This window comes from Micromonospora sp. NPDC048898 (assembly GCF_043198035.1).
Lineage (GTDB): Bacteria > Actinomycetota > Actinomycetes > Mycobacteriales > Micromonosporaceae > Micromonospora.
In genome coordinates this window covers 115,733-173,403 of record NZ_JBICUF010000002.1, presented here as the reverse complement: position 1 = coordinate 173,403, position 57,671 = coordinate 115,733, and the positions used below count along the sequence as shown (strand labels likewise).

At 70.8% G+C, this 57,671-nt stretch carries 48 protein-coding genes (1 of these 48 cut by a window edge); 31 read left to right on the top strand and 17 right to left on the bottom strand.

Translation table 11 applies throughout. From position 1 onward, the window contains the following. A protein-coding gene (gene manD / locus ACGFIQ_RS07690; RefSeq protein WP_357063864.1) for a D-mannonate dehydratase ManD crosses the window boundary here: on the bottom strand, positions 1–595 show its 5' end (the start). It extends 614 nt beyond the left edge of the window; only the first 595 of its 1,209 coding nucleotides appear in the window; the start codon lies at positions 593–595; the stop codon falls past the left edge of the window. Between the two features lie 318 nt (positions 596–913). Between manD and ACGFIQ_RS07685 the strand changes: the two genes are divergently transcribed. Next, entirely contained in the window at positions 914–2,350 is a 1,437-nt protein-coding gene (locus tag ACGFIQ_RS07685; protein ID WP_393240807.1) for a PHB depolymerase family esterase, read from the top strand. 34 nt (positions 2,351–2,384) lie between these two features. Next, positions 2,385–3,782, top strand: a complete 1,398-nt coding sequence (locus ACGFIQ_RS07680; protein WP_393240804.1) for an endo-1,4-beta-xylanase — start codon at positions 2,385–2,387, stop codon at positions 3,780–3,782. Between the two features lie 91 nt (positions 3,783–3,873). Here ACGFIQ_RS07680 and ACGFIQ_RS07675 read toward each other — a convergent pair whose 3' ends face one another. Beyond that, the gene (locus ACGFIQ_RS07675; RefSeq protein ID WP_393240801.1) at positions 3,874–4,569 is read right to left on the bottom strand and encodes a methyltransferase domain-containing protein; all 696 of its coding nucleotides are present in this window, start codon (positions 4,567–4,569) and stop codon (positions 3,874–3,876) included. 28 nt (positions 4,570–4,597) lie between these two features. Here ACGFIQ_RS07675 and ACGFIQ_RS07670 point away from each other — a divergent pair, with 28 nt between their 5' ends. Next, entirely contained in the window at positions 4,598–5,005 is a 408-nt protein-coding gene (locus tag ACGFIQ_RS07670) for a MerR family transcriptional regulator (RefSeq protein ID WP_393240798.1), read from the top strand. 60 nt (positions 5,006–5,065) lie between these two features. Here ACGFIQ_RS07670 and sthA read toward each other — a convergent pair whose 3' ends face one another. The 4 genes from sthA to ACGFIQ_RS07650 are packed head-to-tail and all read right to left on the bottom strand — an operon-like array spanning position 5,066 to position 9,463. Beyond that, on the bottom strand, positions 5,066–6,469 hold the full coding sequence (sthA, locus tag ACGFIQ_RS07665; protein ID WP_393240795.1) for a Si-specific NAD(P)(+) transhydrogenase: 1,404 nt from the start codon (positions 6,467–6,469) through the stop codon (positions 5,066–5,068). Between the two features lie 53 nt (positions 6,470–6,522). Next, a complete protein-coding gene (locus ACGFIQ_RS07660; RefSeq protein WP_393240792.1) occupies positions 6,523–7,587 on the bottom strand; it encodes a fibronectin type III domain-containing protein in 1,065 nt (354 codons plus the stop codon). A 47-nt stretch (positions 7,588–7,634) separates the two neighbouring features. Beyond that, on the bottom strand, positions 7,635–8,273 hold the full coding sequence (locus ACGFIQ_RS07655) for a response regulator (RefSeq protein ID WP_393240789.1): 639 nt from the start codon (positions 8,271–8,273) through the stop codon (positions 7,635–7,637). Beyond that, complete coding sequence (locus tag ACGFIQ_RS07650) at positions 8,270–9,463, bottom strand: sensor histidine kinase (RefSeq protein WP_393240786.1); 1,194 nt, start codon at positions 9,461–9,463, stop codon at positions 8,270–8,272. Before ACGFIQ_RS07650 ends, ACGFIQ_RS07655 begins: the two co-directional genes overlap by 4 nt. 228 nt (positions 9,464–9,691) lie before the next feature. On the opposite strand from ACGFIQ_RS07650, the gene ACGFIQ_RS07645 reads away from it, so the two are divergent. Next, positions 9,692–10,450, top strand: a complete 759-nt coding sequence (locus ACGFIQ_RS07645) for an ABC transporter ATP-binding protein (RefSeq protein ID WP_393240783.1) — start codon at positions 9,692–9,694, stop codon at positions 10,448–10,450. Continuing rightward, positions 10,447–12,978 carry an FtsX-like permease family protein gene (locus ACGFIQ_RS07640; RefSeq protein WP_393240780.1) on the top strand — a complete coding sequence of 844 codons (2,532 nt, stop codon included), beginning with the start codon at positions 10,447–10,449 and terminating at the stop codon, positions 12,976–12,978. The genes ACGFIQ_RS07645 and ACGFIQ_RS07640 overlap by 4 nt, the downstream gene beginning before the upstream one ends. A 56-nt stretch (positions 12,979–13,034) precedes the next feature. Here ACGFIQ_RS07640 and ACGFIQ_RS07635 read toward each other — a convergent pair whose 3' ends face one another. The 3 genes from ACGFIQ_RS07635 to ACGFIQ_RS07625 all read right to left on the bottom strand — a co-directional run bounded on the left by ACGFIQ_RS07635 (position 13,035) and on the right by ACGFIQ_RS07625 (position 16,647). Next, the gene (locus tag ACGFIQ_RS07635; protein WP_393240777.1) at positions 13,035–14,642 is read right to left on the bottom strand and encodes a ricin-type beta-trefoil lectin domain protein; all 1,608 of its coding nucleotides are present in this window, start codon (positions 14,640–14,642) and stop codon (positions 13,035–13,037) included. Between the two features lie 158 nt (positions 14,643–14,800). Further along, a complete protein-coding gene (locus ACGFIQ_RS07630) occupies positions 14,801–15,634 on the bottom strand; it encodes a helix-turn-helix transcriptional regulator (RefSeq protein ID WP_393240774.1) in 834 nt (277 codons plus the stop codon). 281 nt (positions 15,635–15,915) lie between these two features. Next, on the bottom strand, positions 15,916–16,647 hold the full coding sequence (locus ACGFIQ_RS07625; RefSeq protein WP_393240771.1) for an SDR family oxidoreductase: 732 nt from the start codon (positions 16,645–16,647) through the stop codon (positions 15,916–15,918). A gap of 138 nt (positions 16,648–16,785) precedes the next feature. On the opposite strand from ACGFIQ_RS07625, the gene ACGFIQ_RS07620 reads away from it, so the two are divergent. Continuing rightward, on the top strand, positions 16,786–17,634 hold the full coding sequence (locus tag ACGFIQ_RS07620; RefSeq protein ID WP_393240768.1) for a LysR family transcriptional regulator: 849 nt from the start codon (positions 16,786–16,788) through the stop codon (positions 17,632–17,634). Between the two features lie 232 nt (positions 17,635–17,866). After that, positions 17,867–19,447, top strand: a complete 1,581-nt coding sequence (locus ACGFIQ_RS07615) for a DHA2 family efflux MFS transporter permease subunit (protein ID WP_393240765.1) — start codon at positions 17,867–17,869, stop codon at positions 19,445–19,447. 54 nt (positions 19,448–19,501) lie between these two features. On the opposite strand, the gene ACGFIQ_RS07610 is transcribed toward ACGFIQ_RS07615, so the two are convergent. The 3 genes from ACGFIQ_RS07610 to ACGFIQ_RS07600 form a co-directional block, all read right to left on the bottom strand. Next, positions 19,502–19,963, bottom strand: coding sequence for a DUF5709 domain-containing protein (locus tag ACGFIQ_RS07610; RefSeq protein WP_357063820.1), 462 nt, complete (start codon positions 19,961–19,963; stop codon positions 19,502–19,504). 111 nt (positions 19,964–20,074) lie between these two features. After that, positions 20,075–20,959, bottom strand: a complete 885-nt coding sequence (locus ACGFIQ_RS07605; protein ID WP_393240762.1) for an alpha/beta fold hydrolase — start codon at positions 20,957–20,959, stop codon at positions 20,075–20,077. Positions 20,960–21,071: 112 nt separating this feature from the next. After that, positions 21,072–21,995 (bottom strand): RNA polymerase sigma factor, encoded by a 924-nt coding sequence (locus tag ACGFIQ_RS07600; RefSeq protein WP_393240759.1) that lies wholly within the window; start codon positions 21,993–21,995, stop codon positions 21,072–21,074. A 272-nt stretch (positions 21,996–22,267) separates the two neighbouring features. Here ACGFIQ_RS07600 and ACGFIQ_RS07595 point away from each other — a divergent pair, with 272 nt between their 5' ends. Both ACGFIQ_RS07595 and ACGFIQ_RS07590 read left to right on the top strand, forming a co-directional pair. Continuing rightward, positions 22,268–23,494 (top strand): winged helix DNA-binding domain-containing protein, encoded by a 1,227-nt coding sequence (locus ACGFIQ_RS07595; protein WP_393240756.1) that lies wholly within the window; start codon positions 22,268–22,270, stop codon positions 23,492–23,494. 14 nt (positions 23,495–23,508) lie between these two features. Continuing rightward, the gene (locus ACGFIQ_RS07590; protein WP_393240753.1) at positions 23,509–24,252 is read left to right on the top strand and encodes a YqjF family protein; all 744 of its coding nucleotides are present in this window, start codon (positions 23,509–23,511) and stop codon (positions 24,250–24,252) included. A 22-nt stretch (positions 24,253–24,274) separates the two neighbouring features. On the opposite strand, the gene ACGFIQ_RS07585 is transcribed toward ACGFIQ_RS07590, so the two are convergent. Next, positions 24,275–25,252: an aldo/keto reductase gene (locus ACGFIQ_RS07585; protein ID WP_393240750.1), complete on the bottom strand. Its 978-nt coding sequence runs from the start codon at positions 25,250–25,252 to the stop codon at positions 24,275–24,277. Between the two features lie 68 nt (positions 25,253–25,320). Here ACGFIQ_RS07585 and ACGFIQ_RS07580 point away from each other — a divergent pair, with 68 nt between their 5' ends. From ACGFIQ_RS07580 to ACGFIQ_RS07550, 7 genes are all read left to right on the top strand, one after another. After that, a complete protein-coding gene (locus ACGFIQ_RS07580; RefSeq protein WP_393240747.1) occupies positions 25,321–25,482 on the top strand; it encodes a hypothetical protein in 162 nt (53 codons plus the stop codon). Between the two features lie 210 nt (positions 25,483–25,692). Then, positions 25,693–26,484 (top strand): glycoside hydrolase family 5 protein, encoded by a 792-nt coding sequence (locus ACGFIQ_RS07575; RefSeq protein ID WP_393240744.1) that lies wholly within the window; start codon positions 25,693–25,695, stop codon positions 26,482–26,484. Positions 26,485–26,837: 353 nt separating this feature from the next. After that, complete coding sequence (locus ACGFIQ_RS07570) at positions 26,838–29,507, top strand: glutamate--cysteine ligase (RefSeq protein ID WP_393240741.1); 2,670 nt, start codon at positions 26,838–26,840, stop codon at positions 29,505–29,507. Positions 29,508–29,606: 99 nt separating this feature from the next. Then, the gene (locus tag ACGFIQ_RS07565) at positions 29,607–31,385 is read left to right on the top strand and encodes an N-acetylglutaminylglutamine amidotransferase (protein WP_393240738.1); all 1,779 of its coding nucleotides are present in this window, start codon (positions 29,607–29,609) and stop codon (positions 31,383–31,385) included. Next, positions 31,386–33,230, top strand: coding sequence for a S9 family peptidase (locus tag ACGFIQ_RS07560; protein WP_393240735.1), 1,845 nt, complete (start codon positions 31,386–31,388; stop codon positions 33,228–33,230). It abuts the gene before it with no gap. Between the two features lie 60 nt (positions 33,231–33,290). Then, positions 33,291–33,839 carry a hypothetical protein gene (locus ACGFIQ_RS07555; protein ID WP_393240732.1) on the top strand — a complete coding sequence of 183 codons (549 nt, stop codon included), beginning with the start codon at positions 33,291–33,293 and terminating at the stop codon, positions 33,837–33,839. 74 nt (positions 33,840–33,913) lie between these two features. After that, on the top strand, positions 33,914–34,468 hold the full coding sequence (locus tag ACGFIQ_RS07550) for a dihydrofolate reductase family protein (protein ID WP_393240729.1): 555 nt from the start codon (positions 33,914–33,916) through the stop codon (positions 34,466–34,468). Positions 34,469–34,473: 5 nt separating this feature from the next. On the opposite strand, the gene ACGFIQ_RS07545 is transcribed toward ACGFIQ_RS07550, so the two are convergent. Continuing rightward, a complete protein-coding gene (locus ACGFIQ_RS07545) occupies positions 34,474–37,515 on the bottom strand; it encodes a BTAD domain-containing putative transcriptional regulator (protein ID WP_393240726.1) in 3,042 nt (1,013 codons plus the stop codon). Between the two features lie 59 nt (positions 37,516–37,574). Between ACGFIQ_RS07545 and ACGFIQ_RS07540 the strand changes: the two genes are divergently transcribed. The 7 genes from ACGFIQ_RS07540 (at position 37,575) to ACGFIQ_RS07510 (ending at position 44,438) form a co-directional block, all read left to right on the top strand. Next, entirely contained in the window at positions 37,575–38,366 is a 792-nt protein-coding gene (locus ACGFIQ_RS07540; protein WP_393240723.1) for an alpha/beta fold hydrolase, read from the top strand. Positions 38,367–38,401: 35 nt separating this feature from the next. Then, positions 38,402–39,199, top strand: coding sequence for an ABC transporter ATP-binding protein (locus ACGFIQ_RS07535; protein ID WP_393240720.1), 798 nt, complete (start codon positions 38,402–38,404; stop codon positions 39,197–39,199). Then, positions 39,196–39,957, top strand: coding sequence for an ABC transporter permease (locus ACGFIQ_RS07530; RefSeq protein WP_393240718.1), 762 nt, complete (start codon positions 39,196–39,198; stop codon positions 39,955–39,957). The genes ACGFIQ_RS07535 and ACGFIQ_RS07530 overlap by 4 nt, the downstream gene beginning before the upstream one ends. Positions 39,958–39,995: 38 nt before the next feature. After that, positions 39,996–40,772 (top strand): MerR family transcriptional regulator, encoded by a 777-nt coding sequence (locus tag ACGFIQ_RS07525; protein ID WP_393240715.1) that lies wholly within the window; start codon positions 39,996–39,998, stop codon positions 40,770–40,772. Positions 40,773–40,983: 211 nt separating this feature from the next. Then, positions 40,984–42,837 carry an adenylyl cyclase gene (locus ACGFIQ_RS07520; RefSeq protein ID WP_393240712.1) on the top strand — a complete coding sequence of 618 codons (1,854 nt, stop codon included), beginning with the start codon at positions 40,984–40,986 and terminating at the stop codon, positions 42,835–42,837. A gap of 192 nt (positions 42,838–43,029) precedes the next feature. Further along, positions 43,030–43,176 (top strand): hypothetical protein, encoded by a 147-nt coding sequence (locus tag ACGFIQ_RS07515; RefSeq protein ID WP_354822298.1) that lies wholly within the window; start codon positions 43,030–43,032, stop codon positions 43,174–43,176. Beyond that, positions 43,176–44,438, top strand: coding sequence for a YeiH family protein (locus tag ACGFIQ_RS07510; RefSeq protein ID WP_393240709.1), 1,263 nt, complete (start codon positions 43,176–43,178; stop codon positions 44,436–44,438). The genes ACGFIQ_RS07515 and ACGFIQ_RS07510 overlap by 1 nt, the downstream gene beginning before the upstream one ends. Before the next feature lie 80 nt (positions 44,439–44,518). On the opposite strand, the gene ACGFIQ_RS07505 is transcribed toward ACGFIQ_RS07510, so the two are convergent. Further along, on the bottom strand, positions 44,519–45,355 hold the full coding sequence (locus ACGFIQ_RS07505; RefSeq protein ID WP_393240706.1) for a hypothetical protein: 837 nt from the start codon (positions 45,353–45,355) through the stop codon (positions 44,519–44,521). A 363-nt stretch (positions 45,356–45,718) separates the two neighbouring features. Between ACGFIQ_RS07505 and ACGFIQ_RS07500 the strand changes: the two genes are divergently transcribed. Both ACGFIQ_RS07500 and ACGFIQ_RS07495 read left to right on the top strand, forming a co-directional pair. Continuing rightward, entirely contained in the window at positions 45,719–48,097 is a 2,379-nt protein-coding gene (locus ACGFIQ_RS07500) for a discoidin domain-containing protein (protein WP_393240703.1), read from the top strand. 1,827 nt (positions 48,098–49,924) lie between these two features. Continuing rightward, positions 49,925–50,047 carry a hypothetical protein gene (locus ACGFIQ_RS07495; RefSeq protein ID WP_393240699.1) on the top strand — a complete coding sequence of 41 codons (123 nt, stop codon included), beginning with the start codon at positions 49,925–49,927 and terminating at the stop codon, positions 50,045–50,047. 166 nt (positions 50,048–50,213) lie between these two features. On the opposite strand, the gene ACGFIQ_RS07490 is transcribed toward ACGFIQ_RS07495, so the two are convergent. After that, on the bottom strand, positions 50,214–50,750 hold the full coding sequence (locus tag ACGFIQ_RS07490; protein WP_393240696.1) for an NUDIX domain-containing protein: 537 nt from the start codon (positions 50,748–50,750) through the stop codon (positions 50,214–50,216). 72 nt (positions 50,751–50,822) lie between these two features. On the opposite strand from ACGFIQ_RS07490, the gene ACGFIQ_RS07485 reads away from it, so the two are divergent. Then, positions 50,823–51,377, top strand: a complete 555-nt coding sequence (locus ACGFIQ_RS07485; protein ID WP_393240693.1) for an HDIG domain-containing metalloprotein — start codon at positions 50,823–50,825, stop codon at positions 51,375–51,377. Here ACGFIQ_RS07485 and ACGFIQ_RS07480 read toward each other — a convergent pair. Continuing rightward, complete coding sequence (locus ACGFIQ_RS07480) at positions 51,365–51,835, bottom strand: NUDIX hydrolase (protein WP_393240690.1); 471 nt, start codon at positions 51,833–51,835, stop codon at positions 51,365–51,367. The two genes, ACGFIQ_RS07485 and ACGFIQ_RS07480, sit on opposite strands and share 13 nt — an antisense overlap. Positions 51,836–52,163: 328 nt before the next feature. On the opposite strand from ACGFIQ_RS07480, the gene ACGFIQ_RS07475 reads away from it, so the two are divergent. From ACGFIQ_RS07475 to ACGFIQ_RS07455, 5 genes are all read left to right on the top strand, one after another. Next, positions 52,164–53,474 carry a helix-turn-helix domain-containing protein gene (locus ACGFIQ_RS07475; RefSeq protein ID WP_393240687.1) on the top strand — a complete coding sequence of 437 codons (1,311 nt, stop codon included), beginning with the start codon at positions 52,164–52,166 and terminating at the stop codon, positions 53,472–53,474. Positions 53,475–53,622: 148 nt separating this feature from the next. Further along, positions 53,623–53,802, top strand: coding sequence for a hypothetical protein (locus ACGFIQ_RS07470; protein WP_393240684.1), 180 nt, complete (start codon positions 53,623–53,625; stop codon positions 53,800–53,802). Beyond that, positions 53,789–54,940, top strand: a complete 1,152-nt coding sequence (locus ACGFIQ_RS07465; RefSeq protein WP_393240682.1) for a helix-turn-helix domain-containing protein — start codon at positions 53,789–53,791, stop codon at positions 54,938–54,940. Before ACGFIQ_RS07470 ends, ACGFIQ_RS07465 begins: the two co-directional genes overlap by 14 nt. 402 nt (positions 54,941–55,342) lie before the next feature. Beyond that, positions 55,343–55,723, top strand: coding sequence for a hypothetical protein (locus tag ACGFIQ_RS07460; RefSeq protein WP_393240679.1), 381 nt, complete (start codon positions 55,343–55,345; stop codon positions 55,721–55,723). Positions 55,724–56,303: 580 nt separating this feature from the next. After that, entirely contained in the window at positions 56,304–57,380 is a 1,077-nt protein-coding gene (locus ACGFIQ_RS07455) for a hypothetical protein (RefSeq protein ID WP_393240676.1), read from the top strand. Positions 57,381–57,671: the final 291 nt, after the last annotated feature.

Sequence of the window (57,671 nt, the reverse complement as noted above, 5' to 3'; positions counted from 1 at the left end):
CGCGTACCTGGGCGAACACCTTCGGCACGTGCGCCAGGTAACGCGGGGTCGACCAGGTCGCCTCGCTGGGCAACGCCGCGTCGGCCGGCTCGTAGAAGAACTTGTCGGTGCTGACGCCGTACGTCTTGGGCAGGCCCGGCACCCCACACTGCACCCGGACCGCCCGGTAGCCGAGGTCGACGTAGCGGGCGACCTCCACCAGCACCTCCTCGACGGTCTCGCCGTTGGCGTGGCCGTACACGGTGACGCCCTCGCGGGACCGACCTCCGAGCAGTTGGTAGACCGGCAGGCCGGCGACCTTGCCCTTGATGTCCCACAGGGCCGTGTCCACGGCGGCGATGGCGCTCATCGTGACCGGACCGCGCCGCCAGTACGCCCCCTGGTACAGGTACTGCCAGGTGTCCTCGATGCGGGCCGGGTCCCGGCCGATCAGCAGGGGCGCCACGTGGTCGCGCAGGTACGACGCGACGGCCAACTCCCGGCCGTTGAGGGTGGCGTCTCCGACGCCGGTCACCCCCTCGTCGGTGACGATCTTGAGGGTGACGAAATTGCGGCCGGGACACGTCAGGATGACCCTGACATCAACGATCTTCACTGCTCCTCCTTCGTGCCCACGGCGTCGTCCGCCGGACGCTCGTAGGGGGGTCGCGCGAGGGATGTGGATGTCCGGCACCTTTCGAGAACATCCCGATAATAGCCCGCGACCGGCCGCCGGTGGTCGGGCCGGTGGCGGTCGCCGACTGTGCAGGTGGGCCCGGAATCCGTTGCCGTGAAAGGTTTCCGGAAGTATTGACAATCGACATGGCTCGATCGAAGCTGGCTTCGTCACGCGAGCCGCGGTCAGGGTCGGGCGAAGGGCAGTCCTCGACTTCAGTCCTCTTCCACGCGCCTATCTCCCGAGGGATCGCGATCGATGACACTCAAGACAAGGATGCTCGGCGCCGCCATGGCGGCCCTGACGCTGGCCGCCGCCGCGCTGACGTTCGCCACCCCGGCGTCGGCGGCGACGCTGACCCAGGTGACCGGCTTCGGCACCAACCCCACGAACCTCCAGATGCACCTGTACGTCCCGGACCGGGTGGCCACCCGACCGGCGGTCCTGCTCGCCCTGCACTACTGCACCGGGTCGGGTCCGGCGTTCCACTCCGGCACCCAGTACGCGTCCCTCGCGGACCGGTACGGGTTCATCGTGATCTACCCGTCGGTGACCCGCAGCAGCAGGTGCTGGGACGTGGCCTCACCGCAGGCCCTGCGCCGCGGCGGGGGCAGCGACCCGGTCGGGCTCATGTCGATGGTCGACTACGTGCGGCAGCGCTACGCCGCCGACCCGGCGCGGATCTTCGCCACCGGCACCTCGTCCGGAGCGATGATGACAAACGTCATGCTGGGTGACTACCCGGACGTGTTCGCGGCGGGCGCCTCGTTCGCCGGGGTGCCGTTCGGCTGCTTCGCCACCGGAGGCAGCTCCGAGTGGAACAGCCAGTGCGCGAACGGGCAGCTCATCAAGACCCCGCAGCAGTGGGGCGACCTGGTCCGTGGGGCGTATCCCGGCTACACCGGCCAGCGGCCCCGCATGCAGATCTGGCACGGCACCAACGACGACACGCTGCGCTACCCGAACTTCGGTGAGCAGGTCAAGCAGTGGACAAACGTGCACGGGTTGAGCCAGACCCCGACGTACACCGACTCGCCGCAGTCCGGCTACACCCGCACCCGGTACGGCAGCAGCGGACCGATGGCACCGGTCGAGGCGATCAGCATGCAGGGTGTCACGCACAACCTGCCGGTCGACGCCGCGCAGGTCATCCGCTTCTTCGGCCTGGACGGCACCACCACCCCGCCGCCCACGACGCCACCGCCGACCACGCCACCACCCACGACGCCACCGCCGACCACGCCGCCGCCCACGACTCCACCGCCGACCACGCCGCCGCCCACGACTCCACCGCCGACCACGCCGCCGCCCACGACTCCACCGCCCACGACGCCGCCACCGACCGCGCCGCCGCCGACCACGCCGCCGCCGAGCGCGGGTGCCTGCCGGGTCGGCTACACGGTCAACGCCTGGAGCAACGGGCTCACCGCGAGCGTGATCATCACCAACACCGGGACGGCCGCCGTGAACGGGTGGGCGTTGACCTTCACGCTGCCCACCGGGCAACGCATCACCAACGGCTGGAACGCGCAGTACTCGCCGGCCAGCGGCGCGGTGACAGCCAGCAACGCCTCCTACAACGCCACCATCGCCCCGAACGCGTCGGTCGAGATCGGCTTCCAGGCCACCCACGACGGCGGCACCGGCAAACCCTCGTCGTTCGCCCTGAACGGTGCCCAGTGCGCGTTGTCCTGATCTCCCCCTCCACCACCACAGAAGGAGTCGCACGATGAGAGACACCAGATGGAAGGCGGCACCGAGAGCCGTGATCGCGCTGACCGGCGCGGCCGTGCTCGCCGCCGGCATGGCGCTGTTCGTGACGGCACCCGCCTCCGCCGGGACCACACTCGGCGCGTCCGCCGCCGAGAAGGGTCGCTACTTCGGTACGGCGGTGGCCGCGTACAAGCTCTCCGAAAGCGCGTACACCACGATCCTGAACCGTGAGTTCAACATGGTGACGCCCGAGAACGAGATGAAGATCGACGCCACCGAGCCGCAGCAGGGCCGGTTCAGCTACGCCTCGTCCGAGCAGATCGTCAACCACGCGCGCAGTCGCGGGATGCAGGTACGCGGGCACACCCTGGCCTGGCACGGCCAGCAGCCGGGGTGGATGCAGGGCATGGAGGGCACCGCACTGCGCAACGCGATGCTCAACCACATCACGCAGGTGGCGACCCACTTCCGGGGACAGATCTATTCCTGGGACGTGGTGAACGAGGCGTTCGCCGACGGCAACTCGGGTGGCCGTCGTGACTCGAACCTGCAGCGCACCGGCAACGACTGGATCGAGGCGGCGTTCCGTGCCGCCCGTGCCGCCGACCCGGGTGCGAAACTCTGCTACAACGACTACAACACCGACAACTGGACCTGGGCCAAGACGCAGGGTGTCTACAACATGGTGCGGGACTTCAAGGCCCGTGGCGTGCCGATCGACTGCGTCGGCTTCCAGTCGCACTTCAACAACGACTCGCCGTACGCCAGCAACTACCGCACCACGTTGTCGAGCTTCGCGGCGCTGGGCGTGGACGTGCAGATCACCGAGCTGGACATCCAGGGAGCGTCGGCGGACACCTACCGCAGGGTCGTCGAGGACTGCCTGGCCGTGGCCCGGTGCAACGGGATCACCGTGTGGGGCATCCGCGACAGCGACTCGTGGCTGGCCTCGCAGACCCCGCTGCTGTTCAACAGCAACGGTTCCAAGAAGCCGGCGTACGACGCGGTGCTCGCCGCACTCAACAACGGCACCCCGCCGCCCACGACGGCCCCGCCCACAAGCATCCCGCCGACCACCGTGCCGCCCACCACCGCACCGCCCACCACTCCTCCGCCGGGGGAGGGTGGCTGCACCGCGACGGCGACGGTGAACCAGTGGACCGGTGGCTTCGTGGCGAGCGTACGGGTGACGGCCGGATCGTCGGCTCTCAACGGCTGGACCGTGACGATCCCGCTGCCGTCCGGCGCGACGGTCACCAACTCGTGGAGCGCCAACCCCAGCGGTAACACCGGCACGACCAACTGGACGAACGTGTCCTACAACGGCCAGGTCGGCGCCGGGCAGTCCACCGAGTTCGGCTTCCAGGGCAACGGCACCGCCGGCAGCCTCAGCCCCACCTGCACAGCCAGCTAGAGGAAGCAGGGGCCGGTGCGGAGGCCCACCCAGCCCCGCACCGGCCCCACCCCGACCACCGGGTGCGGTGGCGGGGCGGGCAGCACCGATCTCAGGCCTGGGCGGCGACGAGGAAGATCGGCACGACGACGAGGATCCGGTTCGCGTGGGCGCGCTCGGCCTGCTCGGCGAGCCAGCTCTCCTCGTCGGTGATCCGTTTCAACACGTCGAGCGCGGTGTCGTCGGTGAGCACCGTGGTGTGCACCTCGACGATCGGGTCGGTGAACCCGGCGTCGAGCAGCAGGTTGCGATAACCACGGGCAACGCGCGGCGAGGGCAGCGAGTCCGCCTTCTCGTGGACCAGTCGACGGGTGGTTCCCGAGTCGTCCGAGTCGATGGCGATCAGGTCCCAGTCCTGGCCGAGCAGCACGGCTCGGCCGCCCGGCGCGAGCACCCGCCGGGCCTCGGCCACGGCTCGCGCCGGGTCGTCGAGCACGTGTAACACCTTGTCCGCCCGGTAGTAGGTGACCGATCCGGTCTCCAGCGGCAGGTCGGTGGCGTCGCCGACACGGAACTCGCCGGCTGGCCAGCGCTTGCGGGCCACGGCGATCATCTCGGGATCGAGGTCGACACCGAGCGCGTGGGCTCCGCGCTCGGCCAGCTCGGCGACGGCGCGGCCACTGCCACAACCAGCGTCGACGACGGTTCGGCCAGTGAGGTCGCCGAGTAACTCGTAGGAACGGGCGCGCAGTTCGACGGCGGCGGGCTTGCTCTCGATGGCATCGAGGACAGTTAGCAGACTGGACATGCACGCCATGCTCGGACTTAATGTCGACATGAAGTCAAGCACGATGACGATCGGTGAAGTGGCCGACCACTTTGGTCTGCCGGCGCACGTACTGCGGCACTGGGAGTCGGTGGGCCTGCTCTGCCCCGCCCGGGTCACCGGCGGTCGTCGCCGCTACACCCGCGACGACCTGTTCCGGGTGGCCTCGATCCTGCGCGCGAAGCAGGCCGGCCTGTCGCTGTCGGACATCCGGGCGTTCCTCGCCGCAGGGGACCCCGCCGTGCGCAAGGACGTGCTGCGCCGCAACCACGGCGCGCTGCGAGCCAGGATGGCGGCCCTGCGGTCGGCGCTCGATCTGTTGGAGGCCGGCCTGAACTGCTCGCACGAGGACGTGACGACCTGCCCGAACTATCGCAGCCGGTTGGCGGAGCTGGTGGAGGTCGGGGGCCGTGGTTGAGGCCTTGCCGGATCGCCGCCCGGACTCCACCTCGGCTCGACCGCCCTTATGAAACAGGCCTCAGCCGTCGATGCGGGTGATGTTGCGGATCTTGTTGGACGCGTCCAGGGCGGCGACCTTGTACGCCTCGGCCAACGTCGGATAGTTGAACACGGCGTCGATGAGGTAGTCGATCGTGCCGCCGCAGCCCATCACCGCCTGCCCGATGTGGACGATCTCGGTGGCGGCGGTGCCGAACACGTGCACCCCGAGCAGCCGGCCGTCGTCGGGGGAGACGAGCAGCTTGAGCATGCCGTACGAGTCACCGACGATCTGGCCGCGAGCCAGCTCGCGATAGCGCGCGACACCGACCTCGAACGGAGTCGAGGCTTCGGTGAGCTGCGCCTCGGTCTGCCCGACGAAGCTGATCTCCGGGATGGTGTAGATGCCAATGGGTTGTAGGCCGTGCATCTCCCGGATCGGTTCGCCGCAGGCGTGCTGGGCCGCCAGTCGGCCCTGCTCCATCGAGGTGGACGCGAGCGCGGGAAAGCCGATCACGTCGCCGACCGCGTAGATGTGGTCCACCGAGGTGCGGTAGTTGGCGTCCACCTTGATCCGGCCGCGGCGGTCCGCCTCCAACCCGGCGGCCTCCAGCGCCAGGTCGTCGGTCTGGCCCTGCCGGCCGGCCGAGTACATGACCGTGTCCGCGACGATCTTCTTACCGCTCTTGAGGATGCACAGCGCGGCGGTCTGGTGCTTCTCCACGGCGGCGACCTCCTCGCCGAAGCGGAACGCCACCGACAGGTCGCGCAGGTGGTATTTGAGCGACTCGATCACCTCGTCGTCGCAGAAATCCAACATCCGCTCACGGCGTTCCACCACCGTCACCTTGGTGCCGAGCGCGGCGAACATGGAAGCGTACTCCATGCCGATCACGCCTGCGCCGACCACGACCATGCTGCGGGGGACGGCCTGCAGGTTGATGACGCCGTCGGAGTCCACGATCGTCCGGTCATCGAAGTCGACGCTGTCCGGGCGGGCCGGGCGGGTGCCCGCGGCGATGACGAGCTTGTCGAAGGTCACCTTCGACTCGCGGCCGGAGCCGCTGTCGACCCAGATCGAGTGCGCGTCCGCGAAGCGGCCGGTGCCGGTGATCATGACAACCCGGTTGCGGGCCAGTTGGTTGCGGATGACGTCGGTCTGCCGGCTGATCACGTGCTGTGTCCGGGCGGCCAGGTCGCTGACCGTGATCTCTTCCTTGACCCGGTAGTTGCTGCCGTAGAGGTCTCGCTGGCTCAGCCCGGTCAAATAGAGGACGGCCTCGCGCAGCGTCTTGGAGGGGACCGTGCCGGTGTTGATGCACACCCCACCGATCATGTCGCGACGGTCGACGATGCCGACGCGCCTGCCGAGCTTGGCGGCAGCGATCGCGGCCTTCTGACCGCTGGGTCCGGAGCCCAGCACCAACAGGTCGTAGTCATACACAACCGCTAGCGTCGCAAGATGTCGCGACTGGCGCCAGACCCCGGAGCCGAGCGTTATTCGTCTGCCACCACGCAGAGGCCACCGTTGAGCGTGATCTCCTCCGGCAGTTGCGTGCCGCTGGCGACGAGCCCCAGCGACACCGTGCCGCCCGGCGGGATCACCGCGTTGCGAGCGGTGTTGCCCACCCGCAGGTAGCTGTTGTTGAGACGGTCGATGACCTTCGCGCCCCAGATGCCCTGGACCTGCTGGCCGGCGTAGAACCGCCACGTCATCGTCCACCCGTTGATCGCCGTGGTGCCGGTGTTCTGCACGGCGAGGTGCGCCACGAAGCCGTCCGACCACTGCCGCACCACGGACCGGACCTCGCAACTCGGCGGTGGCGGCAGGGTGGTGACGGTGACCGGTGCGGACAACGGGGACAGGTGTCCGACCTCGTCGCGGGCCTGCACCACGAAGGTGTACGTGGTGTTCGGCGTCAACCCGCTGATCTGGGTGCTGTTGACGGGCGGGTACTGGGAAACGTCGCGGACGAAGGTGAGAGCGCCGCCAGCGTCGACCCGGAACACCTGGTACCGGTCGAGCACCACGTTCTCCACCGAGTGCGGCCAGCGCAGCGAGACCTGGGTGGCGGCCACGTTGTACGCCACCGGTTGACCCGGCGCGCCCGGCGGTTGGTCGTCCCCCGGTGACATGGTGAATCGCAGGGGCCCGGTCGACGGTGAGCTGTTGCCGGCCGCGTCCAGCGCCCTCACGAAGAAGGTGTACGTGCGTGACGGCTGCAGGTCGGTGATCCGAATGCTGTTGGTGTCGGTCGACCAGGTCCTGCCGTTGTCCTCGAACTGCGCGGAGACCGGGTAACGGACCACGCCCACGTTGTCGGTCGAGGCGGCCCAGGTCAGCTCGACCGAGGTGGTGTCGACGGCGGCGACAGTGATCGGGCCGGGGGTGGTGGGCGGTTGGGTGTCGGCGGCGGCGTACGCCGGGGTCGCGCCCGTCGCCACCAGGGCCGCCGTGAGCGCGCAGGCAGCCAGTGCGGCGGCCCTGGACCGGACGCCGCGCCACGGATGATCGCGCAACATGATCGCCTCGCTTTCGGGTGACCGCAGCGGACCAGTCATCGACTGATGACGATGGTAGGCCAGTCGCGGTCGCGGCGCTGTCCCCCTCAGCCCACGAGGCGGCGTTCCCACGCCCACGCGGCGATCTCCACCCGGTTGCGGGCCTTGAGCTTCATCTGCACGCTCGCCAGGTGGGTCTTGACGGTGCCGACGGCGATGAAGAGCCCGGCGGCGATCTCGGCGTTGGTCAGGCCCCGGGCGACGAGCTTCACCACGTCGAGTTCCCGTGGTGACAGCCCGCCGTCGTCGCGCGCCGGGGCGGGTGGGCTGAGGTGCTCCAACAGTCGTACCGTGATCGACGGGCTGATCAGTGCGTCGCCGGACACGGCCGCGCGGACCGCCTCCACCAGCAGGGCCGGGCCGGAGTCCTTGAGCAGGAAGCCGCAGGCGCCGTTGGAGAGTGCGGTGTGCACGTACTCGTCGAGGTCGAAGGTCGTCACCACGACCACCCGCAGCGGGTCGGCGACGCCCGGCCCGGCGAGCAGCCGCAGTGCTTCGAGCCCGTCGAGGCGGGGCATCCGGATGTCCAGCAGCACCACGTCCGGGCGCAGTCTCCGGGCCACCTCGACCGCCTGGACGCCGTCGGCGGCCTCGCCGACCACCTCCATGTCCGCCTGGGCTCCGATGATCATGCCGAAGCCGGTCCGGACCATGGCCTGGTCGTCGGCGATCAGCACCCGGATCACCGGGGCACCGCCACCCGCAGCGGGAACGCCGCGTCGAGCACCCAACCACCCGCGACGCCGGGCCCGGCGGTGATCGTGCCGCCGAGGGCGCGTACGCGCTCGGCCAGGCCGATCAGGCCGAAGCCGTGCCCGCGGGCCGGCGCGGTGCGCGGCGACGCGCCGTCGTCGGCGACCCGGACCAGCAACCAGTCCGGCGTACGCCGCACGGCCACGTGCACCGACCGCGCGTCCGGCGCGTGCTGACGGGTGTTGGTCAGTCCCTCCATCACCACCCGGTACGCCGACGTCGAGACCTCCACCGGCAGTCCGTGCAGGTCGCCGTCGACGTGCAGGTGTGCCGGGGCGCTCGCCGTGCCGTTGAATCCGGTCAGCAGCGGCTCCAACTCGGTCACCCCGGCCAGTGGGGCCAGCGGTGCGTCCGGCGGGGCGTCCGGGTCACGCAGGATCCCGACCATCCGCCGCATCGAGGCCATCGTCTCCGCACCGGCCCGCTCGATCTGCTCCAGGGCGACGATCACCCGCTGCGGGTCCTGCTCGGCGACGAACCGGGCACCCTGTGCCTGCACCACGATGCCCGTCACGTGGTGGGCGATGAAGTCGTGCAGGTCACGGGCGAACTCCGCGCGCTGTTCGGCCCGGACCAGCGCGATCGCCCGCTCCCGGCCGGCGGCCACGATCCGCAGGTAGAGCCCCACCCCGGCGGCGCCGGCCGCGGCGAGCACCTGGAGCAGTCCGAAGATCACCAGCAGGTTCTCGGTGCCGGAGCGCAGTGGCAACGCGGCGACGGCCAGCCCGACTGTCACCGCCGCCCACGGGGCGAGCCGGGGCGCGCCCCAGCGGGTGACCACGAAGACCACCCCGATCAGCCCGGCCGACTCGGCGAGCCCCCAGCTGCTGCTGAACAGGTAGATGCCGTCGGAGAGGAGCAGGCCGGCCGCGGTCACGGCCAGTGAGGCGAAGGCGAGCCCCAGCGCGGCCAGCGGCAGCAGCCGCGAACCCAGCCGGTGCACCGGCAGCCAGAGCGGCACCGTCGCCACCGCCAGCCCCATGCGCACCAGCAGGAGCAGGAGAGCGGGCAGGCTCTCCGGCGCGCCGAACCGGAGGTCGAAGAGGGCGAGCAGACCAAAGGTCAGCAGGCCGGCGGCCTGGGCCAGGCGTACCCACCAACGTCGAAGATCCGGCGTGCTCATGGTGACCCAGCGTAGCCAGCGGACGGCACGGGCAGATCGGCCGAAAGACAGACCCCGCCCTGCCGATACCCGGCCACCGGCCGATGCGCCCACCGGCCGGTCGCGGCGACGCTGTCCCGGCCACAACCGCAGCCACTGGCTGCCCGGGCCACATCGCAGCCACTGGCTGCCCGGGCCACAACCGCAGCCACTGGCTGCCCGGCCACAACCGCAGCTACCGGAGGAACAATGACAACGCACGCCCCGCCGGAGACCAGCCACGCCGCGGTCGCCGCGGTCGACCTGGTGAAGGTGTACGGCAGCGGCGACACCGCCGTCCGTGCCCTGGACGGGGTCTCGGTCGGCTTCGGCCGGGCCGAGTTCACCGCCATCATGGGCTCGTCCGGGTCCGGCAAGTCGACACTGATGCACTGCCTCGCCGGTCTCGACACCGCCACCTCCGGCCGCGTCCTGCTCGGCGGCACCGACCTGACCGGCCAGTCGGACCGGACACTGACCCGGGTACGCCGGGAACGGATCGGGTTCGTCTTCCAGTCCTTCAACCTGCTGCCGCAGCTCACCGCCGCACAGAACATCACCCTGCCGCTGGACCTCGCCGGGCGGCAGCCCGACGCCGAACTCCTCGCGCACCTGGTGCGGGTGCTCGGCCTCGGTGACCGGCTGAACCACCGGCCCAGCGAGCTGTCCGGCGGCCAGCAACAGCGGGTCGCGTTGGCCCGTGCCCTGGTGGCGCGACCCGAGGTGGTCTTCGCCGACGAGCCGACCGGCAACCTCGACTCCCGCTCCGGCGCGGAGGTGCTCACCATCCTGCGCGACTCGGTACGCGACCTCGGCCAGACCGTCGTCATGGTCACCCACGACCCGATCGCCGCCGCGTACGCCGACCGGGTGGTGCTGCTCGCCGACGGGCGGGTGGCCGGCGAGATCGACAAGCCCAACCAGGTGTCGGTCACCGACGCGCTGCGGGACCTGGCGGCCCGCCGATGAGGGCGACAGTGCTGCGTACCCAGACGAACGCCGCCGCCCGGCGGCCCGGCCGGCTGATCCTGACCGGCCTGGCGATCCTGGTCGCCTCGTTCGTCGTCTTCGGCACGGTGCTGGTGCAACAGATCACCGAACAGACCGTGCGGGACAACCTGAGCGGCACCCCGGCCGCCACCGACCTGGTGATCGGCAGCACCGACGTGCTGCCACCCACGGTGGCGGACGCGCGGCGGATCCAGACCGTACCCGGGGTGGCCGAGGCGGCGGCCCGGGTCGCGACCGGCGTCTCCATCGGCGAGGGGTACCTCAACCTCCAGTCGGATCCGGGCACCGGCCCGCTGACCACGGTCCGGGTGACCGAGGGCAGCTACCCGGACCAGCCCGGCGAGATCGCCATCACCCCGCGTACCGCCGAGCGGCTCGGGCTGTCGGTCGGCACCAAAACCAGCGGTATGGGTGGCGAACTCACCACACCCGCCGCACTGACCGTCACCGGCCTGGTCGACGCCGGCCGCGACGCCGGCTACGACGCGTACGCCCCGGACAGTGCCGTGATCGGCTGGGCGCGCCTGACGGCCGTGGAGCGCGTCGACGTGCGCGTCGCCCCCGGCACGTCGACGGCGAGCGTCCGGCAACGGGTGACCGCGGCGGTGGCCGGCCAGCCGATCCGCTCCGGCGCCGAGGTGCGCCAGGCGGAGGCGAACGCGGCGGCCGACGAGGTCGGGAAGCTCTTCGTCCTGGTCGGCATGTTCGTCTCGATCGCGGTCGTCGCCGCGGCGCTGGTGGTCACGTCGACCTTCCGCATCGTCTTCGCCCAGCGGATGCGGCAGCTCGCGCTGCTGCGGGCGGTCGGCGCGAATCGGGGCACCCTGGTGGGCGCGTTGACCGCCGAGGGAGCCCTGACCGGGTTGGTCGCCGGTGTCGTCGGGGTCGCCAGCGCCCTGGCCCTCGGGCACGCTCTGCCGGCCATCCTGCGTGCGTCCGGCCTGGCGGTCTCCTCGCCGGGCCTGCCCCTGGCGGCGGCGGTCGCGGTGGTGCTCGGCGCCGTCGTGATCACCGTGCTGGCCGTGCTGGCACCGGCGGTCTCCGCCGCCCGGGTCTCCCCGTTGGAGGCACTGCGCACGGCGAGCACCACCGCCGGCCGCCGCGGCATCGGCGTGCCACGTCTGGTCCTCGGGCTGCTCCTGGCCGTCGGCGCGGTCCTGGCGGCGGTCGCCACGATCAGCCTGTTGCCGAAGCCGGACCAGTCGAACTACGACCCGTCGAGGCCACTGTTCCTGCTTGTCGCGTCCGGCGCGTTGGCGTTCTTCGCGCTGGTGGCCCTCGGGCCGTTGCTGGTGCGCCCGGTGTTGGCCGTGGTGGGGTGGCCGCTGCGCCAGTTCGGGCCGCTCGGGCGGATGTCGGTCGGTGGGATCGGCGGGACGCCACGCCGGGCGGCGGCGGTCTCCGTCGTGGTCGCGCTCGGCGTGACCCTGATCTCCGGGGTGCTGATCGGAGGTGCGTCGCTCCAGGTCCTCGCCGACCGCGAGATGGCGCTGTCGGCACCGACCGACTTCGAGGTCACCAGCAACGGTGGGACGCTGCCGCCGGCCGTGGTGACCCAGGCCGAGGCGGCACACGCCGCGTTGGCGAGGGTGGTGCCGTACCGGATGGTCGGCGACGCCACGCTGCTGCGCGGTGCGGACAGGCTCGGCGACGTCGAGTCCGGTTACCCGACAAGCGACCTGGACCTGGCGGCGCTGCCGAGCACCGGTGACCTGGACGTGGCCCAGGGCGCCCTGGCCGATCGCGGCCCCGGCCGGATCGTGCTCAACAGTTGGGTCGCGCGGGACGCGGGTCTGCGGGCCGGCGACACCGTCACGCTCGCCGTCGCCAGCCACAGGGTCGACGTGCGGGTGGCCGCCGTCCTGCCCGGTGACGGGCCGCTGCACGCGGGCATCCTCGCCGACCCGGCAGACCTGGACCGGCTTGGCGTGCCGGCCGCGTACACCGGTCTGCTGGCCGACGCGGCCGGCACCGGTGAGGACGGTCGCACCGCCGGTGTGCGGGCCCTGCGACAGGCCATCGCGGGCACCGACGGGGTGGGGCTCACGGTGCTCGCCGACGAACGGGACCGCAACGACTCGTTGGTACGCACCCTGGTCTGGATCGCCGTCGGCCTGGTCGGCCTGACCGTGCTGATCGCCGTCGTCGGCGTGGGCTCCACGACCGCGCTGTCGGTGGTGGAGCGGGTCCGCGAGTCCGGGCTGCTCCGCGCGATCGGCCTGTCCCGGACCGGCCTGCGCACGATGCTGACAGTCGAGTCCGGCCTGTACGGGGTGATCGGCGCGACCATCGGCCTGCTGCTCGGCATCCCGTACGCCTGGTTGGCGGTCCAGGCCCTCGGGATCGAGGCACCACTGACCGCGCCGCTGCTGCCGCTGGCCGGGCTGTTCGTGGTGCTGGTCGCGTTGACCGCGCTGGCCGGGGTGCTGCCGGCCCGGCGAGCATCGAGGGTCAGCCCGGTGGCGGCGCTGGGGGTGGACGGCTGACCGCCACCGTGGGTCGACGCCCGAGACCTCGGCGTCGACCCACGGTGGGCCGGGACTCAGTTGGGGTTGTTGGCGTGCGTCAGCGTCTCCCAGGCGACGAACAGGTTGTTGCTGCCGGCCGGTCGCTGTTGCAGCGTGAGGGTCTGGGTGTTGGTCATGACGTTGCCCAGCCGGTTGCTCATCGCGTTGAAGCCGACCTCGGTGATCGGGCCGAGGCCCCGGGTGAGGCTGCCGCCACAGAGCCAGGAGGGCGGCGCCTCGCCGAGCTGGTAGCGCGAGTGGAAGCCGAGCGCCTGCCGCAACCGCTCACCGACCTGCGGGTACAGGTCGCGCCCCTGGATGCGGGAGGTCTCCGCGACGTGCGAGATGGCGGAGATCCCGTACCCGGTGTGGACGAAGTCGCGGCAGGTCTCCTGGGCGAGGCCGGCGACGAATGTGGACTGGCCCTGCCAGTAGCCGATGATCTCCGAGCTGGTGTCCAGGCCGCTGCCGGGCACCGTGTACGGCAGTGCACCGTCACTGGGCAGGTAGACGAATGCCCGGGTGCGGTTGAGGAAGCGGGTGACCGCCGCGTCGTAGGCGCTGCGGTCCTCCAGGAAGACCGAGATGCCGACCGCCGCCTCCATCATGGTCAGTTCCCAGTTGCCGTTGCTGTTCGAGCCGTTGCGCACCACCGGCAGGTAGACGGTGCGCAGCATCGTGGCGAAGCGGTTGGCGTTGGGCCAGTTGGTGTACGTGTACTTGATGATCTCGGCGGCGCGGGGCCAGACCGAGGCGGCCCAGCCGGTCTGCAACGGGCCGTTGCTGCCGGTGTGCGCGGTGATGGTCGCCGACCAGGCGTCCATGATCTGGATCGACTTCTGCGCGTACCGGGCGTCGCCGGTGATGTACCAGGCGAGGGCGTCGGTGTATGCGGCTATCGCGTCCTCGCGCTCGTCGGTGCAACCGTTGTTCGGGTTGGAGTACGACCCGCACTCGACCACCGACCGGGGTGCCGGGGTGCGCGACAGGGACGCGTACCGGCTGCTCATCATCTGGCTGTAGGCCGACGCCCACGGCTGCGCCCCGGCCTGCACCCGGCCGCGGACGAAGTCGAGCTGACCTCGGCTGACCAGCACGCCGGGGTGCGTGAAGCCGCCGGACGGGGGTGGTGTGGTGCCGGAGGGCAGCGTCCAGGTCTGGTTGGCGGTGCCCGTGCAACTCCAGATCTGTAGCGGGGTGCCGTCGGCGGCGCTCTGGCCGGTCGCGTCGAGACACTTGCCGGAGGTCGGGTTGACCACCTGCCCGGCGCTGGACGACCACTGCTGCGCCCCGGTGCCGTTGCAGTCGTAGATCTGCACCCGGGCGCCGTTGGCGGTGCCGGCGGCGGCGATGTCCAGGCACTTGCCCAGCGCCCGGATCGTGCCGTCGTCGGCGACCGTCCACTGTTGCGCGGTCGAGCCGTTGCAGGCGTAGAGCTGCACGGCTGTGTTGTTGGCCGGGTTCGCGGCGGCCACGTCGACGCACTTGCCGCCGTACCCGGTGATGGCGCCCGTCGCGGCCGCCACGGCGGGTGCGACGCCGAGCACCAGGGCGGTCGGTACGGCGAGCAGGGCCGCCGCGAGCACGGCGGTCAGTCTGATGCGGGGGCGGCGGGGCGCGGGCCCGGCCAGTCGTCGCGCCATGTCGGGGTCCTTCCGGGGCGGCGAAGCCAACTGTAAAGTGTGTTAATCATTACAGTCATGTGCACCGACATCAATGTCTTAGTCGCCGCGGATGCCGTTACGGGTGCATGGACGCACCCTTGAGCACCTTGTCCACCACGTTGCGCCGCTGACCGCGATCAGACGAGCTGGCCGCCGACGGCGGCGAGCAGCCGCAGTTTCTCGTCGCTCGCCGAGCCGGGCACGGCGGTGAAGACCAGCAGCGTCTGGGACTCGTCGGGGTCCACCAGGGTCTGGCAGTGCAGCTCCAACGCACCGACCTCCGGGTGCAGGAAGCGCTTCGGCGGGCAGTGGCCGGCCGGCACCGGGTGCTCCCGCCACAGCTGGGCGAACTCCGCGCTGCGGGCCAACAGGTCGTCGACGAGCGCCGCCGCCCGCGACCCCCGGCCGTCACGGGTGTACGAGGCGTGCAGACTTGCCACGAACAGCCGGCTCTGCGCGGGGTGGTCCTCCGCCGGGTGCAACTGCCGTGCCGTCGGGTCGGTGAACCAGCGGTGGTGCGCGCTGCGGGCCAGCCCGGTGTGCCGGGTCTCGTCGCCGAGCAGGGCGATGGCCGGTGCGGTCTGCGCCAGGGTCTCCCCGAGGTGGTTCACCACCTGTGCGGGGGTGTCGTGCATCCGGTCGAGGATCCGCATCATGCCGGGGTTGACGTGCTCGGCCCGTATCGTCCGGTGCGGGACGGCGTGGCCGGCGAGCTGGAACAGGTGGTCCCGTTCGGCCAGGGAGAGCCGCAGGCCACGAGCCAGCGCGGTGAGCATCTGCTCCGAGGGGCGCGGCCCGCGTTGCTGCTCCAGCCGGCTGTAGTAGTCGGTGGACATCCCGCTCAACGTGGCGACTTCCTCGCGCCGAAGCCCACCGGTGCGCCGACGCGGACCCCGGGGCAACCCGACGTCCTCGGGCTGAAGGGCCGCGCGGCGGGTGCGCAGAAAGCTGGCGAGCGGGGCGCGGTCCACGGTGCCTCATCCTTCCACCCGGAGTCGGATCGGTGGGTGCCGGCGAGGGCCGGCACACCGGGTGCAACAGGCGGGCAGGGGTGCGATGTTCCGCCGGGGCAAGGGAGAGGCGCGCGACCAGGGTCCGGCACGGCCGACCACCTACCGGGGGCGGTGCGAGGGCGCGCGGCGAGGGTCCGGCACAGCCCGCGCCTGCCCGGATGCGAGGCGCTGAGCGGCGTGCCACCGGGGTTCGGCACTCCCCACGCCCGCTCAGCTACTGCGGTCGGCAGACCGATTGATCACCAGGGCACCACACCGGCGTCCTCGAAGAACCCGCCGGTAGGCCCGTCGTCGGGCAGGGTCGCGAGTCGGACCGCGATCGCCGCACCCTGTTGCGGGGTACGGACGCCGCGGAAGCCGTTGAGGTCGGTCGCGACGAAGCCGGGGCAGGCGGCGTTGATCAGGATGTTCGTGTCGCGCAATTCCTTGGCGTACTGGACGGTGACGGCGTTGAGGAACGTCTTCGACGGCGCGTACGCGACGGCGAGCGGGCCGGTCGCCAACTCGTCGGTGGAGCCGCTCTGCCGGGTGAGGGAGCCGACGCCGCTGGACATGTTCACGATCCGCGGTGACGCCGAGCGACGCAGCAGGGGCAGCATGGCGTTGGTGACGCGGATGACGCCGATCACGTTGGTCTCCACCGCCGTCCGTACGACCGCGAGGTTGACAGTGGTCGGCTCCTGCGGCACACCGCCGGTGACGCCGGCATTGTTGACGAGTACGTCGAGGCCGCCGGCACGTTCCTCGACCAGCCGGACGGCGGCGGCCACGCTCGTGTCGTCGGTCACGTCCAGTGGCACACCGAACGCGTCGACGCCGGCCACGCGCAACTTCTCCACTGCGGCTTCTCGGCGCGTGTCGTCCCGAGCGCCGACCCCGACGCTCCACCCGAGGGCGCCCAGGCCGGCCGCGATCTCGTACCCGATTCCCTTGTTCGCGCCGGTGACCAGCGCGATTGTCGTTTGGCTCATGCGTCCGATCCTGTCCGCGCCACAGCGGACCGCCAACACCGCTTGAGTGGGCGCCGATACCTCACGGGTATCCATCGAGGCCACGCCGTAGACGCCCGAGCGGGACGCGCCATGCCGTGCCGTCGGTACCGTTGCGGAATGGAGACGCGTGAGCTGCGATATTTCGTCGCGGTCGCCGAGGAGTTGCACTTCGGGCGCGCCGCGCAGCGGCTCGGGATCGCGCAGCCGCCACTGTCGCGGGCGATCGCGCAGTTGGAACGGCGGCTCGGGGTGGCGCTGCTGGAACGCACCAGCCGCACCGTCGCGCTGACCGAGGCCGGCTCGGTGCTGCTGGTCGAGGGTCGGGCGGCCCTCGACGCGGTCGAGGCCGCCGAGCGTCGTACCCGCCGTGCGGCCCTCGTCGGGGCCGGCCATCCCGGCCTGGTCCTCGTCACGAAGGCTGGAGCGTCCGGCGAGTTGCTGTCGAAGCTGCTCGACGCGTACGCCTCCGAGCCTGGCGCGGTCTCCGTCGAGGTGCTGCTGTGCGGGATCGGCGAGCAGGAGCGACTGTTGCGCGACGGGCGGGCGGACGTGGCGCTGCTGCACCGGCCGTTCGACTCGACGGTCGGACTGGACACCGAGGAACTGCGCACGGAGGGGCAGGTTGTGGTCCTGCCGGCCGGGCACCCCCTCGCCGCCCAGGCCCAGGTGCGGATGGCCGACGTCACCGCGCTGCCCGACCTGCCGCCGCCCCGCCGCCCCGGCCCCGACGGCACCTACCAGGACGGACCCGGTCCGCAGGTACGGGACAGCACGCAGCTGTACCAGCTGATCGCGCTCGGCCGAGCGTCGGCGGTCCTGCCCGAGTCGTGCCGGGCCGACCTGCGCCGCGATCTCGTCGCCGTGCCGGTGCTGGACGCGCCAACCGTGACGACGGTGATCGCGTGGCCGCCGCACAGTCGATCCCTGGCCCTCGCCGGGCTGATCCGGACCGCGGTCCGCCTGTAGGGCCTGTGTCTCCGCCTGTAGGGCCTGTGTCGAAGCCCCTTGCCGGCCGCAACGGGACGGCTGATCGGGTTTTCGCTGCCGGGCGGTCACAAAACCTGGCGGCGAACCGTCACAACTGACGGTTAGTCTGCCAGCGCGCGTCGTCCCCGAGTACGTCGCGTCACGCGCCGGTGCAGGCGCGGCACGTCGCCACCGCCCACCATCCGGCGCTCAATCGACTTCAGGAGAGTTAGTGACACAGCAATCCATCGCGACATCGGACAAACTCGACGCCGCGGTGCTCAAGGTGGCAGGCGTCGTCGTCCTCGGCGCGATCATGTCGATCCTCGACGTGACGGTGGTCAGCGTGGCGCTGCCCAAATTCCAGAGTGAGTTCGACGCGTCGTACGCCCGCGTCGCGTGGACGATGACCGCCTACACCCTCGCGCTGGCCACCGTGATCCCGCTCAGTGGCTGGGCAGCCGACCGGTTCGGCACCAAACGCCTCTACATGGTGGCGTTGGCCCTGTTCACGATCGGGTCGGGGCTCTGCGCCACCGCCGACACGATCGGCGAGCTGATCGGTTACCGCGTGCTGCAGGGCCTCGGCGGCGGCATGCTCATGCCGCTGGGCATGACCATCATGACCCGCGCGGCCGGCCCACACCGCATCGGCCGGCTGATGGCCGTCCTCGGCATCCCGATGCTGCTCGGCCCGATCGGCGGCCCGATCCTCGGTGGCTGGCTGATCGACACCGCGAGCTGGCACTGGATCTTCCTGATCAACCTGCCGATCGGCGTCGTCGCCCTGATCTACGCGCAGGTGGCGCTGCCGAAGGACGCCCCCGAGCCGTCCGAGTCGTTCGACTTCGTCGGCATGCTGATGCTCTCGCCGGGCCTGGCCCTCTTCCTCTACGGCGTGTCGTCGCTGCCGGAGGCGGGCACCTTCGCCGCGACCAAGGTCTGGGCGCCGATGCTCGTCGGCGGCGCGCTCGTGGTGGCGTTCGTGCTCTACTCGTTCAAGCCCCGGCACCCGCTGCTCGACCTGCGGCTGTTCCGCAACCGCAGCCTGACCGTCGCGTCGCTGACGCTGTTCGTGTTCATCATCGCGTTCATGGGCGCCGGTCTGCTGTTCCCGAGCTACTTCCTGCAGGTGCGTGGCGAGACGACGCTGACCGCCGGCCTGCTGATGGCCCCGCAGGGCATCGGCGCGATGATCACCATGCCGATCGCCGGCACGCTGGCCGACCGGGTGCCGATCGGGCGGACCGTCCCGTTCGCGCTGGTGCTCATCGTCGCCGGGTTCTTCAGCTTCACCCAGGTCGACCCGCAGACCTCGTACTGGCTGCTCGGCGGGTCGCTGTTCGTGATGGGCCTGGGCATGGGCGGCACGATGATGCCGATCATGACGTCGGCGCTGCGGACGTTGTCGGCCAACGACGTGGCGCGCGGCTCGACGCTTGTCAACATCCTCCAGCAGATCGGCGGCTCGGTCGGCGCCGCCGTCATGTCGGTGATCCTCACCAACGAGCTGAACGGTTCCCGGCCGATCCCCGGCCTGGTCGACGAGAGCGGCAAGCCGATCACCGAGGCCGGGCTGGCCATCGCCTCCCGGCAACGGCCGGAGCTGCTCCAACAGATGCCGGTGGACCTGTCGATCATCGACCGCGGGCTCGACTTCGCCGCCAAGTCGTTCGCCACCACGTTCTGGGTCGCGTTCGCGTTGGCCGTGCTCACGTTCGTCCCGGCGGCCCTGCTGCCGCGCCGACGTCAGCCGGCGCGGCTCGACGACGTGCCGGGCGAGCAGGTCAAGACGCCCGTCATCATCCACTGACCGACCCCGCCGCGCCCGGCACCCCGCGAGGTGCCGAGCGCGGCGGGTACGGCGTCAGCGCAACGGGCCGTCGCCGGGGCCGTCCGGCTCCTCGACCACGTGGATCGCCGCTTCCTCGGCGCTGGCGGCGCCCGCGTCGATCCCGGCGTCCCAGGCGACCGACTCGGCTTCGTCGTCCTCGCGGACGCCCTCGTCGTAGGCGACGAGACGGCCGGCGCGCGCCTCGCTCTCGTACCCCCGGCGGGTCAGCTCGTCCTCGTCGTCGCCGCCCTCGGCGTACGGGTCGACATCCGGCACCTCCTGGGCAAGGTGCTGCGCCAGGGACTCACCGGCCCGCTCCTCGGCCGGCGTGGTGCCGAACCGGTTGGCCGCGGTCCAGTGATCCTCGGCGATGATGCCGGTGTCCAGGGGGTCACCGACCCGGTCGTCGTCGAGGGTGTCGGAGGCGTCCAGGACGCCGTCGTCCTCGGCCACGTTCCACTCGTCGACGGAATCCATCCGCTCGGTCTGGCTCACGGCGGTCTCCTCTTCGTCACGGTGCACCAAAGTGCCCAGCCTATGACCGTGCAACGCGAACGCACCCCGAGCCCTGCCCGCTGTGACGAACCGACCGGCGGCCGCACCGGTTCAGCGCCTGAGCAGCTCCACCACGGCCTCGGTGAACTCCACCGGCTGCTCGACGTGCGCGAAGTGCCCGCTGCGCTCCAGCAGCACCAGCCGCGAGTCCTTCAGGCCCGCGTGCAGCTCCTCGGCGCGGCGCGGAGGGCAGATGAAGTCGTACGCGCCGACGATCACCACGGCGGGAGCGGTGATCTCGGCCAGGTTCTCCCGCACGTCGAAGGGCGCCGGGTCCTGCGCGGTCGCCGGTGCCAACGAGATCCGGACAGCGGCCTGAAGCGGTGCGAATTCGTCCTGCCGGCCCCAGAAGTCCGCGAAGTAGACCGGAAGGGCGGCGCGCAGGGCGGTCGCCAACGACTCGTCGTCGGTGGCAGCGCCGATCTGCCCGAAGGCGGCCGGCACCGCCGCCGCCTCCGGCCGGTCCGGGTGCCGCTGCGGGTACGCGGCGAGCCCGGCCATCGCCTCGGCCCAGAACTCGGCCCCGGTGACGGGCGAGGTGTCGTACAGGGCGAGACCGGCGACCCGGTCCGGGTGTGCGAGCGCGTACCGCTGGATGACGAAACCGCCGTGCGAGTGCCCGAGCAGGTACACCCGAGGTTCGCCGAGGTGCTGGACGACGGCGTCGAGGAACCGGACATACGTGTCGAGACGGTAGCCGGCGGGATCGTCGAGCCGTCCCGAGGCGCCCGTGCCGACCGGCTCGACGTACACCATCGTGAAGTGCTCTTCCAGGCTGGGCGTCCGCAGATACGCCCACTCGATGCCGGGGCCGCCGGAGTGCGCCACGCACACCGGGCCGCTGCCGGCGACGTGGTAGACCTGCCGAACGCCGCCGACGAGGAACGTGTGGGCACCCGGTGCGAGGGCGCTGACGTCGTGGCTGGTGGAACCCATGAGCTATCTCCCGATCCGCGACCCGTGCGGCGGTTGCCGACACGGCGACTGGTGCATGACGCGAACCAGATGCGCGAGACGACGGGAAAGTTCGCTCGGTCGGGGAGGTTTTTCAGAGCAGTGCGGGCACGGGATGGAAGAGGGTGAGTTGGCGCACCCGGCCCTCGCGCAGCACCTGCAACCACAGCGCCGCCGGTGGGCAGTGCTCCGGGTCGTCGGGCGGGCTGATCAGGTCGGTTTCCCAGATCAGCACGTCGCCGCTGGCGACGACGTTGCGCAGCCGCTGGCGTACCCCGGCCGTCAGGTCGCGGTCCATGCCCGCGACGGCCAGGTCACGGCCGCCGCGCGGCCCTCCCGGCACGATCATCTCGGCGTCCGGCCACCAGCTCTCGCGGACCACCCGGTCGAAGTCGCCGCCCATCGCCGTGGCGATCATGTCGCGGCCCTCCCGCCACCGTGCCGCGTTCGTCGCGGTGACGTCGGTGTGCGCCGCGCCCGCCGCCGCCCGCAGGCCGCCGGTGAGGGCGCGGCGGGCATGGCTGAGGCGGCTGCGGACGGTGCCGACCGGCACACCACACACGGCCGCGATCTGTTCGTACGAGGACGCGTCGCTGAAGTACCGCAGTAGGGTGACCAGCCGGTCCGGCTCGGAGAGCTGCCCGATGGCGTGCCACACCCAGTCGCGCATCGCGGCCCGGTCCAGTGCCTCCTCCGGGGTTGGCGTGTCGGCGGGGCCGGCGAACCACTCCGGCTCGGCGACCGGGACGGCTCGGTGCCCGCGCACCGTCATCCGACTGTTGTTGCGCACGATGGCGCGCAACCACGGGCCGACGGCCGCCGGGTCGCGGACCTCGCCGATCCGGCGCAACGCCACCACCATCGCGTCCTGCACCGCGTCCTCGGCATCCGGTCCGTAGCCGAGGACGCCCAGCGCCACGGCCCGCATCTCGGCCTCGTGGCGGGCCAGCAGCGCACCGAGCGCCGCCACGTCTCCCGCCTGCGCGAGCAGCACCAGCTCCGTGTCACCCTGCGTCACGCGTACGGCCTCCTGCACGTCCCGAGGTGTCCTGTTCGCGGCGGTCTGGTCGGTTCAGTTCGGTGCCTGTCGCCGCTACCAAGCCTACGACGAGTGAAGGTGTCGATCCCCGGAGCCGGCAGGGGGCCCAGCCCCGTCGGCGATGAGGCCGGCCCGCCAGGCCGCGCCGGCGGCGGCTGCCGAAAAGTGACGTACGTCGGTCGTAGCGTGGTCGACGTGACCAGACACGCTCTCGAAGCCCCACCCTCGTGCGCGGCCGACGGGGGCCGGCCGTGACCGAGCTGAGCTGGGCGCAGGTGTCCGCCCGGCGGCTGGCGCGACACGGCCTCGCGGCACCGGCCGACCCAGCTGCCACGGACCCGGCCGCCGACCCAGCTGCCACGGACCCGGCCGCCGCGCCGGTCTCAGGCCCGGCTGCGACGCCGGCCGCCGACCGCGTCGCCGACGTGGTGTCGACGATGTGCGGCGCGCACGCCCAGGTCGCCTCCGCCGCCGAGCTGTCCGTCGGCCTCCGCGTCCCCGGCGCGACTCGCGCGCTGGTGCGTCAGGCGCTCTGGGAGGACCGCACCCTGGTCAAGACCCGTGGGCCGCGCGGGACGGTGCACCTGCTCGCCGCCGCGGACCTGCCGATGTGGACCGGCGCGCTGAGCGCGATGCCCGCCCCGCCGTGGGAGCAGAGCCGCGGGCTGTTGACTCCCGAGCAGCACGAGCAGGTCCTCGCGGCCATCGCCGACGCGTTGGCGCGGGCCGAGCTGACCACCGCCGAGCTGACCGAGGAGGTCGTCGCCCGCACCGGTGCGTGGGCGGGCGAACGGGTCATGGAGGCCTTCCAGGACCGGTGGCCCCGGTGGATGGCCGCGATGTCGGCCGCCACCCGGGGCGGGGTGATGTGCCACGGCCCGACCCGGGGACGCGCCACCACCTACACCAGCCCGGCCCGCTGGCTACCGGGGTTCACGCCGCTGGCCGGCCCGGCGGCGCTGGCCGACCTCGTCCGCCGCTACCTGTACGCGTACGGGCCGGCCACCCCGGCCCAGTTCGCCAAGTGGCTGTCGGTGACCGAGCGGTGGGCGACCGGGGTGTTCCGGTCGCAGGATCTCACCGAGGTCACCGTCGCCGGCACGCGGGCGTGGGTGGTGGCCGGCGACACCGACTTTCCGGACGATCCGCCGTCCGGGTTGCGGTTACTGCCCTACTTCGACGCGTACGCGGTCGGCTGCCACCCCCGCGAGCAGGTCTTTCCCGGTGCCGCCGCCGAGCGGGCGCTGGCCGGTGGACAGGCCGGCAACTTTCCGGTGCTGCTCGTGGACGGGACGGTCGCCGGGGTGTGGCACCAGCGTCGCTCCGGGCGCACGATCCGCATCACCGTCGAGCCGTTGCGGGCGCTCGGCGCCGGTCGGCGCCGGGCGTTGGCCGAGGAGGTCGAGCGGGTCGGCCACATTCTGGAAGGCAAGCCGTCGTTGACGATCGGAACTGTGGACGTCGGCCCGCACGCCTGAGTCAGGATGAGGGCGTGGACATCGAACCGGTCGACCACGCACCCCGGCAGGCGTTCCCCCGGGCGGTCCTGCGACAACGCTGGGAAGATCTCACCTTCCTGCACTGGGCCGTCGCCCCGGAGATCGTCGCGCCGCTGCTGCCGGCCGGCACCCGTCCGGACACGGTGGACGGCGTGAGCTTCGTCGGCCTGATCGGCTTCCGGATGGTCGGGCTGGGCTTCGGCCGCGGTCCGGGTGTGCCCTATTTCGGCACCTTCGCCGAGACCAACGTCCGGTTGTACTCCGTCGACGACACCGGCCGGCGAGCCGTGGTGTTCCGCTCGCTGGACGCGTCCCGCCTGGTGCCGGTGCTGGTGGCCCGGGCGACGCTGCGTCTGCCGTACCTCTGGTCGTCGATGCGGTTGGACTGCGACGGTGACCGCCGCGACTACCGGTGCCGTCGGCGCTGGCCCGGCCCGGCGGGTGCGACGAGCCGGATGGTGGTGCGGGTGGGGGAGCGGATCAGCGCGCCGAGCCCTCTGGAGCACTTCGTCACCGCGCGTTGGGGGCTGCACACGCGGGCGCACGGGCGCACACTGCACCTGCCGAACTGGCATCCGCGTTGGCCGCTGCACCGGGCCGAGCTGCTGCACCTGGACGACGAGTTGGTCAGCGCCGCGGGGCTGCCGGCGCCGGTCGGGGCGCCGGTCAGCGTGCTCTACTCGCCTGGCGTCGGGGTCAGGTTCGGCCCGCCGATGGCACTGCGGCGGCCCGGCTGAGCGGTGCCGGGCCGCCGCGGCCTCAGTAGCGACCGCCCTCCGGTGCGGGCAGCGCGTCCAGGTCGGCCAGATCCTCGGCGCTGAGCCGCACGTCTCCGGCGGCGCAGTTGTCCGCCAGGTACTTCGGGGTCTTGGTGCCGGGGATCGGGATGACCTGGTCACCCTGGGCCACCACCCAGGCGAGGGCGACCTGCGCGGGGCTGACCCCGGCCCGGTCGGCGATCTCGCGGACCCGGGCGACGATGGCGAGGTTGGCGCGCAGCGCCTCCTGTTGGAAACGGGGCAGACCACGACGGAAGTCGTCGGCGGGCAGGTCGTCGAACGAGGCGAACCGGCCGGCGAGGAAACCGCGACCCAGCGGCGAGAACGGCAGGAAGGCGATGCCCTGCTCGACGCAGTACGGCAGCACCTCGGCCAGCGGGTCGCGGGTCCACAGCGACAGCTCGGACTGCACCGACGCCACCGGGTGCACCGCCTGGGCCCGCGCGATCTGGGCCACCGTCACCTCGGACAGCCCGAGCTGGCGTGCCTTGCCCGCCGCCACAGCCTCGGCCATCGCACCCCAGGACTCCTCGATCGGCACCTCCGGGTCGACCCGGTGGAGCTGGTCGAGGTCCACGTGGTCGGTGCCGAGCCGACGCAGGCTGTCGTCGATCGCCGCGCGGATGTGCTCCGGGCGGCCGTTGTTGCCGATCTTCGCGAGGTTGCCGGGACCGCCGGTGGGGGAGGTGACCACCAGGCCGGCCTTCGTCGCCAGGACGGCCCGCTCGCGGTGACCGCCGGCCAGCGCCCGTCCGACCAGCTCCTCGTTGGTGTACGGCCCGTACACGTCCGACGTGTCGATCAGGGTGGCGCCCAGGTCGAGGGCCTGGTGGATGACCGAGATCGAGGTGTCGTCGTCGCGCGGGCCGGTGACGTCGTACGCGTGGGTCATGCCCATGCACCCGAGACCGATGACGCCGACCTCGGGACCTGCGTTGCCCAGTGTGGTGGTTCGCATGCGCCTACGCTACGACCCGGCGCGGCCGACCCGCACTCGGCGTCGCGGGCCAGTAGGGTCGGTCCATTGTGGGGAGCACCGCCTCCGGCGACGAGTACCGCCTGCTGATCTTCCCGGTGGTCCTCGGCCAGGGAAAACGGCTCTTCGCCGAGGGCACCACCACGGCGGGCGTCGTCTACGCCACCTACGAGGTGGCGGGCCAGCCGTCGTACGGCACCGTCCTGCACTGAGGCGCACATACGCCCCACGGCCTGAGCGCCCCGGGGGACCGTCCCGTTCGGGGCGGTCTCCGGCTCTGGCTGCGTCCGGCCCGCCCTCTCGCTGATCCGGTACGACCCGTCGCGACCCACCGCACCTCCGACCGCCACCATCGAGGTCGTTCCCGAGACCAGGTTGGTGCAGAGGACGACGGTGCCGGCCCGGCGGAAGCGCTCCACCGTGTGGGGGAGGGGAGGTCGGGCCGCGCTCACGACCGTGCCGAACGCCCGGAAGCGCGGAAGGCGCTGTCCCGGCGAGCCGACCAGGCGGCGACGCGGATCGCGGCCGCCGCCGACGCGACGACCACTCCGCCACCGACGACCCCGCCGCCGACCACCGGCACTCCGGTCGAGCGGCACGGGCAGCTACGGGTCTGCGGCACGACGATGTGCGACAGGTCCGGTGCGCGGGTGCAGTTGCGTGGCATCAGCAGCATGTGGCTCAACTGGGAGACGGCCCCGTACGCCGAGAATCTCTCCGCGTTGACCTGGATGCGCGACAACTGGAACCTCCAGGTGATCCGTGCGTCGATGGGCGTGGAGCCGGCCGGCGCGTACCTGAGTAACCCGGGCAAGGCGCGGGCGCAGGTGGAGACCATCATCAACAACGCGGTCAGCGCCGGGGTGTACGTCATCGTCGACTGGCACGCGCACGAGGCACAGAACAACCAGTCCCAGGCGGTTGCGTTCTTCGGCGACCTGGCCCGCCGCTACGGCCACCTGCCCAACGTCATCTGGGAGCCGTACAACGAGCCGTTGCAGGTGAGCTGGACCAACGTCATCAAGCCGTACCACCAGGCGGTGGTCTCCGCGATCCGTGCCGCCGACCCGGACAACATCGTCGTACTCGGCACCCCGACCTGGTCGCAGGCAGCCGTGTGGAACTACGGCCACTTCACCTCCATTTCACCTCCATGCAGCTGCTTCGGCTCGGCCTGCGGCGGCTCGGCGTTGCCGACACGACCCGGAAGGTGACCGGCGAATCGCTGAACGAGATGACGGCGGCCGCGGCTACCAACTCGCACTGCCCGGCACAGCCGATCGCGGTGATCGACCAGACGGCCTTCCCTGGTGCCACGCGTTCACCGCCCTGCTGCGGCGCGCCTGGCAGGAGGCCGACCGGGAGCCGATCCGGCCAGCTCGGTAGGGGTCGGGGCGGTATTTGTCCACATTCTGCGCCGACCCGCGACCGCACCTGCTCCCACCGCGCGTCGGCGGGATGCCAGCAGAACGGTCCGCCACCTTAACGCGCCAGAAACACCCCCGGTACCAAACCTGGGAACGCTCGTCGGACAGCCACGACCACCGACACGCGAACCGGGGTGACCATGGCCGACAACACCACAAACGTGCCGACGTTCGACGGGCCGATGGGCCGGTCCGGCAACGGCCGCGCACTGCCCACACCACGCGCCAACCCGACCGTGACCCTCGACGACGGCGACCCGGCGGATCTGGCCACGATCGGCGTGGAGGAGGAGTTCCACGTCGTCGACCTGCACACCCGGGAGTTGGTGCCCCGGGCCGGGGAGTTGCTCGACCGGCTGCCGGCCGACTCGTTCACCGCGGAATTGCACCGCAGTGTGGTGGAGACCAACACCGCGGTCTGCCGCACCCTGGACGAGATCCGCGCCGAACTGACCCGGCTGCGCCAGTTGGCCGTCCAGGTGGCCGACCGGGCCGGGCTGGGCATCGTGGCGGCCGGCACGGTGCCGCTGCGCGCCGACGGCGATCCGAGCGTCACCCCCACGTCCCGGTACCGGCGGATGCTCGACGAGTACCAGTTGCTCGCGCGGGAGCAGCTGATCTGCGGTGCGCAGGTGCACGTCGGGGTGACCGACCGGGACCTGGCCGTCGCGGTCACCCGCCGGGTCCAGCCGTGGTTGCCGGTGCTGCTCGCCCTGTCCACCAGTTCGCCGTACTGGATGGGTCAGGACAGCGGCTACGCCAGCGTCCGGTCGCTGGTCTGGCAGCGCTGGCCCACGGCGGGTGACCCGGGCGAGGTGACGAGCGCGGCGGATCACGAGGCGCTGGTCGCCGAGCTGATCTCCTCCGAAACGATCACCGACCCCGCCATGATCTATTTCGATATCCGGCCGTCGGCGCACGTGCCCACCGTGGAGTTGCGGATCACCGACGCCAACGCCGACGTGGAGACCATCGTCCTGCTCACCGGCCTGTTCCGGGCACTGGTCCGGCGGGAGGTCGCCGCCCTGCGTGCCGGGGTCGAGCGCACCGCCGTGCGACCACCGGTGCTGCGCGCCGCGGTGTGGCGGGCGGCCCGCTCCGGGCTGGAGGGCGACCTGCTCGACCTGCCCCGCTCGGCCCGGCCGGTGCCGGCCGCCGAGGCGGTCCGCCGCCTGGTGACCGACCTGCGCCCGCAGTTGGAGGCGACCGGCGACTGGGAGCAGATCCGCGAGCTGACCCGGTACGCCCTGGAGCGCGGCAGCTCCGCGGCGCGGCAGCGCCGGGCGTACGAGCGTCGCGGCCGGTTGGCCGACGTGGTGGATCTGCTCCTCGACGAGACCCGGGGCCGGGTCCGCGAGGCACCGCCGGGTGCGCCCACACCGCCGGTGCTGCCCACGTACGCCGATGCCGGCGACGAGGTCTTCGGAGCGAGCGGGCCGGAGCCGGCGTACGGCCCGATCCTGGCGGCCCTGCGCCGACTCGGTGCCGGCGCCCTCCGACAGCGCGAGCACGACCGGGACGAGGAGCAGCGCGCCCGCGGCGTGACGTTCAGTGTGGCCGGCGAGGCGAGCACCCGGCTCTTCCCGGTGGACCTGGTGCCCCGCGTGGTGCCGGCCGCCGACTGGCGGACGCTGCGCACCGGCCTGGTGCAACGCGCCCGCGCCCTGGACGCGTTCCTGTGCGACGTCTACGGCGACCGGGCCGTGGTGGCCGACGGCGTGGTGCCGGCGTGGGTGGTGGAGTCCTCGCCCGGCCTGCGCCCGACCGGCGCGCTGATGGGCCGTCGGGGCACCCGCGCCCAGGTGTCCGGGACCGACCTCGTCCGGGACCCGGACGGCGGCTGGTACGTCCTGGAGGACAACCTGCGGGTGCCCTCCGGACTCGGCTACGCGGTGCAGAACCGCCGGCTGACCCAGGCGGTGCTGCCGGAGCTGCCGGTGCCGCCGGACCTGCTGTCCGCCGACGAGACGCCGGCGATGCTGTACCGGGCGTTGCTCGCCGCCGCGCCCCCCGCGGCCGACGAACCCGCCCTGGTGGTGCTCAGCAGTGGCCCGGGTGATCCCGCCTGGTTCGAGCATCGGCTGCTCGCCGACGAGATGGGTGTGCCGCTGACCGAGACCAGCGACCTGCTGGTGCAGGAGGGTCGGGTCTGGCTGGTCCGCGCGGGCAGCCGCAGTCGGGTCGACGTGCTCTACCTGCGGATGGACGAGGAGGCCCTGCTGCACGCGCCGGGCGCGGACGGGGTGCCGCTGGGCTGGCCGTTGCTCGCCGCCGTGCACGCCGGGCGGCTCACGCTCGCCAACGCGCTGGGCAACGGCGTCGGCGACGACAAGGCGCTGTACGCGTACGTGCCCCGACTTATCGAGTACTACCTGGGCGAGAAACCCCTGTTGGGGGACGTGCCGACGTACCTGTGCGGGCTGCCCGAGCAGCGGGCCGAGGTGCTGGGCCGGCTCGACGAGTTGGTGCTCAAGCCCGTCGACGGGTACGGCGGCGACCGGGTGGTGATCGGCCCACGGGCCGAGGCGGAGGAGTTGGACGCCGTCCGGGAGCAGATCCTCGCGGCCCCGCACCGGTGGATCGCCCAGGAGATGGTCTCGCTCACCACCCACCCGGTCTTCGACGGCGCGGCGCTCGCGCCCCGCCACGTCGACCTGCGGGCCTTCGTGTTCCTCGGCGAGCAGGCCGAGGTCGCGCCGGTGGCGCTGACCCGGGTGGCGCCGGCCGGCAGCATGATCGTCAACTCTTCGCGAGGCGGTGGGTCGAAGGACACCTGGTTGCTCGGCGCGGCCGAGCAGAATTCGGTGTAACCCACGCTTGACCATCCCGTCATCGGTACGCAACCCGGTCCGCCAAACCTGGACCGGTCAGCGGCCCGAGCGGACCCGAGCCGATGAGAGGTGTGTGCCATGTGCGGTATCGGAGGCGAGTTACGCCTCGACGGGGCGTCATCGGACCTGGCCGCCGTCGAGCGGATGCTCCCCGCCCTGGCCTCCCGGGGCCCGGACGGCGAGGGGCGGTGGCAGCACGGGCCGGTGGCCCTGGTGCACCGCCGGTTGCGCATCATCGACCTCTCCGACGGCGGAGCCCAGCCCATGGTCGACCCCGAGCTGGGTCTGGCCCTGGTCTTCAACGGCTGCATCTACAACTACCGGGAGCTGCGCGACGAGCTGACCGGCCTGGGCTACTCCTTCCGCTCGACCTCCGACACCGAGGTGATCCTCAAGGCGTACCACAGGTGGGGGACGGCCTGCGTCGAACGCTTCTACGGGATGTTCGCGTTCGCCCTGGTCGAGCTGGCCACGCACACCCTGGTGCTGGCCCGCGACCGGCTCGGCATCAAGCCGCTCTACCTGGCCCAGGGGCCGGGCCGCATCCGGTTCGCCTCGACGCTGCCGGCGTTGCTCGCCGCCGGTGACGTGGACACCGACCTCGACCCGGTGGCGCTGCACCACTACATGAGTTTCCACTCGGTGGTGCCGGCACCGCGCACGATCCTCGCCGGGGTCCGCAAACTCCCGCCGGCCACCGTGCGGGTGATCACCGCGGACGGCCGGAGCACCGACACGCTCTACTGGCAGCCGGAGTTCAGCCGGGCCGCCGCCGATCCGATGTCCGCCGACGAGTGGCAGGAACGGCTCATGGCGGCGTTGCGCACCGCCGTACGCCGACGCATGGTCGCCGACGTGCCGGTCGGGGTGCTGCTCTCCGGCGGGCTCGACTCCAGCCTGATCGTCGCGTTGCTGGCCGAGCAGGGCCAGACCGGGCTGGCCACCTTCAGCATCGGGTTCGAGGCGGCGGCGGGGGAGAGCGGCGACGAGTTCCACTACTCCGACCTGGTGGCCCGCCACTTCGACACCGACCACCACCAGATCCGCATCGGTGCCAGCCGGTTCGTCCCCGCCGTGCACGACGCCATCGCGGCGATGAGCGAGCCGATGGTCAGCCACGACTGCGTCGCGTTCCACCTGCTCTCCGAGGAGGTCTCGCAGCGGATCACGGTGGTGCAGTCCGGGCAGGGCGCCGACGAGATCCTCGCCGGCTACGACTGGTACCCGCCGATGGCGAACGTGGCCCGCGCGGACGCCGTCGAGGCGTACGCCCGGGTGTTCTTCGACCGTCGGCACGACGCGCTCGCCGGCCACCTGGCGCCCGAGTGGATGCTCGACCACGACGCGAGCCTGGAGTTCGTCACCGCCCACTTCGGCGCGCCCGGCGCGGACACCGCGCTGGACGCGGCACTGCGCCAGGACAGCCTGGTCATGCTTGTCGACGATCCGGTCAAACGGGTCGACAACATGACGATGGCCTGGGGGCTGGAGGCCCGCGTGCCGTTCCTCGACCACGAGGTGGTCGAGCTGGCCGCCGCCTGCCCGCCCGCGTTGAAGCTGGCCCAGGGCGGCAAGGGCGTGCTCAAGGCGGCGAGCCGGGGCATCGTCCCGGACGAGGTGATCGACCGGCCGAAGGGCTACTTTCCGGTGCCCGCCATCCGGCACCTGTCCGGCCCACTGCTCGACGACGTCCGCGACGCGCTGACCGCCCAGTCGGCGCGCGAGCGGGGCCTGTTCCGCAAGGACTACCTGGAGGAATTGCTGGACGCGCCGAACACCCGGCGGACCACGCTGGGTTCCAACGCGCTCTGGCAGCTCGGGCTGCTGGAGCTCTGGTTGCAGCGGATCGGGGTTTAGATGAGCGTACGGACCGAGGTGCCGCGTACCATCCGGCGGACCCGACCCGCCAGCCCTCGGCCGGTGGTGCCGGTGCCCGTGGTCGAGGAGTACCGTCCCGCGCCGTCGCCCGACGGCCGCCGGGTGGCGTACCTCTCCGACCAGGGCGGCAGCCCGCGCGTCTGGGTTCGCGACGTCGACACCGCCGAGGCCGTCGCGCTGCCCACCGGCGACGAGCCGGTGTTGACGCTGAGCTGGTCCCCGGACGGGCGGTGGCTGGCCTGCGTCATCGCACCCGGTGGCGCGCCCCGCACCGAGCTGTGGGTGCTGCGCCCGGACGGTACGCGACGCCGCCAGGTCGCCGGGTTCGGCCGGCGCAGCGCCGCGCTGGCCGGCTGGCTGCCCGGCAGTGCGGTCCTGATGGTCACCGAGACCGACGAGCACGGCCGGGCCGTCCTGGTCGACGCGGACACCGGGCAGCGGCGGGTGCTCGCCGAGGGTGACCTGCTCACGCTCCTGGACGTGACCCCGGACGCCGATGCCGTGCTGCTGCGCCGGGGCCCCCGTAACGCCCGCTGGTTGGAGTTGCTCGACGTGGCGACGGGCGAGCGGCGGCGGTTGTTCCCGGACACCGGGCGGGGCAGCACCGACCAGGGCTGGTTCGGCCCGGACGGCACGACCGTGCTGGCCCGCACCGACGCGTTCTCGGAGCTGGCCGCGCTGGTGCGGGTCGACCTGACCCGACCGGAACGGCCGCCGACCCGGCTCGCCGGACGACCGGACGCCGAGTTGGAACACGTGGCGCCGAGCCCGGACGGGCGCCGCGCCGCGCTGCTGTGGAACACCTACGGCGGGCGCAGCGAGCTGAGCCTGCTCGACCTCGCCGACGGCGTGCAACGGGCCGTCGCCGCCCCCGGGGAGGTGCTCGACGACGCCGTCTTCGCCGCCGGCGGCGACCTGCTCTGTGTGACCGCGCAGGGGCCGGTGCAGCCGCGGGAGGTCTGGCTGGTCGACGCGTCCACCGCCGCGCCGCGCCCGCTGCGGCCGAGCACCACGACCACTCCTACGAGCGGCGGCGGCGTCGCGCCACAACTCGTCGACCTGCGCGCCCACGACGGGTTACCGCTGTCCGGCTGGCTGTACCGCCCGGCCGGGCCCGGCCCCTGGCCGACCGCCATCAGCCTGCACGGTGGCCCGGAGGCGCAGGAGCGGCCCGGCTACCACCCGCTGTTCCAGGCCCTCGTGGCACAGGGCGTCGCCGTCTTCGCGCCCAACGTCCGGGGGTCGTCCGGGTTCGGCCGCTCCTTCGTCGCCGCCGACAACCTCGCCGGCCGCTACGGTGCGATCGCCGACGTGGCGGCCTGCGGCGAGTACCTCGTCGACGCCGGCATCGCCCGGCCCGGTCAGCTCGGCTGCCTGGGTCGTTCCTACGGTGGTTACCTGGTCCTCGCGGTGCTGGTGAACTTCCCCGGGCTGTTCGCCGCCGGGGTCGCCGAGTGCGGTATCTCCGACTTCCACACCTTCTACGCCGGCACCGAGCCGTGGATCGCCGCCGCCGCCGTGAGCAAGTACGGCGATCCGCAGCGGGACGCCGAGCTGCTGCGTGACCTGTCGCCGCTGACCCACATCGACCGGCTGGAGGTGCCGGTGCTGCTCATCCACGGGGCGAACGACACGAACGTGCCGGCCGGCGAGTCGGCGCAGGTGGCGCAGGCCCTCGCCGCCCGGGACGTACCGCACGGGCATCTGGTGCTCGCCGGCGAGGGGCACGACTTCCTGGCCCGGGCCAACCAGGAGGCGGCCCGCACGGCCACCACCGCCTGGCTCACCCGACACCTCGCCGCGACCGCGACCACGGTCGGCTGAGCTGACCCGGCACCTCGCCGCGACCGCGGGCACCGTCGGCTGAGGCGTTATCCTGCGCCGGTGGAGGTCACGACGCAGGGCGAGCGGTTGGCCGCGGACCTCAGTCGGTGGCTGGCCGAGGTGACGTTCGTCGACCTGGACGTCGACGCGGTCACCGCACGGGTGATCGACGCGGTGGCGGGGTGGGCCGAGGCCCAGGGCTGGCGGGTCTACCGGCGCGCGCCGAGCGTGCTGCCGTTGCCACCGCCGCTGCAGCAGCGGCACTCGGTCCTCGACGTGGCGTGCGCCCGCCCGGACGGCCCGCCGGTCGTCGTGGAGGTCGACCACACCGACCGGGCCCGTACGGTGCAGAAGCTGCTCGCCGAGGCGGACGCCGGCCGCATCCCGCTCTGGGTGCGGTGGGGAGTCGGGCGGTTCACCGTGCCGCCACCGCCGGTGCGGATGGTGACAGTCGAGGTGACCCGCCGGGCTGGGCCCGCCGGGCGCGGACGCCTGCACAGCCGCACCGGGGACCGCCCCGCGCCGGCGCACTCGACGGGCGGTGCCACGGTGACCACGCCGGCGCTGCCCCTGCCACTGACCGACCCGGGCGACGGTAAGGGCGTCTGAAGCGAATCGTAAGTGGAGATCGGCAGAGTTCTGGGTGTCACCGGAGAACACGACGAAAACCCAGGAGAATTCCGATGCGCAAGCTCGTCAACTCGACCTACATCACCCTCGACGGCGTCATCGACAACCCCATGTGGACCATGCCGTACTTCGACGAGGAGGCCGCCAGCCTCGCCGGGGCGCAGACCACCGAGGCCGACGCGATGCTGATGGGCCGGGCCACCTACGACGGCTTCTCCGCCGCGTGGCCGAACATGGACGAGAGTGACCCGACCACGGGCGCGGCGTACTTCAACAACGTCAAGAAGTACGTCGCCTCGACCACCCTGACCGACCCCACCTGGAACAACACCGAGGTGCTCCAGGGTGACCTGGTCGAGGCGGTCACCGCGCTCAAGGCCCAGGAGGGCAAGAACATCATCCAGTACGGCTTCGGCTCGGTGACCGCCCAACTGATCAGGGCGGGTCTGGTGGACGAGGTCCGGTTCTGGATCCACCCCGTGCTGGAGGGCGGTGCCACCCTGACGGCGGCGCTTCCCGATTTCAAGGCCTCGTTCGACCTGGTCGACACCCGGGTGCACAAGAGCGGCGTGATCGTCGCCTCGTACGCGCCGAAGACGCCGGCCTGACCAGATCAGAGCTGGGCCCGGGCCTCGCCCGGGCCCAGCTTCGCGCCCTCGGCGAGCAGCGCGTCGAACCGTTCCGGCCCGAGTTCGGCCCGCAGTCGTGCGGTCGTCCGGTCGGTGTCGTCGCGTTCGGCCGGCGCGGCGGGGGACTGCGTGGCGAGTCGGGCCGCCGCCGCGGCGCCCAGCAGCCGGGCGGCCACCTCGGGGGAGCGCACCGCCGCCGCCATCCCCTCCAGCGGGCCGACCGCGTCGCGCATCGTCGCCATCGCCTCGGCGGCCTCGAACGCCTCGACGTGCAGGGGCAACGCCGCGTCCGGGTCGCCGCCCTGCTCGACCGCGTAGCCCAACTCGACCAGGACCATGGGCAGGTAGAGCGCCGGCTGCGTCTCGCCGCGGCCCAGGTCGACGAGTCGGGTGAGGTGGGTGACGGCCAGGTCGAGCTTGCCGTCGCGGCGGGCGGCCATCCCGAGGCTCATCTCCGCGAAGATCACCGCACCGGGCGAGCCCTGCTCCACCGCCAGCGCGTACGCGCGTTCGGCCAGTTCCCGGCCCTGGGTGTAGTCGCGGGTCTGCACGGCGAGCCACGCCAACCAGGACAGCTCGGCGCAGACCTGCGGCCAGAGCGCCAACTCCTCGGCCCAGCGCAGCCCCTCCCGGTGCAGCGCGGCGGCGCGTTCGTGCTCGCCGCGCATGTCGGCCAGCCCACCCACCCACTCGGTCGCCCGGAGCCGACCCCACCGGTCGCCGAGGTCGGCGAAGAGGGCCGCGCTGCGGGTGGCGGTGCGTTCCAGGGTGGCCTGGTCACCGTTGGCGTGCGCGAGGTGTGCCCGGGAGGTGAGCACCGCGGCCTCGGTCCACCTGTCGACGACGGCGGTGGGCAGCAGCTCCGACGCCAGGGCCAGGTCGCCGTGCTCGATCACGGCGTTGGCCGCGAACCAGGCGGCGTGGCCGTCCGGTTCGACAGCGACCGCGGCGCGGACGTCGTCCGGTGCGATCGCCTCGCCCTGCGACAGGGCGAAGCCGACCCGCCACGGGGTCGCGCGGGCCTCCTGCACCGGGTCGCCGGCCACGGCCAGGGCCCGCCGTGCCTCGGTGAGCCGTCCGCGCAAAAACCAGTACCAGCTCAGGGCGACCGCCAACCGCAGCCCGCCGCCGTCAGCCAGCGCCGAACGCAGGTTGGCCGTCTCCGCGTCCAGCAGTGCCAGCCATCGTTGCTGGTCGGCGCCACGCAGCTCGGGGTCGGCACGTTCGGCCAGCTCGGTGTAGTAGTCGGCGTGCCGCGCGCGTACCTCGTCGGCGTCGGTCAGCCGGGCCAGGCCGAACGCGGCGACCGATTCGAGCAGCCGGTAGCGCGGCTGCGCACCGGAGTCGTCGAGCACCACCAGCGACCGGTCCACCAGCCGCGCGAGAGTGTCCAGGTCGGTGCGGCAGACCTGCTCGGCGGCCTGCGGGGTGCAGCCGTCGCGGAACACCGCCAACCGGGCCAGCACCTCCCGGTCGGTCGCGTCCAGGAGGTCCCAGCTCCAGCCGATCACCGCGGTCAGCGTCCGCTGCCGGGTCGGCACGTCCCGTTGCGCGGTGGTCAGCAACCGGAAACGGTCGTCGAGCCGTTCCACCACGCCCCGCACACCCAGCGCGCGGACCCGGGTCGCGGCCAACTCCAGTGCCAGCGGCAGCCCGTCGAGGCGGCGACAGAGTTGGGCCACCGCCGGCGCGGTCTGCTCGTCGAGCCGGAAACCGCGCTGCTGCGCGGCGGCGCGGGCGGCGAACAACCGGGCCGCCGCCGAGCGCCGGACCGTGTCCAGGTCACCGTCACCCGGCACGGGCAGCGGGGGTACGTCCCAGAGCAGCTCGCCGGTCAACCCGAGCGGCTCCCTGCTGGTGGCCAGCACGCGCACCCCCGGCACGTCGCGCAGCAGCCGGGCGACCAACTCGGCGGCCGGCTCGACCACGTGTTCGCAGTTGTCCAGGACGAGGAGCACCTGCCGATGTTGCAGGGCCGTGACCAGGCGTTCGACGGCCGAGCGGCTCGTGCCGGCGGCCTCGTGGGCGCCCAGCACGGCGAGTACCTGCTCGGCGACGCCCGGGTCGCCGGCCGGCAGCGGGGCCAGCTCCACCAACTGGACGCCGTCCGGGAAGGACTGGGCACGGGCCGCCTCGGTGGCCAGCCTGGTCTTGCCGACACCACCCGGCCCGACAAGTGTGACAAGCCGCTGCCGGGGCAGCAGCGCCCGCAGCTCGGCCAGCGCCTCGGCTCTGCCGACCAACTCGTCGAGCTGCGCCGGCAGGCTGTTGCGGATGAGCGCGGCCTTCGGCGGCGCGCTCAGGCCGGCGTCCTGTTCGAGGATCCGGCGGTGCAGGGCGACCAGCTCCGGGCCGGGGTCGAGACCCAACTCCTCGGCGAGGCGTTCCCGCAGGTCGGTGTAGCTGTCCAGCGCCTCGGACTGGCGGCCGGCCGCGTACAGCGCGCGCAGCTGCACCGCCCGCAGACCCTCGCGCAGGGGGTGCCGGGCGATCAGCTCGGCGAGGTCGGCGGCGACCAGGTCGTGCTCACCCCGGGCCAACCGGGCCTCGGCCAGCCGCTCCTGCACGACGAGGCGCTGCTCGGCGAGGCGGGCCGCCTCGGCGCGGACGAACTCGGCGTCGGCCACGTCGGCGTACGCCTCGCCGCGCCACAGCCCGAGCGCCTCGGTCAACCTGTCGACGTCGCTGCCGCGGGCCAGCTCGGCGAACCGGTCGGCGTCGACCGCGCCGGTACGCAGCAGGTAGCCGGGCGGCCGGGACTCGACCACCTCGCGGGCCCCCGGCTCGGCGTCGTTGAGCGCCTTGCGTAACTGGGACACCCGCACCTGGAGCGCGCCGAGCGGGTTGGCGGGGGAGTCGTCACCCCACAGGTCGTCGACGAGGCGGTCCGCCGAGACCACCTGGTTGCGGTTGGTCAGCAGGTCGGCCAACAACGCGCGCACCTTCGTGCCGGGCACCACCACCGGCTCGCCGTCGTCCGTGGTCACGGCGAGCGGCCCGAGCACCCCGAACTGCACGGCCGACATCCTAGCGTCAGTAAGGCGACCGGAAGTCAACCGTAAGCGCGTCGGCGCACCGTGTGGTCATGGACATCTATTCGGAAACGCACGGCAGCGGCCCGGGTCGCCCGCTGGTGCTGATCCACGGCGCCCTCTCCGGCATCGACACCTCGTTCGGCACGATCCTGCCGCTGCTGGCGAAGACCCGACAGGTGATCGCCGTCGAGTTGCAGGCACACGGCCGTACTCCCGACGTGGACCGCCCGCTGACCGTGGAACACTTCGCCGCCGACGTGGTGGAGTTGCTCGACCGGTTGGGCGTCGCGCGGGCGGACGTGTTCGGCTGGAGCATGGGTGCGGCGGTCGCGCTGCGCCTGGGCACCGACCACCCCGACCGGGTCGGGCGGTTGGTGCTCGCCTCGGTGAGTTTCGACGACGACGGCCTGCACCCGGGGCTGCTGGACGGGATCCAGGACCTGCAACCCGAGCACCTGCACGGCTCGGAGTTCCACGAGGAGTATCTGCGGACCGCGCCGAACCCGACGGGATGGGCCAACCTGGTCACCAAGATGAAGGTGCTGGACGCGAACCTGCCGCAGTGGACGCCCGAGCAGATCCGCGCGCTTGCCGCACCCACCATGATCGTGCTGGCCGACTCGGACATCGTCCAGCCCGAGCACGCGGTGCTGATGTTCCGACTGCTCGGCGGCGCGGTGCCCGGCGACCTGACCGGTCTGCCGGCGTGCCGGCTGGCCATCCTGCCCGGCACCACGCACACCTCGATCCCGCAGCGCGCCGACTGGCTGGCCCCGATGATCGACGAGTTCCTCACCGAGGCTGGACCGGACGGGCAGGGGTTGCTGCCCCCTCGGGCTTGACCCTGACGCAGCGTCAACCCTCCAAGCTGACTGGCATGAACACCCCTCCAACACGTAGTCAGGTCCCGGGGCCTGCGATCCGGGTGCAGGGCCTGGAGAAGTCGTTCAAGCAGCTGAAGGTGCTGCGTGGCGTGGATTTCGACGTGGCGCCGGGCAGCATCTTCGCCCTGCTCGGTTCCAACGGGGCCGGCAAGACCACCGTGGTGAAGATCCTGTCCACACTCCTCAGGGCCGATGCCGGGACCGCCCGGGTCAATGGTTTCGATGTCGGGACGCACGCCGCCGACGTCCGCGAGTCCATCAGTCTGACCGGGCAGTTCGCGGCGGTCGACGAGATCCTCAGCGGGCGGGAGAACCTCGTCCTGGTCGCCAGGCTGAGGCACCTCACGGACCCGGGCGCCATCGCGGACGACCTCCTGCGGCGTTTCGCCCTGACCGAGGCGGCCGGCCGCAGGGTCGCTACCTACTCCGGTGGCATGCGCCGCCGCCTGGACATCGCGATGAGCCTCATCGGGAGCCCGCCGGTCATCTTCCTCGACGAGCCGACGACCGGGCTGGACCCGGAGGCGCGCATCGAGGTGTGGCAGGCCGTCAAGAAGCTCGCCGAGGGTGGCACGACCGTGCTGCTCACGACCCAGTACCTCGACGAGGCGGAACAACTCGCCGACCGGATCGCGATCCTGCACGAGGGCCGGATCATCGTGAACGGCACCCTCCACGAGCTGAAGCAGCTTCTCCCACCCGCCGAGGTCGAGTACGTCGAGAAGCAGCCGACACTCGAGGACGTCTTCCTCACCCTCGTCAGCGCCAAGACGGACAAGGAAACACGATGAACAAGCACTTCCTCGGCGACACCGCGGTACTCCTGGGGCGTTCGCTGCGCCACATCGCCCGCAGCCCGGACACCATCATCACGACCGCGATCATGCCGATCGCCTTCATGCTGCTGTTCGTCTACGTCTTCGGCGGCGCGATCGAGACCGGGTCCGATTCGTACGTGAACTACCAGCTGCCCGGCATCCTGCTCATCACGATCGCCTCGGGCATCTCCTACACGGCCTTCCGGCTCTTCCTGGACATGCAGGGCGGCATCTTCGAACGGTTCCAATCCATGCCGATCGCACGGTCGTCGGTGCTGTGGGCGCACGTCCTGACCTCGTTGGTCGCCAACCTGATCTCACTCGTGGTCGTCACCGGCGTCGCCCTGGTCATGGGCTTCCGCACCGGGGCGGACGTGCTGGGGTGGCTCGCGGTCGCGGGCCTTCTGGTTCTGTTCACCCTGGCGTTGACCTGGATCGCCGTAATACCCGGCCTTACCGCCAGGTCCGTGGACGGGGCGAGCGCCTTCTCCTACCCGCTCATCTTCCTGCCGTTCGTCAGCTCGGCCTTCGTGCCCACCGCGTCCATGCCCGGCCCGGTGCGCGCGTTCGCCGAGCACCAGCCGGTGACCTCCATCGTCAACGCGATCCGAGATCTGTTCACCGAGCAGCCGGTCGACGCCGACATCTGGATCGCCCTCGCCTGGTGCGTCGGTATCCTCGTCGTCGCCTACCTTCTCGCCACCGTCACGTACCGTCGAAAGATCGCCTGAGCCCGCGCCGACGGGTGGGTCGAGGGCAGGATCAGAGCATGCTGACGATCGGTCAACTGGCGTCGTACGCCGACGTGACGGTGCGGGCGGTGCGGCATTACCACCAGATCGGGCTACTGCCCGAGCCGGATCGGGACGCTTCGGGTTACCGGCGGTACAACGCGTCGGCAGTCGTCGCCCTCATCAAGATCCGCACTCTCGCCAACGCCGGTGTGCCGCTGTCCCAGATCGGTCAGATGCTCAAGGCTGACGCGTCGACCTTCGCCGAAACAGTCGAGAGGATTGACGGCCGCCTGCGTGACGACATCGCACGACTGGAGGCCAGCCGCCGACAGATCGCCCAGCTCGTCGCCGGGGACCGTCTGATGCTCCCGCCGGAGGTGGCCTCCTACCTCGATCGGCTCCGGCAGATCGGGGTGTCGCAGCGCGTGGTGGAGGGTGAACGCGACGGCTGGATCCTCGTCGCGGCCCGCTGGCCCGATCGCATCCACGAGTTCATGCCCGGAAAGATCGCGCAGCTCGACGACCCTCAGGTCGTCCGGCTGTACCGGGTGCTGTCGGAGATCTTCGACGGCGACGAGGTCGATGACCCACGTCTGGAGGAGGCCGCCGACATCATGGCCTGCCTGGCCGAGCAGGCACACACGTCCGGCGGTATCAACCTTGCCGAGGAGGCCTACGACGAACTGCCGCATGACCTGCTGGACGCCCTTGCCGTCGAGTCCGACCCCCGGTTGGAGCGGCTGCAGGGGCTGATGCGCGAGCGCGGCTGGACCGGTTGGAACCGAATGGAACGCCTGCCGGAGAAGCGCTGACCGTGGTCGATGGTGGGGTGGTCCCGGGCGGTCACGGGTTCTGTCCTCGCGTCGGCCTCCATTCTCACCCGCCCTTGCCGAACTTCCCCGTCCCCGGTCATGGCGTGTGGTCGATCCAACGGGTAGAAACATGTCTACCCGTCAGAGAGCGCTCTCACCGCCCCCAGCTGCGCCGGCAGGACGCCTCCGGCCAGCGGAGAGGACGAACCACATGACAAGCCCGTCCCGACGTACCCTCCTGCTTGCCCTTCTGGTGACCACCGCGGTCGTGACGACGAGCACGGCCGCCACCGCCGGCCGCCCCACGCACGGCGCACCCGACTTCGGGCCCAACGTGACGATCTTCGACCCGAGCATGCCGGTCGGCGAGATCCAGCGGACCCTGGACGCGGCGCACGCCCGGCAGGTCGACAACGAGATGGGCACCGAGCGGCACGCCTACCTGTTCAAGCCGGGCACGTACGGCACGGCCGAACAGCCCCTACAGGCCAAGGTCGGCTACTACACCGAGGTCTCCGGCCTGGGCGCCTCGCCCACCGACGTCACCGTCAACGGCAAACTCGAGGTCTACAACCGCTGCCTTGCCGACGGCGGCACCGGCAACTGCCTCGCCCTGGTCAACTTCTGGCGCACCCTGTCCAACCTGTCGCTCACCGTCAACGCCGCCGGCCAGGACGACTGCCGGTCGACGGCGAACTTCTGGGCGGTGTCCCAGGCAGTGTCGATGCGCCGGTTGAACATCGGCGGCGGTGGTCTGTCGCTGATGGACTACTGCACCGCCGGCCCGCAGTACGCCAGCGGCGGGTTCATCGCGGACTCGCGGCTGCCGGCCACCACCAACGGCTCGCAGCAGCAGTGGCTGACCCGCAACAGCGAGGTCGCCGGCTGGTCCAACGCGGTGTGGAACCAGGTCTTCGCCGGCGTCGAGGGGGCGCCGGACGACGCCACGTTCCCCGACCCGCCCTACACCACCCTGGAGACCATCCCGCTCAGCCGGGAGAAGCCGTACCTCTTCGTCGACGCCAAGGGCCGCTACCAGGTACGGGTGCCCGCCGCGCAGCGGGACAGCCGGGGCGTCTCCTGGGCCGACGGCATGACGCCGGGGCGGACCCTCGACATCGGTGACTTCTTCATCGCCAAGCCGACCGACCCGGTGCGCGTCATCAACGCCCAACTCGCGCGTGGCAAGCACCTGCTGCTCACCCCCGGCACGTACGACATCGCCCGCAGCATCGAGGTGCGGCGGCCCGGCACCGTGGTGCTCGGCATCGGGCATGCCACCCTCACCGCGGTCAACGGCGCCATCCCGCTGGACGTCGCCGGTGTCCCCGGCGTGATCGTCGCGGGCGTCACGATCGACGCGGGCCTGGTCGAGTCGCCGGTGTTGCTGCGGGTGGGTCGCCAGCACGGTCACCAGGCCAGCAGCCCGACCAACCCGACCACGCTGTCCGACGTGTACTTCCGGGTCGGTGGCCCGCACATCGGGCGGACGAACACCGCGCTGGAGGTCAACAGCGACAACGTGCTGATCGACCACACCTGGGTCTGGCGCGGCGACCACGGCGTGGAGGGCTTCACCGAGGGCGTCAACGGCGACACCGACCGCTGGCGCACCAACACCGGTCGCTACGGCGCCGTCATCAACGGCGACCACGTGACCGCGACCGGCCTCTTCGTCGAGCACTTCCAGCGCTACAACACGGTCTGGAACGGCGAGCACGGCACCACGATCCTGTACCAGAACGAGCTGCCCTACGACCCGCCCACGCAGGCCGACTGGATGAACGGCGCGGTGCGGGGGTGGGCCGGCTACAAGGTGGGTGACCGGGTGCGGCACCACACCCTGCACGGCGGCGGGGTGTACGTCTTCAACCAGAACAACCCGTCGATCCACACCGAGAACGGCTTCGAGGTCCCGAACCGGCCCGGTGTGCGCCTGCACCACGTCATGACCGTCAACCTCAGTGCCGGCACGATCGACCACGTGGTCAACGGTGTCGGCGCGGCGGCCGACATGACCAAGGTCGGCGCGCCGGTCTATCTCGCGCGGTACCCGGCTCCGTAACGGGTCGGGTGGAGCGGACGGGGGTCGGAGCCGACGAGGCCCCGGCCCCCGCTGTCGTCCCCCGCCACGCGCACACCCTTGAATTCCTATCGGTTAGGTAGGAAAATTGGCCGGCGTCGCCCCACACCCCCGTCCACGCGCTGTCCACCGATCCGGCCCGGCCGGATCGGTCCACCCCCATGGAGGTACGCCGTGACAACCGACCAGCCACCGCCCACCCCGCCGACCGCCGGGGAGTCCCGGCTCGCGTTCAACGAGGACTGGGTGGCGACGATCCTCGGCCTCGCCCTGCTGGCCCTGGTCCTGCTCGGTGCCATCCCCGCCGGGCTGGTGCCCTGATGGCCACGGACGAGACCCGCACGGTGGACGAGTCCCGCACGGCCGACCCGGCCGCGACGGCTGTCGAGCCCCGCACGACCGACGGCACCCGCGCGCCTGACGCGCCCGACGGCGCGGCTGAGCCCGCGCCGGTCAGTGGGCCACCGACGACCATCGACCCGGCCGGCCCCACCGGCACGGCACGCGACGGCCGGTTCTGGGCCTGGACGCTGCTCGGTCTGGTGATCGTTGTCGGTCTCGGCGCGCTCACTCGCTACCTGGAGCAGAACGTCCCCGGGTGGGCCGAGGGCACCGCCGTCGAGGACATCGGGGCGGCGATCGAGTACCCGGTCTACGCCATCCTGCTGGGCCTGCTGGGCAACGTCGCCGTCACGCTGCTCGGCTGGCGGGACCGGATCGCCGCCGCGTTCCGCACCGAGTTCTTCATCAAGACCGGTCTGGTGCTGCTCGGCGCCTCGATCAACCTGGCCGTCATCGCCAGTGCCGCCGGCCCGGCGATCGCCCAGGCGATTCTGCTGATCAGCGGTGTCTTCTTCTTCACCTGGTGGCTGGCCGGCCGGTTCGGCCTCGACGACAAGCTGCGGGCGCTGCTCGCCTCCGCGGTGTCGATCTGCGGGGTCAGCGCGGCGATCGCCGCCGCCGGCGCGGTCCGGGCCCGCCGGGAGCAGTTGGCCTACACGGCGAGCCTGGTCATCATCTTCGCGCTGCCGTCCATCTTCATCCTGCCCTGGCTGGCCGACGTGTTCGGGCTGTCCGACGCGGTGGCCGGCGCCTGGATCGGCGGCAACATCGACACCACCGCCGCGGTCACCGCCGCCGGGGCGATCGCCGGCGAGGAGGCGCTCCAGATCGCCAGCATCGTCAAGGTCACCCAGAACGCGCTGATGGGTGTGGTTGCGGTCGCGCTCACCGCGTACTTCACCCTGCGGGTGGAGCGGCGGCCCGGCGCGGAACGGCCGGGCCTGCGCGAGTTGTGGATCCGGTTTCCCAAGTTCGTCCTGGGTTTCATCGCCGCCTCGGTCATCGCCACGTGGTATCTCGACGGGGCCGGTGCGGACGGCAAGGCCACGATCGCGATCGTCAACGACCTGCGCGTCTGGTTCCTGATCCTGGCGTTCGTCAGCATCGGCCTGGAGGTGCGGGTCGCGTCGCTGCGGGAGGCCGGTTGGCGGCCGGTGGCGGTCTTCGCCAGTGCCACCGTGTTCAACCTGGCGTTGGCGCTCGCCCTGGCGTCCCTGCTGTTCCGGGGCTTTTCCGTCTGAGCGTGTCGCGCCGGGTGGAGAGGGTCAGACCGATCACTGGTCTGGACCCCCTCCACACCGGGCTCCTCAGGAGGTGCGCGTCACGAGTCGATCGACGCGCGGGACCGGCGGACGATCAGCCGTGCCGTTGTGCCGGCAACGACCAGGGCGAGCCCGGTGCCGAAGAACCACCACAGGTTGGCGGCGCTGCCACCGGTGACCGGCAGGGTGGGGCTGGCCGTGGGGGCCGGCTGGGTCGGGTCGCCGGTGGGGGCAGCCGTGGGCTGGGTCGGTGACGGCGTGGGCTGGGTCGGTGTCGCTGTGGGTGTCGGGGTCGGTGTCGGCGTGGTCTGCAACGGGCGTTCGCAGCGGGCCTCGGCCAGGATGACGGACCCGACGGGGATGTCCAGCAGCGGACCGCCCACGATGGTGCCGGTGAGCCGCAGGGCTGCCTGGACAGCGATGGCCGTGGCTCCGTCGGCGGTGGTGGTCTCCACATTGGTGAGCGTGACGTTCAGGCTGGCATCCGTCACGCCGGGGACCGTGACGGCGGCGCTGGCGGTGACGCCGGGAGTGTTGGGCAGCAGGTCGACCGGCTCCCCGAACAACTCCAAACCGACGAAGGTGGTGTCCGCGGTCTGGGCGCCGACCTGCGGGCAGGCCACAGCCGCGGTGATCACGTCGGCGTCGATCACCGACGTGCCGAGCACGCTGAGTGCGAGGTCGGCGATTTCCGCGTTGGCGGAGGACGCCGTGTCGCCGCGAGTGGCGCTGACCTGCACCACGGTGCCGGTGGCGGTGACCCCCAGCGCGCCGGGGATGGTGATCGCGAGAGCGGTGTCGCTGTCCGTGCCACCGCCGGCCGGGGCCGTCGCGGTGCCGATGACGGCGTCGGCGGTGATGACCGGAGTGCCGAGCACTGCCGCGGACAGGTCCACCACGACTCCCCGGGCGCTCGCATCACCGGGTGCCGCGTAGGCCGGAGCGCCTCCGGACAGGACCATCACTCCCGCGGCCGCCGCCGCGACGGCTCCAGTAGCCGAAAGTCGCTGGGAAAATCTCACGTTGTCGCCTCTGCTCAGTAAGCCCTTCCCGACCATCGAGAAGGCGATCCTGAGGGTATGTCCGATAAGCCAGATAAGCACCAAAATAGGGAAATTCATGGACAGTCGAATGAGGCTCGTGAACCTCCTTGCGTCCTAGTGGCTAGAAATTTCATCGATCAGTCGCACTATTGCGTGCCGGCAACCACTCCTGCCACGATGGCCGTCAATGCCTTCCGTCCCGAAGGAGTGGTCGTCATGGCGGTCTCCCGCCGCAGGTTCGTCACGTCGGTGTTGGCCGGGTCCGCCCTCGCCGCCTCCTCCGCCACCGAGTTCTTCGCCAGCCCCGCACAGGCCGCCAGTCCCCCCGGGGACGTGGTCGGCAAGGTGACTGTCGGCTACCAGGGCTGGTTCAGCGCGCCCGGCGACTCCGCGCCGATCGGTGGCTGGTGGCACTGGAGCCGCGACCGGTTCCAGCCGCCCTCGCCCGCGAACACCACGATCGTGTCCTGGCCGGACATGCGCGAGTACACGCGCAGCTATCCCACCGCGTACCCCAACCTCGGCAACGGCTCACCGGCCACCCTCTTCTCCTCCTACGACCAGCAGACTGTGGACACCCACTTCCGGTGGATGCAGGAGTATGGCTGCGACACCGCCGCGCTGCAACGGTTCAACCCGACGGGCGACGAGGGGCCGACCCGCGACGCCATGACGCTGAAGGTCCGCTCGGCGGCCGAGCGCCACGGCCGAAAGTTCTACATCATGTACGACGTCACCGACTGGCTGACGATGCAGTCGGACATCAAGACCGACTGGACGACGAAGATGTCCACGCACACCGCGTCCAGCGCGTACGCCCGGCAGAACGGCAAGCCTGTCGTCTGCATCTGGGGCTTCGGCTTCAGCGAGTCGAGTCGCCCCTTCACCCCCGGGCCCTGCCTGGACGTCATCAACTGGTTCAAGGCGCAGGGTTGTTACGTCATCGGTGGCGTGCCCACCTGGTGGCGGCTGGGCAGGGAGGACTCCCGCCCCGGCTTCCTCGACGTCTACCACGCGTTCCACGCGATCTCACCGTGGATGGTCTACCGGACCGACACCCTGGAAGGGCTCGACTCGTACTACCACAACGTCAACATCGGCGACCTGGCCGACTGCGCCGCGCGCGGCATCGACTACCTGCCCTGCGTGATGCCCGGTGACCTGGCCGGTGGCCACCGCCGCCACGGCGACTTCTACTGGCGGCACATCTACAACATGGTGAGGCTCGGCTCCCAGGGCCTCTACGTGTCCATGTTCGACGAGTACAACGAGGGCAACCAGATCGCCAAGACCTCCGAGACCCAGGCCACCACCCCCGCCGGGGCGAACATCCGCGCCCTGGACGAGGACGGCGTGGCCTGCTCCTCCGACTACTACCTGCGAATCACCGCCGACGGTGGCCGCATGCTGAAGGGGCAGCTCGCGCTCACCCCGGTCCGCCCCACGCCACCGATGGTCGGCACCCCGCCCCCGGCCACCGGAAACCTCGCGGCCGGCAAGTCCACCTCGGCGAGCAGCCAGAACGGCTCCTTCGCGGCGTCCAACGCGGTGGACTCCGACGCCGGCAGCTACTGGGAGAGCGGCGGCGGATCCTTCCCGCACTGGTGGCAGGTCGACCTCGGCGCCAGCCACCAGGTCAACAAACTCGTGCTGCGGCTGCCCGCCGGCTGGGGCGCGCGCACCCAGACCATCACCGTGCAGGGCAGCGTCGACGGCAACTCCTTCTCGACCATCGCCGGGGCCTCGGCGTTCGCCTTCGACCCGGCGACGGGCAACACCGTCACGCGCACGCTGACGACCACCACGGCCCGCCACATCCGGCTGAGCATCGCCGGCAACACCGGCTGGGCGGCGGGCCAGCTCTCCCAGGTCGAGGTGTACGCCTCAAGCGGCACCACGGACACCGCACCGACCGCGCCGAGCGGCCTCACGGTGACGGGCAAGACGTCGAGCAGTGTGTCCCTGGCCTGGACGGCGTCCACCGACGACAACGGGGTGACCGGTTACCAGGTGCGCCAGGGCGGCACGGTGGTCGCCACCGTCACCGGCACCACGGCTACCGTGAGCGGGCTGAGCGCGTCCACCGCGTACACCTTCACGGTCACCGCCCGCGACGCGGCCGGCAACACCTCCAGCGCGTCCTCCGCGGTTACCGTCACCACGGACGCCCCGGCCAACTCCGACCTCGCCCGGGATCGGTCCACCTCGGAGAGCAGTCACGTCCAGAGCTACGGGTCGGGGAACGTGGTCGACGGTGACGCGAACAGCTACTGGGAGAGCGCGAACAGCGCGTTCCCGCAGTGGGTGCAGGTCGACCTGGGTTCCGCGCGCACGGTCGGGCGGGTGGTGCTGAAGCTGCCGCCGTCGTCGGCCTGGGGCAGCCGGACGCAGACTGTTGCGGTGCAGGGGAGTGTCGACGGGGGCAGTTTTGGCACGCTGTCGGGTTCGGCGGGGCGCAACTTCGACCCGGCGTCCGGTAACCAGGTGACGATCACCTTCAGTGCCGCGCAGACGCGGTACGTGCGGATCACCGTCACGGGCAACAGCGGGTGGCCGGCTGGGCAGTTGTCGGCGCTGGAGGTGTACGCGAGCTGACCGGGTTTGGGTGGCCGTCGGACCCGACCGGCGGCCGCCCAGCTCATCGAGTGGGCGGAGGCACGCGTCTCGCCAGGTCTACGTCACCCTGGCCCGGTCTGCCCTGCGGGGTGTGGGCGGCGTGATCCGCACGCCCTTGCCAGTGGACTCGGGTGGGCGCTGGTGGTGGGCGGATCCACAGCAACATCGCGACCGGCGCGGGATCGTCGGGTATCCACCCCGAGCCCGTCAGACCCACGATCAGTGGTTATAGCAGCATCTTGGCGGTGACCGAAGCCGAGCAGGTGCTACCTTGTAATGATCGTGCGTGGCCGCGGGGAGCGGGGCCAGTCTCCCTGGTCGTTGGCCTCGCCGCGATCACTTTCGGGGTCGCAGTGACCACCCGCTCTGCGCAAGCCCTTACGTCGGCGCTGTATCTGCTTGCAGGTCTGCTAATCGGATCGACATTGTTGGTCGTTGGGGATACGGCGATGGCTCACCGGCAAAGAGATTCCGGCAGGGCTCGGCATCATTTCGGCAGTCGGTGCCGTGGCCGGCTGGATCTTCGCCAGAATGACCGGCATGACTGGTGGGGGAGGCGCACTCTTTGCTGGACTAGTGGATGGCCTTCTTCCCGCCAACCTGTGGGCCATCCAGGCCGCGAGGGCGAACCGTCAACGGTGAGTCAAGCCGTCGGTGGCGTGGGCTGCCCGTTAAGCTGCTGACCCGGCACGGAGAGGTCAAGATCTGTCGACAAGACGGTACCCGGAGGCGCCTTGCATCGTCGAGAGCATCAAAGTAGCAGGGGCTGCCTCAGTTCTTGCTTGGCGGAACTGTAAGCCGCTACGAGCGGACTTCCGTCGGATCGTGGCTGGGGTCAGGGTCACATGCAACCCCGTCGCCAAGGAGCATAACTTCCCACTTTGCAATGACTTTGTCCCGGAAGCTTTCGTACCGACCTTGTGCGTCTGGGAGCCTGAGCATTCGGGCACCGAGCCACCACAGTGGCCTCGCGAGCAGTATCCGAACGAACGGATGACGTCTCCACCAGTTGCAGAGGCGGCCGACAGCGAGGAGGAGAAATCCGATCGCGATTGGGCTGATTAGTGCCGTTAGGTCGAAAGAGCGCAGCACGAAGGGCCCCCACTGGGGTCCGACTTGCCACGGTCAGTTGATCTGCAACCTTAGTTACCGGCAGCTTCTTCAGTTAGCACGATCATAACGGATGCTCCACGTGGACGACAGCATGCCGCCCTGGAGACCAGTTGATCGTTTGCGTCCTGCCCGTACGAAGGAAGCGCTCGTATGGTGCTTTAAATAGAAAGAAGGGGAACTGGACCGATTCGCCCTGAGTCCAGGCTCCGCGAGGGAACCCGGGAGCTACGGGCGGTTCACCAGTGCGCTCCAGTATCAGGAAGCCGTGTTCCCGGCATCCGATCCTACCCGTGGACCCCGAGAAATCTGGCGGCACCCTGTCCTCGTAGAGGGGTCCTCCTGTCGCGGTTTCCCAACCTCGGTTTGAGATACGCAAGATCGAATTTTCCGGGCGCCTACCCCAATTCGGCTCGGCCACGCCAAGTTGTCTTCCACAGCGCCCGCCTCTGCCAGCGCACCTGACGATGCTCGCTGGCACCCTGTCGCTCACCGGCTCCTCCTATCGGCACTACTGGCCTAGCCTGGCCGGCATTCACCCTCAAGGTCAAGGTTCGCCCGGTGGGCGCGTCGGCCCGCGTCCGCTTTGCGGGCCGGCCGAAACCTTCTTACCTCTGGTTGTCGAGCCGCAGGGGGTACCCAAGACAGCAAGGCTCGGCGTCCATCCAGTTCGAAGGCCCAGGCCACGATCGCGGAGTGGACGAGCCCTTCGTCCTCGCGAAACGCTTGGAAGTGATTGTCTTCGTCACCCGCGCGGTACTCGACCTGATACCCGTATGCCTCGAATTAGGTAAACTGCGCGGAGCGGTCATCCCGTAGTTGGTGCAGAGTTCCAGGTTGTCCGAGTACCTGGTCAGTGTCCGGTGAAGGGGCCAACCGGAGCGGACAGTCGACTCCACCATGGCGGACTCGCAGCGCTGGAGTTCGTCGCGGGCAACTACGCTCGTACTCGCTGTGCGGATCACGTGATTCTCCCGGATTCCATTCACGCGGTTTGCGGCTGCGGTCCTGCTTCGGGTTCTGTTCTGACAATGGAGGACGGTGGGACGCCCGAGCCGCCAGCAAGGTACAGCGGAGCGTGCAGGTCACGGGCGCTCATCGCCGCCTGGACGCGTGTGGCGACGTTGCCGGGAAGACGCTGCTCGGCATCTCGGGGCGAGAAAAAGGCGATGTCCTCCAACTCCTGTCCCGGCAGATCGAAGCCATCGAGGTTGTCGACCGACCCGCAGTCGAACGTGAAGCTGGTGATCGCGCGTGGCCGCTGCCCGGCGGGCGGCGCCCAGTCCACGACGAGAAGGTTGCCCACCGCCACGACGACTCCCAACTCCTCTCGGATCTCGCGGGCGCAGGCATCATGTGGGTATTCGCCCTCGTCGACATAGCCGCCGGGGAAGGCCCAGTGGTCGCGGTACGTGGGCTTGACGAGCAGGACGTTGCCGTCGGGATCGGTGATGAAGGCCGCAGCGGCGGCGTAGAAGGATGCCAGGTTGGCGTACCAGGTGGCGGGCTCCGTCCAGGTCACCTCGGCGACGCTAGCGGACGGGCCGACGTGGTCAGGGGGGCCCGAGCCAATCGGGCCTCATAGAATTTCCGTGTGGGTACGTACTCAGAGCGAGCTGCGGCGATCTCGCAGCGTCACCTGCGGAGCTACCTACCCCGTCGGTGGCTGCACGTACAGGCGGTGGCGGCCAAGGCGGAGCGGCTTGCGTACCTGGTCGGAGACGATGCGGACCTGCTGACGGCGGCTGCCTGGCTCCACGACATCGGATACGCCCCGGATGCCGCCGATACGGGTCTGCACTCGCTGGACGGCGCGCGCTGGCTACAGCGTCGAGGCTTCGAAGGTCGAATCGCTGCTCTGGTTGCCCACCACTCCTGTGCTGCCTACGAAGCGGACGAGCGCGGTTTGGGCCAGGCCTTGGCCAACGAGTTTCCCCGTGAGGAGACGGCGACATCGGACGCACTCTGGTATGCGGACATGACGACGGGTCCAGACGGTCAGGACCTCACGGTCGATGAGAGGTTGGAGGAGATCCGGGAGCGCTATGGTCCGGACGACGTGGTGACTCGGTTCTGGCACAAGGCTGAGCCGATGCTTCAAGACGCGATACGCAGGACCCAACTACGCATGTCAGCTCAGCCGACATAGGGCTCCGGACGCCACTGAAATCCATGGTCGACCCGAAGCCGCATGGAGGGGTGGATCGAAAGGTGGTCCAGTTGGTCTTGCGCCACCCAGCGCACTGACGATGACTCGTCGCTGGTCGTCGGGTCGCCCGACACGTAGCGGCCGCGGAAGCAGATCGAGAACTGCTGCCGCACCTCGCCGTCGCTGTACTCCACCACATGGCTCGGGTTTGTGTAGATCCCGACTACCCCGGTTACCTCAATCTCGATACCGGTCTCCTCGCGCGTCTCCCGGACCGCCGTTTCGGCGATGTACTCGCCGAAGTCCTGGGCACCGCCGGGTAGCGCCCACAGGCCGTTGTCGGTGCGTTGGATGAGCAGCACCCGCCCTAGGCCATCCTGGACGAAGACGGTCACGGCTACGACGATGCTGTTCGGCTTTGGGGCGTTCGGGTTGTTGAAGTGCTCGATCCGGGCCATGCCGTCAACCTTTCACCGGGCGGATCAGTGCTCGGGCCAGACGGAGCAGCATGTTGCCGTCGGGGTTGGTGATGAGGGCCGCAGCGGCGGCGTAGAAGGAAACCAGGTTTGCTCACCAGGTGGCGGGTTCCGTCCAGGTCACCTCCGTGACGCTAGCGGAGCCAGACAGCGTGCCCGGTCTAAGCGGTTGCTGGCATCGCGTGGCTTACATGCGGTAAAGGTAGCTGGACGTGGCTGATAAATCCGGCTGGCGTTCCACGTTCCTTCGGTGACGGCCGAGGTACTGTCCGAAGCGCGATTGCCTACCGCAGGCCCATTTGGAGCCATGATGTCCGAATCCGTCTCGCCCTTCGCCGAACGGCTCAGGGCTCTGATCAAGAGTCGGGGAGTCAGCTACCGTGCGCTGGCTGGAAAGACCTTCTACAGCAAGAGCTATCTCCACGACCTGGCCTGCGGTCGAAAGACTCCGACCGTGAACACGGCGCAGCGTTTGGACACTGCTTTGGAGGCGGGCGGGATGTTGGCTGCGCTTGCCGTGGCCCCCAACGCCGAGGAGGAGTGGGCGGTCACCTATGGATTGCGGTGCGATGCGGAACAGCTCGCCGATCTGCTGGTCACGCAGACGCCCAACCCGGAGAACGCGGCCGCGCTGGCTCATCAATGGCTGATCGCCGAGCCACCGCAGCGATATGAACTGAGCGCAGGTCGGCGGGTCGGTGATGAGACGGTGACTCGCATCGAAGATCGGGTTCGCCAGCTTCGGCGGTTGGACGACCACGTCGGTGGTGCAGAGACCTACACGATGGTCTCTGCCGAGTTGGCCGCCACCGCTGACCTGCTTCGCGAGGGCAGCTATCGGGAAGCGGTAAATCGGAGGCTGCTCGTCGCCATCGCTGACCTCTGTCAGTTGGCTGGTTTCGTCGCCGAGGACTCCGGCCGGGTCACTGAAGCACGTCAGCATTATCTGACTGGGATGCGGGCTGCGCACGCTGGTGGCGACACTGCCAGCGCGGCCAACTGCCTCAGCAGCCTGTCCTACCTTGAGGCGAATTTCGGTGACAGGCGGTCTGCCGTCACCTTGGCAAGGTCGGCGTACGTCGGTGGTCGACAAGCGGCAGAGGTCACCGGCCAAGCCCTACTGCTGGAGCGGGTCGCCTGGGCACACGCGCGTCTGGGCGAGGCGAGCCTTGCCGAACGAGCACTGGGCGATGTCGAGCGAGTCTATGAACACTGCGACTTGGACGAAGCTCCCTCATGGGCGTACTGGCTGACCCACGATGAGGTTGAGGTCATGGCTGGGCGCGTGTGGACCGAGTTGCGGCGGCCACTGCGGGCCGTGCCCATCTTGGAGGGCGCGATCGCTCGTTACGGCGACGACTCCCCACGCGAGACTTCCTTGTATCTCAGTTGGCTCACGGAAGCCCTGTTGCAGGCCGGGGAGCTTGAGCACGCCGTGGTCGCGGCGGGGCGGTCTGTGGGTCTCGCGCGCTCGGCACGGTCGCAGCGCGCAGTCGACCGTATCGCTGAACTGCGTTGCATGATTGCCGCCGCTCAGGGCAGTACGGGCGCTGCTGACGAGTTCCTGAAGGTGTCCGCCGACCTGTCCGCCGTGACAGGCGGACACCTCGGAGGACAGTAGCGGACGCGATCCGTCTGGATCGTGGCTGGTGATCGTCACAGGCTGTTACCTGGGCGTCGCGAATGACCCGCTTTGGGGGTCATGACGTGCCGGGTGCGACGGCCAACTCCGTCACGTGCACGTCGCGCCCCGATCCGTGAGGTGGGCGATGAGCGGCAGACGAACTAAGCAGGGCGACGAGCCGGCAAGCAAGGGCGAAGAGTCGGACGCGGCCGAGCGTGAGGCGGCCAAACAGCGCCTCCTGGCGCAGGCGGAGGCGGACCGCGTACCGGTGGAGGACACGACTCGGGCGGTCCCGGATCGGCGGTGGCAGCGTGACCACCGATGACCTGCCGATCGGCCGCCGGGTCGCGCGCTGGCGGGTACGGCGGTCGATGACGCAGCAGCAGCTCGCCGACCGCCTCCGTAGGTCGAAGAGCTGGGTCGACAAGGTCGAGCGGGGTGTGCGCGCCCTGGACCGGTACTCGGTGATCCATGAGGTGGCCGAGGTGCTTCGGGTCGATCCGGAGGTGCTGCTCGGCCAGCAGCCGCAGCGGACGCCGGTCGGCGCTCTCGACGGGGTGGACGACATCCGGGCCGCTCTCGCCCGCTACGACACACCGGAACCCACCCGGCAGGCGACGGAAGAGGCAAGGAGGCAGGTCGGGCACGCCTGGTTGACCTACCAGCACGCGCACTACACACAGTTGGTGCGGGTGTTGCCGGGTCTGCTCGATGTCGTGCAGGGCGTGCGGGCACCGGAGTTGCGGGTGCAGACGTACCGGATCACCTCAGCATTGCTGGTCAAGCTGGGTGAGGCCGACCTCGGGTGGCTGGCTGCTGACCGGGCGATGGCCGTGGCGGGTGACGATCCGGCGCTCGCGGCGACGGCGGCCGTGTCGGTCGGGCAGGCGTTGCGCGCGTCGGGCCGTGACCGTCTCGCCCTGGCCGCGACGCTCGCCGCCGCGAACCGCGTCCGGCCGCAACGGTCGCCGGGGGAGTGGGCCGTGGGCGGGACGCTGCTGCTCCAAGCGGCCCTCGCCGCCGCCGGCTGCGGCGAGCACCGCCGCGCCGACGAGCTGACCGACCGGGCCGCGGGCGTCGCCGCCAACCTTCGGGGGTACGACGATGAGCACCGCACCAGCTTCGGGCCGGTTGCCGTCGAGTTGATCCGGGTGCTGCTGGCGGCGCAACGAGGTGACGCCGCCGAGGCAGTGCGTCGGCACTCGACGGTGGTGCGGCGGGAGGGGTGGCGGCGACTGCCGGCCGAGTATCGGGGCGCGTATCTGCTCGACGTCGCGCGGGCTTACCTCCGGGTGGGTGACCTGCGCGGGGCCGCACGCGCTCTCGTCGACGCGGACCACGTCGCGGCGGCCGAGGTTCGGTGCCGGCCGTTGGCGCGTACCGTGATCGCCGAGATCGCCCGCGCGCAGCCTGCGCCGGCCGGCGTGGCGCGACTGGCGACGGCGGTCGGTCTGACCCGCTGACGGACGAGCACCGGCGCAGGTCCGCGGCCGGACTGATCTTGCGCACCCCATCGGGCACCGAACCGCCCGCCACTCGCGCGGGTAACCCAGCTTCGGCACCCTCGCCGGTCGGCGGGACGCACCTGCGACCCGGCCAGCGGCCTCTGCGGCATCCACCCCGGCATTGCGGTGCTCCTGTCCGCCGTCCCGGGCCGGGATGTGGTCCTCGTGCATCCCTCGCACGCCATTCCATGACGATCATCAACCATCGTCCGGACGCCAATCTGACAGAAAGGGATTGCCGGGACGGCCGACAGGAATCGGGGTGGAAAAATGCCAGCGGGCCGGTTACATTGTCACAATGTAAGCCGGCCCTCGTCTCATTGGCAGCGGGGGCGGTCGTCAGATCGACGAGGAGGACGAATGATCGTCAAGCGAGGGCTCATGGCAGGACTGTCCACTTTCTTGCTGTCGATCGGAGCTGGCGCCTTCGTGGCGACAACTCCGGCTCAGGCGGCTCCTGCGGACTGCTCTGACAGCCCCCAGTTTTGCCTGTATGACTATTGGGGCGATCCCTCCGAGCCGCCGTACCCCGGGAACACGCCCCGCAACACGTGCATCAAGCTGCAGAGTTTCGACGACGACATTGTCATTAACCTGACCAACACGAGGTGGTACGTGTTCCGCACCACCACCTGCAACGGCTCCCACGGGGAGATTCCCCCCGGCTATGCGGGCCTGCTCCCGGTCGGCTACGACTACGGACAGACCCACGCGATCATGCGAACCAGCAGTACCAGCTAACCCCGAGATCACATTCGTCATGCCGCCACCTGGGTGAGTCGCGCTGAGTGTCGCCCATCGGATAATCATTTATGACACTCAATAATAGGCGGCAGAAGTTCGGTTCTCCGCTAAGACTGCATCGACAGTAGGCGAATCGCGTCCAGTTCGCTCGCCTACTGTCGTTTGTCTGCGCGAGTCGCTGCTCTGGTTGCCCCATCACTCCCGCGCTGCCTACGAAGCAGACGAGCGCGGTCTGGGCCAGGCGCCGCGCGGGCGTACCTGCAACTGGGTGACCTGCGTGGCGCGGCACGCGCCATGGTCGACGCGGGCAGTGTCGCGCCAGCCGAGGTCCGGTGCCGGCCCTTGGCGCGTACCCTCATCGCCGATGTCGCCCGCGCGAAGCCGGCGCCGGCCGGCGTGACGCGACTGGCGACGTTGATCGGCCTCACCCGGCCGTGAAGAGCCGGTCCGGTCGGTTCGGACCCGCACGCTTGCCGGTGGACTGGAACGCCTGGCATCATCTGGGCATGATCGACAGAATCGAGTCCTCCGTCCGCCGGTGAGCGTGACACCCGAGCCTGGACAGCTCGGATCCCAGATGGCGTTGTTTGACTACGCGGTGCGGTTGCATCGCGAGGATCCCGACTCGCCCCTGTTCCGTGACGGTGAGCCGTATCCGGATGACGGCCAGCATCGAGGTCGGAAGTCTCGTCCTCGACAGCCGGAGGACCCGCGCCGCCGAGGCATTGAGGTCGCCGCCGTTCTGGACGCGCATTTCGCTGACCCGTCCGCCGTGCCAGGCGATCTCGCCTGGGCGTTCCATGACCTCGATGTTCCGATCCATCCCAATGAACACATCGCGGCTGCGGCCTGTCGCGTCGACGCCGAACGTGTCCGGGAGACCGGTCGCTGGCTTGTCCGGCACGCTACCGATCGCTGCGCCGCGACAGTTGGTCTGGCACTGCTGGCCAGCGTCTGGGATGACGACGACATCGCACTGATCAAGACGATCGGGCTGCTGTCGAACCACTTCGGTCCACTCGCCGCCCGCGCGCTGGAACGACGGCGTGGCGGCTCGGTCGCCTTGCTGTGGCTGGCCGAGCGGGTCACGGGTTGGGGACGGGTGTATGTCGTGGAGTCCCTGTGCAAGGTCGGCGGCACCGGGGCGCGACCGTGGATGCTGCGTCGTGCGTGTGACGGCGACTACCTCAACCGCTACTTCGCCGGACAGGTCGCCACCGCTGCGCACCTGCACGAGGCGATCACCGCGGCGAATCCGGACAGTGCGCTGATCGACCACACCGGCCTGGTGCTGGCCACCATGGTCGACAGCGGCGGCATGGGTACCACGCTCGTTCACTACCCGCCCGCCGCGGCCGTTCTGCAGGCTCACTGTGAACGCGCCGGTCATCAGGAGCCGTCGGTGCAGCGCTTCTTCATCGCTGCGCAACTGGCTGACTATCTGCACCAGGCGGAGGCGGAACGAATCGCGTGGCCCGAGGGGGGACGAGAGCGGCTCCTGGACGGCTATCTTGCCCTGCTGGGTCGGGAGGACTGGTGCGCAGTCGCCCGCGCTGGGCTGGCCGCAGGCGATCCCCGGGTCACCTGGCTTGCCGGGGCGCTGGGACCGCGCCTTGAGCTTCGAGCGTTCACCGACGCCGTGAACGACGGCTAGTATCCCGACGGCCGGCGGGAAACCCGATCGTCGGCCCTACCCGGCCGTGAGTAGCCGGCTCAGCGTCCCGACTGTTGGGAGAGCGCTGATGATCGACTCGGGTTTGGTGAAACCGCGGTGTCCGAGCCGCTCGGACACCGCGAGTTCCTGAAAACCGAGTCGATCTTGGGCTGCGCGCGCTGACCGCGCGCCCCGCGCGCTGACCGCGCGCCCCGCGCGCTGACCGCGCGCCCCGCGCGCTGACCGCGCGCCCCGCGCGCTGACCGCGCGCCCCGCGCGCTGACCGCGCGC

Excerpts from the sequence above, each read along its gene's own strand:
- ACGFIQ_RS07510 (WP_393240709.1), top strand. The coding sequence starts at position 43,176 with ATGGCCACGGACGAGACCCGCACGGTGGACGAGTCCCGCACGGCCGAC.
- ACGFIQ_RS07680 (WP_393240804.1), top strand. The coding sequence starts at position 2,385 with ATGAGAGACACCAGATGGAAGGCGGCACCGAGAGCCGTGATCGCGCTG.
- ACGFIQ_RS07535 (WP_393240720.1), top strand. The coding sequence starts at position 38,402 with ATGAACACCCCTCCAACACGTAGTCAGGTCCCGGGGCCTGCGATCCGG.
- ACGFIQ_RS07645 (WP_393240783.1), top strand. The coding sequence starts at position 9,692 with ATGACAACGCACGCCCCGCCGGAGACCAGCCACGCCGCGGTCGCCGCG.
- ACGFIQ_RS07675 (WP_393240801.1), bottom strand. The coding sequence starts at position 4,569 with ATGTCCAGTCTGCTAACTGTCCTCGATGCCATCGAGAGCAAGCCCGCC.
- ACGFIQ_RS07625 (WP_393240771.1), bottom strand. The coding sequence starts at position 16,647 with ATGAGCCAAACGACAATCGCGCTGGTCACCGGCGCGAACAAGGGAATC.
- ACGFIQ_RS07565 (WP_393240738.1), top strand. The coding sequence starts at position 29,607 with ATGTGCGGTATCGGAGGCGAGTTACGCCTCGACGGGGCGTCATCGGAC.
- ACGFIQ_RS07500 (WP_393240703.1), top strand. The coding sequence starts at position 45,719 with ATGGCGGTCTCCCGCCGCAGGTTCGTCACGTCGGTGTTGGCCGGGTCC.
- ACGFIQ_RS07650 (WP_393240786.1), bottom strand. The coding sequence starts at position 9,463 with ATGAGCACGCCGGATCTTCGACGTTGGTGGGTACGCCTGGCCCAGGCC.
- ACGFIQ_RS07620 (WP_393240768.1), top strand. The coding sequence starts at position 16,786 with ATGGAGACGCGTGAGCTGCGATATTTCGTCGCGGTCGCCGAGGAGTTG.
- ACGFIQ_RS07460 (WP_393240679.1), top strand. The coding sequence starts at position 55,343 with ATGATCGTCAAGCGAGGGCTCATGGCAGGACTGTCCACTTTCTTGCTG.
- ACGFIQ_RS07550 (WP_393240729.1), top strand. The coding sequence starts at position 33,914 with ATGCGCAAGCTCGTCAACTCGACCTACATCACCCTCGACGGCGTCATC.
- ACGFIQ_RS07455 (WP_393240676.1), top strand. The coding sequence starts at position 56,304 with ATGGCGTTGTTTGACTACGCGGTGCGGTTGCATCGCGAGGATCCCGAC.
- ACGFIQ_RS07640 (WP_393240780.1), top strand. The coding sequence starts at position 10,447 with ATGAGGGCGACAGTGCTGCGTACCCAGACGAACGCCGCCGCCCGGCGG.
- ACGFIQ_RS07475 (WP_393240687.1), top strand. The coding sequence starts at position 52,164 with ATGTCCGAATCCGTCTCGCCCTTCGCCGAACGGCTCAGGGCTCTGATC.
- ACGFIQ_RS07470 (WP_393240684.1), top strand. The coding sequence starts at position 53,623 with ATGAGCGGCAGACGAACTAAGCAGGGCGACGAGCCGGCAAGCAAGGGC.
- ACGFIQ_RS07560 (WP_393240735.1), top strand. The coding sequence starts at position 31,386 with ATGAGCGTACGGACCGAGGTGCCGCGTACCATCCGGCGGACCCGACCC.
- ACGFIQ_RS07530 (WP_393240718.1), top strand. The coding sequence starts at position 39,196 with ATGAACAAGCACTTCCTCGGCGACACCGCGGTACTCCTGGGGCGTTCG.
- ACGFIQ_RS07635 (WP_393240777.1), bottom strand. The coding sequence starts at position 14,642 with ATGGCGCGACGACTGGCCGGGCCCGCGCCCCGCCGCCCCCGCATCAGA.
- ACGFIQ_RS07670 (WP_393240798.1), top strand. The coding sequence starts at position 4,598 with ATGAAGTCAAGCACGATGACGATCGGTGAAGTGGCCGACCACTTTGGT.
- ACGFIQ_RS07605 (WP_393240762.1), bottom strand. The coding sequence starts at position 20,959 with ATGGGTTCCACCAGCCACGACGTCAGCGCCCTCGCACCGGGTGCCCAC.
- ACGFIQ_RS07545 (WP_393240726.1), bottom strand. The coding sequence starts at position 37,515 with ATGTCGGCCGTGCAGTTCGGGGTGCTCGGGCCGCTCGCCGTGACCACG.
- ACGFIQ_RS07685 (WP_393240807.1), top strand. The coding sequence starts at position 914 with ATGACACTCAAGACAAGGATGCTCGGCGCCGCCATGGCGGCCCTGACG.
- ACGFIQ_RS07660 (WP_393240792.1), bottom strand. The coding sequence starts at position 7,587 with ATGACTGGTCCGCTGCGGTCACCCGAAAGCGAGGCGATCATGTTGCGC.
- ACGFIQ_RS07585 (WP_393240750.1), bottom strand. The coding sequence starts at position 25,252 with ATGCGAACCACCACACTGGGCAACGCAGGTCCCGAGGTCGGCGTCATC.
- ACGFIQ_RS07525 (WP_393240715.1), top strand. The coding sequence starts at position 39,996 with ATGCTGACGATCGGTCAACTGGCGTCGTACGCCGACGTGACGGTGCGG.
- ACGFIQ_RS07520 (WP_393240712.1), top strand. The coding sequence starts at position 40,984 with ATGACAAGCCCGTCCCGACGTACCCTCCTGCTTGCCCTTCTGGTGACC.
- ACGFIQ_RS07570 (WP_393240741.1), top strand. The coding sequence starts at position 26,838 with ATGGCCGACAACACCACAAACGTGCCGACGTTCGACGGGCCGATGGGC.
- ACGFIQ_RS07540 (WP_393240723.1), top strand. The coding sequence starts at position 37,575 with ATGGACATCTATTCGGAAACGCACGGCAGCGGCCCGGGTCGCCCGCTG.
- ACGFIQ_RS07480 (WP_393240690.1), bottom strand. The coding sequence starts at position 51,835 with ATGGCCCGGATCGAGCACTTCAACAACCCGAACGCCCCAAAGCCGAAC.